At 67.5% G+C, this 42622-nt stretch carries 41 protein-coding genes and 2 tRNA genes (1 of these 43 running past the window's edge); 20 read left to right on the top strand and 23 right to left on the bottom strand.

Going from position 1 to position 42622, the window contains the following annotated elements; all coding sequences use genetic code 11:
* On the bottom strand, positions 1-181 hold a 181-nt coding region (locus FPZ61_RS03170), incomplete at its 3' end, for a sigma-70 factor domain-containing protein (protein WP_304623080.1).
* A 182-nt stretch (positions 182-363) separates the two neighbouring features.
* On the opposite strand from FPZ61_RS03170, the gene FPZ61_RS03165 reads away from it, so the two are divergent.
* Both FPZ61_RS03165 and FPZ61_RS03160 read left to right on the top strand, forming a co-directional pair.
* Positions 364-1089 (top strand): pseudouridine synthase, encoded by a 726-nt coding sequence (locus FPZ61_RS03165; RefSeq protein ID WP_185464430.1) that lies wholly within the window; start codon positions 364-366, stop codon positions 1087-1089.
* An 11-nt stretch (positions 1090-1100) separates the two neighbouring features.
* Positions 1101-2033 (top strand): RodZ family helix-turn-helix domain-containing protein, encoded by a 933-nt coding sequence (locus tag FPZ61_RS03160; RefSeq protein ID WP_185464431.1) that lies wholly within the window; start codon positions 1101-1103, stop codon positions 2031-2033.
* Here FPZ61_RS03160 and malQ read toward each other — a convergent pair.
* On the bottom strand, positions 1979-3571 hold the full coding sequence (gene malQ / locus FPZ61_RS03155) for a 4-alpha-glucanotransferase (RefSeq protein ID WP_185464432.1): 1593 nt from the start codon (positions 3569-3571) through the stop codon (positions 1979-1981). The genes FPZ61_RS03160 and malQ overlap by 55 nt on opposite strands.
* On the bottom strand, positions 3571-4755 hold the full coding sequence (locus tag FPZ61_RS03150; RefSeq protein WP_185464672.1) for a Coenzyme F420 hydrogenase/dehydrogenase, beta subunit C-terminal domain: 1185 nt from the start codon (positions 4753-4755) through the stop codon (positions 3571-3573). Before FPZ61_RS03150 ends, malQ begins: the two co-directional genes overlap by 1 nt.
* A gap of 59 nt (positions 4756-4814) precedes the next feature.
* On the opposite strand from FPZ61_RS03150, the gene FPZ61_RS03145 reads away from it, so the two are divergent.
* Entirely contained in the window at positions 4815-5882 is a 1068-nt protein-coding gene (locus FPZ61_RS03145) for an LCP family protein (RefSeq protein WP_185464433.1), read from the top strand.
* A gap of 4 nt (positions 5883-5886) precedes the next feature.
* Here FPZ61_RS03145 and FPZ61_RS03140 read toward each other — a convergent pair whose 3' ends face one another.
* Complete coding sequence (locus tag FPZ61_RS03140) at positions 5887-6471, bottom strand: hypothetical protein (protein WP_185464434.1); 585 nt, start codon at positions 6469-6471, stop codon at positions 5887-5889.
* A gap of 69 nt (positions 6472-6540) precedes the next feature.
* On the opposite strand from FPZ61_RS03140, the gene FPZ61_RS03135 reads away from it, so the two are divergent.
* Both FPZ61_RS03135 and FPZ61_RS03130 read left to right on the top strand, forming a co-directional pair.
* Complete coding sequence (locus FPZ61_RS03135; protein ID WP_185464435.1) at positions 6541-7536, top strand: ribose-phosphate pyrophosphokinase; 996 nt, start codon at positions 6541-6543, stop codon at positions 7534-7536.
* A 95-nt stretch (positions 7537-7631) separates the two neighbouring features.
* Positions 7632-8792 carry a glycoside hydrolase family 10 protein gene (locus tag FPZ61_RS03130; protein WP_370594261.1) on the top strand — a complete coding sequence of 387 codons (1161 nt, stop codon included), beginning with the start codon at positions 7632-7634 and terminating at the stop codon, positions 8790-8792.
* On the opposite strand, the gene pepN is transcribed toward FPZ61_RS03130, so the two are convergent.
* The 4 genes from pepN to FPZ61_RS03110 form a co-directional block, all read right to left on the bottom strand.
* The gene (pepN, locus tag FPZ61_RS03125; protein ID WP_185474739.1) at positions 8762-11479 is read right to left on the bottom strand and encodes an aminopeptidase N; all 2718 of its coding nucleotides are present in this window, start codon (positions 11477-11479) and stop codon (positions 8762-8764) included. The two genes, FPZ61_RS03130 and pepN, sit on opposite strands and share 31 nt — an antisense overlap.
* A 75-nt stretch (positions 11480-11554) precedes the next feature.
* Positions 11555-11974 carry a hypothetical protein gene (locus tag FPZ61_RS03120; RefSeq protein ID WP_185464437.1) on the bottom strand — a complete coding sequence of 140 codons (420 nt, stop codon included), beginning with the start codon at positions 11972-11974 and terminating at the stop codon, positions 11555-11557.
* Positions 11975-12109: 135 nt separating this feature from the next.
* A complete protein-coding gene (locus FPZ61_RS03115; protein ID WP_185464438.1) occupies positions 12110-12526 on the bottom strand; it encodes a cAMP phosphodiesterase in 417 nt (138 codons plus the stop codon).
* 33 nt (positions 12527-12559) lie between these two features.
* The gene (locus FPZ61_RS03110; RefSeq protein WP_221629725.1) at positions 12560-13141 is read right to left on the bottom strand and encodes a hypothetical protein; all 582 of its coding nucleotides are present in this window, start codon (positions 13139-13141) and stop codon (positions 12560-12562) included.
* A 107-nt stretch (positions 13142-13248) separates the two neighbouring features.
* On the opposite strand from FPZ61_RS03110, the gene FPZ61_RS03105 reads away from it, so the two are divergent.
* Positions 13249-14448 (top strand): histidine kinase, encoded by a 1200-nt coding sequence (locus FPZ61_RS03105; RefSeq protein ID WP_185464439.1) that lies wholly within the window; start codon positions 13249-13251, stop codon positions 14446-14448.
* Positions 14449-14522: 74 nt separating this feature from the next.
* A tRNA-Glu gene (locus FPZ61_RS03100) sits at positions 14523-14595 on the top strand.
* Between the two features lie 128 nt (positions 14596-14723).
* On the opposite strand, the gene FPZ61_RS03095 is transcribed toward FPZ61_RS03100, so the two are convergent.
* Positions 14724-15284 (bottom strand): SRPBCC family protein, encoded by a 561-nt coding sequence (locus FPZ61_RS03095; RefSeq protein WP_255441304.1) that lies wholly within the window; start codon positions 15282-15284, stop codon positions 14724-14726.
* A 161-nt stretch (positions 15285-15445) separates the two neighbouring features.
* Here FPZ61_RS03095 and petH point away from each other — a divergent pair, with 161 nt between their 5' ends.
* From petH to FPZ61_RS03065, 6 genes are all read left to right on the top strand, one after another.
* Positions 15446-16603, top strand: coding sequence for a ferredoxin--NADP reductase (petH, locus tag FPZ61_RS03090; RefSeq protein ID WP_185464440.1), 1158 nt, complete (start codon positions 15446-15448; stop codon positions 16601-16603).
* 154 nt (positions 16604-16757) lie between these two features.
* On the top strand, positions 16758-18281 hold the full coding sequence (gene zwf / locus FPZ61_RS03085) for a glucose-6-phosphate dehydrogenase (protein WP_185464441.1): 1524 nt from the start codon (positions 16758-16760) through the stop codon (positions 18279-18281).
* Between the two features lie 58 nt (positions 18282-18339).
* Positions 18340-19626: a glucose-6-phosphate dehydrogenase assembly protein OpcA gene (locus tag FPZ61_RS03080; RefSeq protein WP_185464442.1), complete on the top strand. Its 1287-nt coding sequence runs from the start codon at positions 18340-18342 to the stop codon at positions 19624-19626.
* A 20-nt stretch (positions 19627-19646) separates the two neighbouring features.
* Positions 19647-21119, top strand: coding sequence for a cobyrinate a,c-diamide synthase (locus FPZ61_RS03075; protein WP_185464443.1), 1473 nt, complete (start codon positions 19647-19649; stop codon positions 21117-21119).
* Positions 21101-21370, top strand: a complete 270-nt coding sequence (locus FPZ61_RS03070) for an acylphosphatase (RefSeq protein ID WP_185464713.1) — start codon at positions 21101-21103, stop codon at positions 21368-21370. Before FPZ61_RS03075 ends, FPZ61_RS03070 begins: the two co-directional genes overlap by 19 nt.
* Before the next feature lie 93 nt (positions 21371-21463).
* Positions 21464-22150, top strand: coding sequence for a GAP family protein (locus tag FPZ61_RS03065; protein ID WP_185464444.1), 687 nt, complete (start codon positions 21464-21466; stop codon positions 22148-22150).
* Here FPZ61_RS03065 and FPZ61_RS03060 read toward each other — a convergent pair.
* From FPZ61_RS03060 to folD, 4 genes are read right to left on the bottom strand one after another with little or no spacing between them, the layout of a single operon-like run.
* Positions 22147-23619 carry an AAA family ATPase gene (locus FPZ61_RS03060; RefSeq protein ID WP_255441303.1) on the bottom strand — a complete coding sequence of 491 codons (1473 nt, stop codon included), beginning with the start codon at positions 23617-23619 and terminating at the stop codon, positions 22147-22149. The genes FPZ61_RS03065 and FPZ61_RS03060 overlap by 4 nt on opposite strands.
* Positions 23601-24176: a divergent PAP2 family protein gene (locus FPZ61_RS03055; RefSeq protein WP_185464445.1), complete on the bottom strand. Its 576-nt coding sequence runs from the start codon at positions 24174-24176 to the stop codon at positions 23601-23603. Before FPZ61_RS03055 ends, FPZ61_RS03060 begins: the two co-directional genes overlap by 19 nt.
* Positions 24173-25075: a geranylgeranyl diphosphate synthase CrtE gene (gene crtE / locus FPZ61_RS03050; RefSeq protein ID WP_185464446.1), complete on the bottom strand. Its 903-nt coding sequence runs from the start codon at positions 25073-25075 to the stop codon at positions 24173-24175. The genes FPZ61_RS03055 and crtE overlap by 4 nt, the downstream gene beginning before the upstream one ends.
* A gap of 52 nt (positions 25076-25127) precedes the next feature.
* Complete coding sequence (gene folD, locus FPZ61_RS03045; RefSeq protein ID WP_185464677.1) at positions 25128-26030, bottom strand: bifunctional methylenetetrahydrofolate dehydrogenase/methenyltetrahydrofolate cyclohydrolase FolD; 903 nt, start codon at positions 26028-26030, stop codon at positions 25128-25130.
* Between the two features lie 84 nt (positions 26031-26114).
* On the opposite strand from folD, the gene FPZ61_RS03040 reads away from it, so the two are divergent.
* The 3 genes from FPZ61_RS03040 (at position 26115) to FPZ61_RS03030 (ending at position 30003) form a co-directional block, all read left to right on the top strand.
* A complete protein-coding gene (locus tag FPZ61_RS03040) occupies positions 26115-28202 on the top strand; it encodes an HDIG domain-containing metalloprotein (RefSeq protein ID WP_185464447.1) in 2088 nt (695 codons plus the stop codon).
* Between the two features lie 114 nt (positions 28203-28316).
* A complete protein-coding gene (locus FPZ61_RS03035; RefSeq protein WP_185464448.1) occupies positions 28317-29453 on the top strand; it encodes a sirohydrochlorin chelatase in 1137 nt (378 codons plus the stop codon).
* Positions 29454-29763: 310 nt separating this feature from the next.
* Complete coding sequence (locus FPZ61_RS03030) at positions 29764-30003, top strand: DUF2811 domain-containing protein (RefSeq protein WP_185464449.1); 240 nt, start codon at positions 29764-29766, stop codon at positions 30001-30003.
* A 152-nt stretch (positions 30004-30155) separates the two neighbouring features.
* On the opposite strand, the gene FPZ61_RS03025 is transcribed toward FPZ61_RS03030, so the two are convergent.
* The 6 genes from FPZ61_RS03025 to FPZ61_RS03000 all read right to left on the bottom strand — a co-directional run bounded on the left by FPZ61_RS03025 (position 30156) and on the right by FPZ61_RS03000 (position 34679).
* Positions 30156-31835 carry a GMC oxidoreductase gene (locus FPZ61_RS03025; protein WP_185464450.1) on the bottom strand — a complete coding sequence of 560 codons (1680 nt, stop codon included), beginning with the start codon at positions 31833-31835 and terminating at the stop codon, positions 30156-30158.
* Between the two features lie 120 nt (positions 31836-31955).
* A tRNA-Met gene (locus tag FPZ61_RS03020) sits at positions 31956-32032 on the bottom strand.
* 50 nt (positions 32033-32082) lie between these two features.
* Positions 32083-33066 carry an asparaginase gene (locus FPZ61_RS03015; protein WP_185464451.1) on the bottom strand — a complete coding sequence of 328 codons (984 nt, stop codon included), beginning with the start codon at positions 33064-33066 and terminating at the stop codon, positions 32083-32085.
* Between the two features lie 31 nt (positions 33067-33097).
* Positions 33098-33601, bottom strand: a complete 504-nt coding sequence (locus FPZ61_RS03010) for a CGLD27 family protein (protein WP_185464678.1) — start codon at positions 33599-33601, stop codon at positions 33098-33100.
* Between the two features lie 42 nt (positions 33602-33643).
* Positions 33644-34051: a ribosome silencing factor gene (gene rsfS, locus FPZ61_RS03005; protein ID WP_185464452.1), complete on the bottom strand. Its 408-nt coding sequence runs from the start codon at positions 34049-34051 to the stop codon at positions 33644-33646.
* A complete protein-coding gene (locus tag FPZ61_RS03000) occupies positions 34044-34679 on the bottom strand; it encodes a DUF3318 domain-containing protein (protein ID WP_185464453.1) in 636 nt (211 codons plus the stop codon). Before FPZ61_RS03000 ends, rsfS begins: the two co-directional genes overlap by 8 nt.
* A 116-nt stretch (positions 34680-34795) precedes the next feature.
* Between FPZ61_RS03000 and carB the strand changes: the two genes are divergently transcribed.
* A complete protein-coding gene (gene carB / locus FPZ61_RS02995; protein WP_185464454.1) occupies positions 34796-38101 on the top strand; it encodes a carbamoyl-phosphate synthase large subunit in 3306 nt (1101 codons plus the stop codon).
* A gap of 26 nt (positions 38102-38127) precedes the next feature.
* A complete protein-coding gene (locus FPZ61_RS02990; RefSeq protein WP_255441302.1) occupies positions 38128-38853 on the top strand; it encodes a DUF3386 domain-containing protein in 726 nt (241 codons plus the stop codon).
* An 18-nt stretch (positions 38854-38871) separates the two neighbouring features.
* On the opposite strand, the gene FPZ61_RS02985 is transcribed toward FPZ61_RS02990, so the two are convergent.
* The 3 genes from FPZ61_RS02985 to FPZ61_RS02975 are packed head-to-tail and all read right to left on the bottom strand — an operon-like array spanning position 38872 to position 41271.
* Complete coding sequence (locus FPZ61_RS02985) at positions 38872-39102, bottom strand: DUF6447 family protein (RefSeq protein WP_185464456.1); 231 nt, start codon at positions 39100-39102, stop codon at positions 38872-38874.
* A 27-nt stretch (positions 39103-39129) separates the two neighbouring features.
* A complete protein-coding gene (locus FPZ61_RS02980) occupies positions 39130-39498 on the bottom strand; it encodes a hypothetical protein (RefSeq protein WP_255441301.1) in 369 nt (122 codons plus the stop codon).
* A 33-nt stretch (positions 39499-39531) separates the two neighbouring features.
* Complete coding sequence (locus FPZ61_RS02975) at positions 39532-41271, bottom strand: ABC transporter ATP-binding protein (RefSeq protein ID WP_185464457.1); 1740 nt, start codon at positions 41269-41271, stop codon at positions 39532-39534.
* A gap of 37 nt (positions 41272-41308) precedes the next feature.
* On the opposite strand from FPZ61_RS02975, the gene FPZ61_RS02970 reads away from it, so the two are divergent.
* A complete protein-coding gene (locus tag FPZ61_RS02970) occupies positions 41309-41494 on the top strand; it encodes an RNA-binding S4 domain-containing protein (RefSeq protein ID WP_185464458.1) in 186 nt (61 codons plus the stop codon).
* A gap of 32 nt (positions 41495-41526) precedes the next feature.
* Positions 41527-42267, top strand: coding sequence for a triose-phosphate isomerase (tpiA, locus tag FPZ61_RS02965; RefSeq protein ID WP_185464459.1), 741 nt, complete (start codon positions 41527-41529; stop codon positions 42265-42267).
* A gap of 46 nt (positions 42268-42313) precedes the next feature.
* On the opposite strand, the gene FPZ61_RS02960 is transcribed toward tpiA, so the two are convergent.
* Positions 42314-42622: the final stretch of an FAD-linked oxidase C-terminal domain-containing protein gene (locus FPZ61_RS02960; protein WP_370594262.1), read on the bottom strand. It continues 1185 nt past the right edge of the window; the window shows 309 of its 1494 coding nt (coding positions 1186-1494); its start codon lies beyond the right edge, outside the window — the gene reads right to left on this strand; the stop codon is at positions 42314-42316.

Here is a 42622-nt window from a genome sequence, read left to right as displayed (position 1 = left end):
CCAGTTCCTGCTCCGTTTCCTCCAGGCGCATCAGCTCCTGCACCTGACGGCCCAGGGTGATCTCCTGCTCATGGGTCAGCAGCGGCACGCGGCCGATGTCGCGCAGGTACGAGCGCACCAGGTCGCCGGTAGGCACCAGGGACGAGGGGGAGGCTGAGGCGGCCACGGAGGGGGAGGGCATGGGGCCGAATCGGGGAGTTAGGAAACCTTTGTGTTTCGTAAATTACCACCGGACCACGGGTTCTCGCCAAGCGGGAGTGATCCGTCCCCCTGTTTCGTTGTGGCTGAGGCAACACTGGTGGGATGGGGCGCCCCTCCGGACGCCTGATGCCCTGATCCAGATCCAGCCCCGGCGCCACGGCGATGACGGCACAACGACTCCAGAAACTGCTGGCCGGTGCGGGGATCTGCTCCCGTCGCCGGGCCGAGGAGCTGATCCTGCAGGGACGGGTGACGGTGAACGGAGCCGTGGCGCGGCTGGGGGACCGGGCTGATCCGACCGGCGACCTGCTGGAGCTCGACGGAGCCCCGGTGAGCGTCGCGGCTCCCTCCCTGGCGGTGCTGCTCAACAAGCCTCGGGGTGTGATCTGCAGCTGCAATGATCCCGAGGGCCGCCCGACAGTGCTGGACCTGCTGCCCCAGGAGTTGAGCGAGGGCACCGGTCTGCACCCTGTCGGGCGGCTTGATGGCCAGAGCCGCGGGGCCCTGCTGCTCAGCAACGACGGCACGCTGACCCTGCGCCTCACCCACCCGCGCTTCGGCCACGTCAAGACCTATCGGGTCTGGGTGGCCGGAGATCCCCAGACCGCTGTGCTCGAGCGCTGGAGTCGGGGCGTGTCCCTGGACGGCCAGCCGAGCCAGCCGGTGGGGGTCAGGCGGCTGAAGGGCGACCGCAGGGGCACCCTGCTCGAGCTGGAGATGCGCGAGGGCAGAAACCGTCAGATCAGGCGTACCGCCGAGCTGCTGGGCCATCCCGTGCGCGATCTCGAGAGGGTGGCGATCGGGCCGGTGCGGCTCGGTGAGCTGCCGGAGGGACGCTGGCGCCACCTCAGCCCTCAAGAATGGAAGGAACTGGAGCCGCGGACCTGAGCCGCTGATCGATGCCATCCGCCAGGATTCCTCCAACCACGCCCTCCAGACGCTGGAGCTGGTGGCCCTGGCGCAAGGTGGGGCCCAGCCTGCCGGTTGAGCCCCGGGAGGATCCCTTGCTGCAGGCAGGCCGTCTGCTGCGCCAGCAACGGGAATCCCAGGGACTGAGCCTGCGGGAGCTGGCGATCGAGACCCGGGTGAGCACTCCCGTGCTCGAAGCTCTGGAGCGAGGTTGGCGTGAGCGCCTGCCCGAGCCGGCGTACCTCAGAACAATGCTGCCGCTGCTGGAGCAGCACCTCAGTCTGCCGGCCGGCTCCCTCGAGGGCGCCCTGCCTGACGAGCCCGAAACTCTCCAGCACGGAGCTGCCGGAGGTCAGGCCCTGCTCTCCCGGTTCACCCCGGGCTCGATCGATGTCTTCACCACCTGGCAGGGGACAGTGCTCTACGGGGGCCTGACCCTGGCGCTGATCTACGGCGTGAACCTGCAACAACGGCGACTCGCGGCCGAGAACCTGCTGGCCCTCAAACCGATCCCTCCCCTTCCGGCTGCGGAGCAACGGGCACCCGACCCGAACGCTGAACTGCTGCGGGCCTATCCAGATCTCAGGCCCCTGGACCAGGCGGCCAGCGGCGTGGCACAGCAGCAGGTGCTGGAGGGGCCCGTGGAGCCTCGGCCCGCCGCGGGGATCCTGCAGGCCACGCTCCGTCTGCCCACCCGCATCAGTCTGGAGAGTGAGGCCGGGATGAAGACCGAGCTCAACGGAGCCACAGGACAACTGGTGCTGCAACTGCAACCTCCCCTGCGCCTGCGGCTGGAACCAGCTCCAGCCGAGGGTTCGGTGCTCTGGGACGGCAAGCCCCTGGCCGCAGAGGCCGCCGGTGGCGGCCGTTACAGGCTGCCGCCGGGCACCGGCTCGGGCGCAGCGGTGCCCGTGCGCCGGTAGCGCTCCGCCAGCGTCTGAAGGCCCTCCAGTGGACCCTGAAGACTCTCGATCGACTGGTTCAGGCGCCAGGTCCAGTTCCCGGATGCGGTGCCGGGAGTGTTGAAGCGGGCCTGGTCATCAAGATGAAGCAGGTCCTGCAGCGGCACCACCGCCAGCTGGGCCGAGGACCCCAGGGCCAGTTCCAGCAGCTGCCAGCCCGGCGCATCGACGGTGCTTCCCACCAGCTCGCCCACCTGGCGACGCTGGTCCTCCTCCAGCTGCTGCCACCAGCTCATGCAGGTGGCGTTGTCGTGGGTTCCGGTGTACACCACCCAGTGGTCACCGTCGTAATTGGCGGGCAGGTAGGAGTTGTCGTCGTTGCCGTCGAAGGCGAACTGGAGAATCTTCATTCCGGGCAGAGCGAAGCGATCGCGCAGGGCCTCCACCTCGGGAGTGATCACCCCCAGGTCTTCGGCGATCAGGGGTAGGGCCGCTGCGGCACCTGCATCAACGGGCCGCTGCCGCCGCCAGCGCGCCTGCAGGCATGTCAGCAGGGCCTCGCCGGGGGACGGGCGCCAGTGGCCCTCCTGTGCTGTTTTGGCCTGGCCGGGCACGCTCCAGTACGACTCCAGCGCGCGAAAATGGTCAAGCCGCAGCAGGTCCAGCAGCTGCAGCTGGCGCTCCAGCCGCCGCATCCACCAGCGGAAGCCGGTGAGGCGATGCAGGCTCCACCGGTAAACCGGAGTTCCCCAGAGCTGGCCGGTGTCGGAGAAGTAATCGGGAGGCACACCGCTCTGCTCGCGCAGGGAGCCATCGGGGCGCACGGAGAACAAACGACGGTTCGCCCAGACATCGGCGCTGTCGTGGGCCACATAAAAGGGCAGATCACCGATCAGGCGCACGCCGCAGGCACTGGCGTGCTCGCGCAGATGGTGCCACTGCCTCTGGAGCTGCCATTGCAGCAAGGCTTCCTGGAGCAGAGGAGCCGCTTCCTGGCGATCAAGCCGGCGCAGGGCCAGGCGGCCACGCCGCGCCAGGGGCCCTGGCCAGGTCCACCACGGCTGCTGAGCGAAACGCTGACGCAGGACCATGAAGCGGCAGTGGTCACGCAGCCAGGCGCTTTCCTGCCTGCACCAGTGGGCGAAGGCCTGCCGGTGCTCCGGGCTCTGGGCCGGCCAGCGCTCCAGCAGCCGTTGCCCCAGGGCCGCAGCCCGCTGAGGTGCCACCTCCAGGTCAAGCCGCTCGCGGCTGCCCACCGGCAGACCGTCGGCGTCAGTCGACTCCAGGAACCCTTCATCCACCAGCACCTGGGCATCGAGGAACCAGGGGTTGAGGGCAAAGCCGCTGGGGGAGCTGTAGGGGGAGCCGGTGCCATCCGTGGGGGCCAGGGGCAGCAGCTGCCAGGCGGCGATGCCGGCGGCGGCCAGCTGGTCGATCCATTGGCGTGCCTCCAGACCGAAGCTTCCGCACCCCGGCGTGCCCGGCAGGGCGGTGGGGTGGAGCAGCACGCCGCATTGCCGGATGGAGGACCCGTGGTCGGAGCCGTTGGGCACGGGCATCAATCAGGCATGCGGTATCGGCTGATGATGGCCTTGGCGAAGGCCGGAATGTGGCGATCAGCCTGATCCGGGTGGTTGCGTCTCACCCAGATGGCGTTGCGGGTGAAGTGGGAATCGATCGAAAAGCGCCCGTATTCAAGCCCCTTGGGACCGAATCGGTTGACGAAGAAGCCCACCAGCTCCGCCAGCCAGAGAGGCAGTTTCAGGGCCTTGTCGTAGGCCTCGATTCCCTGCTGCACGGCGGCCCGACGATCCCCGTGGCTGGTCACCGGGGCGACGTCGAGTTCATCCTCCACCAGATCCAGCAGCTCCTGGCCCTTCGGGTTGCGCACCACCAGCCACTGGCGGCCGAAGCTGGCGCCCATGTAGCCGACCACCAGGTCGGCGCCGGCGTTGGTGTAGTCGAAGCAGCTCAGGCAGCTGGGGGCGAACACACCCTTGAGGTTGGGGGTGTCAAGCCCGAAGAACGGCACGGTTTCCTCGCTGCCGTCGCTGTGGCGGAAGTGGATGCGGAAGTCCTGCATGAACTCGTAGTGCACCACGGTGTCGGGCGAGCGGCTGGCGCTCTCCAGGAAGGTCTGCAGCCCGCTTCGGCTGACGTTGTCGACGCAGGGCATGCCCAGCACGTGGAGAGCGTCGAGCGGCAGGGTGTCCTGAACAGCGCGCAGGGCCTGGATCTGGCAGCCCACTCCGATCGCCAGCAGCCGGCGGATGCCGCTGCCCGGCAGCTGCTGCAGCACCTCCAGGTTGGGGGAGAGCGTGGGTTTGTTCACCCTGGCGGCCAGCACCTCTTCGGGTGTTCGCGCCAGCACCGGCACCGGGGTGAAGCGATCGTCCGGACTCTGCTGCACGCACAGCACGGCATCCACCAGACCGCTCTCGAGGGCCCGCACGCCGATCCGGCTGACGATGCCGGTCCACTGGGCCCCCTCGATCGGTGCCCGCAGGCGGGCACTGAACATGCGCTGATGCACCCCGAAATAGAGCTCGTCGTCGTTCTCGAGATCACGGCTGCGGCCATGGGCCCGCTCCTCCATCCGATCGAAGCTCTGGGTGAGGAAGGCACAGGCACTGCGCACGTAAGCCACCCAGCCCGTATCGCACAGGCCGCACTCGCTGCAAAGGTCACGGGCCGGTTTGAGGCTGCCCTTGGCCAGGGGACGGGCCCGCTGATGGGGAGCCAGCTGGCTGCCGGAGCCGGAGGCGGCAGCCGGAGTGGGGCCTGAACGGGGAGCGGCGCTCAATGCGGAAACCCGACGGGGACGTGGGGTTCCTCAACCTATCGGCCGCGGCTCCGGCTCTGGAGAAGCTGCGTCAAAGTGAGGTGATTCCTCAGGCCAAGCCGCTCGTGGCAGACAAGCCTCAGTCCCGAACACGCCCCAGGAGAACCCGAAGCGGTCCCTGGAGGTGGCTGGCGGGGCTGGGCCTGGGGGCCCTCGGTCTGGTCATCTCGGTGGGCCTGCTCGATGGTCTCTGGCCTCCGCCGGATCAGGAGCTGAGCAGTGAGGTGGAGAGCGGCGACAAGGCCCCCCTGGCCAATCCCCCCAGCCGTCCGATCACCGTGCTGGTGATCGGCAGCGACGCCGATCGCCTGGCCGCCGCCACCAACGGCGCCGCACCGGCTGGGGCCGCCAACAGCGACAGCCTGCTCCTTGTGAGGGTGGATCCTGAGGGCCCCCTGCAGGTGCTGGCCATTCCCACGGAACTGGCCGTGAAATTGCCCGGGCGAAAGAAGCTGCAGCCACTCGGATCGTTGTACCGCCAAGGGGGAGCGGCCCTGAGTGCAGGCGCGGTGGCCGAGCTGGTGGGGCTGGACCCTGGCCAGCCCGAGCGCTACGTGGTGCTGCCTCGCTCGGCCCTGCGCGAACTGGTCGACGGCCTGGGCGGGCTGGAGCTGAACCTGGATCAGCCCCTGCGCTACAGCGACAAGAGCCAGGCCTTCAGCATTGATCTTCAGGGCGGGCTGCAGCGGCTGAAGGGGGACCAGGTGGAGCAACTGGTGCGCTACCGCGACAAGGCAGGGGGCGAAGCGGGTCGCCGGAAGAGGCAGGAGCTGGTGATCGGCCAACTGGTGGGTGAGCTGACCCGGCCTGACCAGTGGGCCCAGTTGCCCGAACGCTGGCAGCGGCTGACCACCCAGCTCGACACCAACCTCAGCCAGGGCGAGGCCCTCAGCCTGCTCACCGCCGGCCTGGGTCAGGAGAAGGCGCCCCGCTTCAGCCAGGTTCCCCTGGAATCGCCAGCGAAACCGGATCAGACCCTGCGGCAGATCAGCGCCAAAGCCCCATCGCCGCTGTGGCCGAGCCCTTGAGCGGCTACCTGGCCTCCGCCGTGATCCGGCTCCAGCGCCTTCCCAGGCTCAGGCACAGACTGAGATCCGCCTCTTCAGCCTCCCCGGCTGCTGCCGAGCCTGGGGAGTGGGTGAGCCCCCCAAGCCAGAGGAGTCCATCGCGGCGGCGAGCCTCCCGATCGAAGCCACCACCCCACTGGATCAGCCCCAGCAGAGGAACCCCACTGCACTTCATCAGGGCGGTGCAGGCCGCCGGCAGCCCCCCATCCGCCTGGTGTGACTCAATCAGCAGGACAACCGGTTGGCGCCAGGCCCCGAGCAGCTCCGACCAGCGCCCCCCCCAGGGCTGCCAGCGGCCGGGATCCAGGGGCAACGGCACCACCCAGGATCCCCCTCGGCTGTTCAGCTCGGCCATCACGGCATCCACGCCGGCTTGGTCGTCTTCGTGCAGGGAAGGCATCGCCAGGGCAGGAACCCCGATCAGCTCCGCCAGACGGCCGGCGGCCTCCTCCACCGCATCGGACGCACCCGCAGCGGCGGCCCCCACCAGGACCAGGCGCAACGGAGCCTCTGGGGCCCTGGGGCTGGCGGGTATCCCTGGAGCCTTCATCATTGTTTGCCCTCGCGGGACAGGGAGCCTTCTACCATCAAGCTTCTGCCCTGCTCGCTCACGCCTGCCGTGACCAGTTTCTTGACTGCTGAACGGGTGGAGCAGGACACCAGGCCCCATGACACCCGCCGTCTGAGGTTGTTCAGCGGCACGTCCAATCCTGCCCTGGCCAGGGAGATCGCCAGCTACCTGGGCGTTCCCGATGGTCCGCGGGTGATCAAGCGCTTCGCCGACGGCGAGCTCTACATCCAGATCCAGGAATCGATCCGCGGCTGCGACGTCTTCCTGATCCAGCCCACCTGCGCTCCGGTGAACGATCACCTGATGGAGCTGCTGATCATGGTGGACGCCTGCCGCCGGGCCTCCGCACGCCAGATCACCGCTGTGGTTCCGTACTACGGCTACGCCCGCGCCGACCGCAAGACCGCCGGGAGGGAATCGATCACAGCCAAGCTGGTGGCCAATCTGCTGACCCAGTCGGGCGTTGATCGGGTGCTGGCCATGGATCTGCATTCCTCCCAGATCCAGGGGTATTTCGACATTCCCTGCGACCACATCTACGGCTCGCCGGTCCTGGTCGACTACCTCTCCGCCAGGGACCTGGGTGAGATGGTGGTGGTCTCCCCCGATGTGGGCGGGGTGGCCCGGGCCCGGGCCTTCGCCAAACGCATGCACGATGCGCCCCTGGCGATTATCGACAAACGTCGCTCCGATCACAACGTGGCCGAAAGCCTCACGGTGATCGGCGACGTGGCTGGCAAGACGGCGGTCTTGATCGACGACATGATCGACACCGGCGGCACGATCTGCCAGGGGGCCCGCCTGTTGCGCAGGGAGGGAGCCAGGCGGGTCCTGGCCTGCGCCACCCATGCGGTCTTTTCACCGCCGGCCATCGAGCGCCTCTCGGAGCCGGGACTGATCGAGGAGGTGCTGGTCACCAACAGCATCCCGATCACCGACGAGCGCAATTTTCCCCAGCTGCAGGTCCTGTCGGTGGCCAAAATGCTGGGAGAAGCCATCTGGCGCATCCATGAAGAGAGCTCGGTGAGCTCGATGTTCCGCTAGGCCCTGTCCCCTCGCCCACGACTGCCATCCCGTTCCGACATCTGCTCCCCTGCCGGGTCCGGCTCAAGCGAGCCCTGCCGGCCCTGGCCACCGTGGTGGTCACCACGTCCCTGCAGGCACTGGGAGCCCTGCCGGCCCTGGCCGCCAGCCAAAGGGTCGGGGTCTGGCTGACCAACAGCCCCAGCCCCCTCTATTACGACGCCGGGCTGATCGAGAAGGCGGTGGGCGAGCTCGACGCCGCCGGCTTCAACACCCTCTACCCCAACGTCTGGAGCCGGGGCTACACGTTCCATCGCAGCCGCTTCGCGCCGATCGAGCCGAAGCTGAAGCAGGTGAATGCCTCCCTTGATCCCATCTGCCGCATCACCAAGGCCGGCCAGCGTCGGGGGATGAAAGTGATCCCCTGGTTCGAGTACGGCCTGATGGAGCCGGCCGATGCCGAGGTGGTTCGCCGGCATCCCGAATGGGTGTTGCACCGCAGCGACGGATCCACCCTCTACGCGATGCACGGGGCCAACCTCAAGACCTCCCCCCTCAAGGATCTGCGGGTGTGGCTGAATCCGGCCCATCCCGGCGTGCGCGAGCGGGTGATCGGCCTGATCGGTGAAATCGTGAAGCGCTGCGGCGTGGACGGGATCCAGCTCGATGACCATTTCGCCTGGCCGGTGGAGCTCGGCTACGACGCCTACACCCGTGCCCTGTTCCGCAAGGACAAGGGCCGCGAGCCACCACGTGACTACAACAACCGCGAGTGGATGACCTGGCGGCGCCAGCAGCTCACAGGATTGCTGCGGGAATTGCGCGCCAGGATGAAGAGCGAACGCAGCGGGGCCGTGATCAGCCACTCACCCGGGCCGTTCCGCTTCGCCTACAACCACTGGCTGCAGGACTGGGAGATCTGGGCCCTCGGACAGCTGGTGGATGAGCTGGTGGTCCAGAACTACGCCTACTCCGTGGCCGGGTTCACCAAGGACCTCGACCAGTCGGCCCTGGTCAAGGCCAGGCGCTGGGGCATGCCCGTGCAGATTGGCGTGCTGGCGGGATTCGGCGGGCGCACCACCTCTACAGCGGTGCTGAAGCAGAAGGTGGAGCAGGTCTCCAGGCGCGGCCTGGGTGTGATCTATTTCTACTGGGAGGGTCTCTGGGGCACCTACGGGGGGCCGGAAGGGGCGACGGCCCGTCGCTCCTCCTTCCAGCGCCTGCACGGGGCCCTCTACCCGGATCCCTACCCCCGCAGCTCCCGCCCCAGGCTCTGATCCACCACCTCCCGGGTGTTGGCCGAGAGCCCGGATCCGGCGAGTTGCTCCATCGCCTCCCGCATCCTCCTGCCGCGATCCGGCCCATAGCTCTGCCAGCGACTGAACACCTTGGCCATCCGCGATGCCGTGATCGGGTTGCGCTGGTCGAGCCGGGCGATCTGCTCAGCCATGAAGCGGTAACCACTGCCATCGGCGGCGTGGAAGATCGGTGTGTTGGCCACCAGGCCACCCAGGACCGCCCGCACCGAGTTCGGGGCCGCCGGGTCATAGCGGGGATGCCCCAACAGGGTCTCAACCCGCTCCAGGCCATCGGCGAAGGGAGCCGAAGCCTCGAGGTTGAACCAGGCATCGAGGATGACAGGCTTCTGCTGCCAGCGCCCATAGAAGGCTGCCATCGCCCGCTCCCGCTCGGCAACAGCCAGGGGTTGCAGGGCCCGCAACCCTGCCCGCGCCAGGGTCATCGATGGCCCATCCACCGCGGCCGCGGCCTCGGCCATCACCGCCCTGTCGCCGGCGGCAGCGCGCCAGGCCCAGACCAGCCCCGTGAGCTGTCGATCGCCGACGCCCCCGGGCCAGGGAAGCTCCCACTGGGGCCGACAGCGCTCCAGGCAGTCCGCCAGGGGGTCGGCCAGCTTGTCGCCGAAGCGGGCCTGGAGATCTCTGATCGCCGCGAACAGCGCCGGCGGATCCGGCTGGTCGGTGGCCGCCTCCAGCTCGGCCAGACCCGGCATCGTCAACAGGGCACAGCGGTTGCCGTCGCTGAGGGTGCCCTCCAGCAGGATCCGCCCGAACGCCGCCACCAGGCCGTCCTCGAGAGCCTCATCGGGATCCCCGCCCGCGCGGTGCAGCAGCACCTGGCGCAGCAACTCCTGTCCGGCATCCCAGCGGGCCAGCGGCTCGCCGTCGCTGCTGAGCAGATGCAGCAGTTCCGTGACCGGGCGCTTGAACTCCAGCTGCACCGGAGCTGAAAATCGCCGCAGCAGTGAGAGAGCCGGCGGGTGGCTGTGGGGTTCGAACCCCTCGAACACCACGGTCTGCTCGGCCTGATCGATCACCAGCAAGCGGGTGAGCGGCCCCCAGGCGTGGTCAAGGCAGGCGGCCTCGGCGGTGGCGCTCGCTTCTCCTGGATACCGCAGCAGCAGGGGTTCACCGGCCTGATCAACCGCCCCCAGAGCGAGGGGGATCACCAGCGGTGGCTTGCTCGACTGGCCCGGGGTGGCAGGAGTGTGCTGGCTGATGGTCAGTGTCAGGCGACCATCCTCCTCATCCCAGAGGCGTTTCAGCGCCAGCTGCGGGGTGCCCGCCTGGTGATACCAGCGGCGGAACTGGTCAAAGCAGAAGCCGCTGGCCGTGGCACTGCCGCCATCGTTCGCGGACAACTCACCGGCGGCGTCCTGCATGGCCTGCACGAAGTCGTCACAGGTGGCGGCGGTGCCGTCATGGCGTTGCACATAGGTGGCCATCCCACGCATGAACGTGTCGTGACCAAGCAGGGTGTGCAGCATGCGGATCACCTCCGCACCTTTTTCATAGATCGTCGTGGTGTAGAAGTTGTCGATCGCCTGGTAGTGATCAGGTTGTACAGGGTGGGCGGTGGGTCCGGCATCTTCACGAAACTGGGTGTTGCGCAGCATCGCTACGTCTTCGATTCGCTTCAGCGTTGGTGCATGCAGATCCGCTGTGAAACTCTGATCCCTGAATACAGTGAGACCCTCCTTGAGGGAGAGCTGAAACCAGTCGCGGCAGGTGATGCGGTTGCCCGTCCAGTTGTGGAAATACTCATGGGCGATCACACTCTCGATCCGCTCCAGTTCGGCATCGGTGGCCGTGGCGGCATCAGCGAGCACCAGCTTGGAGTTGAAGATGTTGAGGCTTTTGTTCTCCATGGCGCCCATGTTGAAATGGCGCACAGCCACGATGTTGTATTCATCGAGGTCGTACTCCAGCCCATAGACACGCTCATCCCAGGCCATCGAGCGCTGCAACGAGCGCATGGCATGGGCCGTGTAGGGGGTATCCCCGGGCTCCACATGAAGGCGCAGCTGCACCGTCCGTCCACTGGCGGTGGTGAAGGTGTCGCGAACCTCCTCGAGGACTCCGGCCACCAGGGCGAACAGGTAGGAGGGCTTGGGGAAGGGATCGTCCCAGACGGCATAGTGACGCACTCCCTCATCAGAATCGGCGGGCAGCTCGCCCCGCTCGATGCAATTGCCGTTGGAGAGCAGAACGGGACACTCCCCACGGTCTGCCTCGATCCGCACCCGGAACAGGCTGAGCACATCGGGGCGATCAGGGTGGAGGGTGATGCGCCTGAACCCCTCCGCCTCGCACTGGGTGGTGACCATGCCACCACTGGCATAGAGCCCCTCGAGACTGGTGTTCTCCCGGGGGTGGAGGCGCACCTGGCTGTCCAGGCGAAACGGCTGGCCGGGAAGGTTGGTGAGGATGTAGGCGTCGCCGTCCCTGCGGATCTCTTCGGGCGCCAGGGGCTGGCCATCGAGGCTGAGGGAGAGCAGCTCGAACCCTGCTCCGCGCAGCACCAGCGGCTCGGGGCCGCTCGCCAGGGGTTCCAGCAGCAGGGTGGACGCCACCAGGGCCTGCTCGCCGAGAAGGCGCACCGTCAGATCGGTGCGCACAAGCCGGTAGGGGAAAGGGCGATAGTCAGCCAGCCGCACGACACTCATCAAGCCAGAGGGGACAGGGCGTTCTGATCCTGGCGCCCCGATCCCCGGGCCTGAGTCTCCGCACACGAACGGCGATCACCAGGGGAGCGGACCTCGGCCCTGGCCTGTGTTGCAGCCCACCTGGGATCCCAGCAGGGCCCCCAGGGGAACCACCCAGGTGCGCCCGTCACCGCGGGAGGCGGCGTACCCAAGTCCACCGCCGAGGACCCCGCCCACCAGGCGGCCGATCGAGCAGCGCTGCTGCAGGGCCTGGGCCTCTTCCCAGGTCCTGGGCACAGGCGGCTGCCCGAAGGGCGTGGTGCCGTTGGGAGCCTGGCTGTTGTAGTCCTGGTAGGGGGCGGGGGGCCAGTTCCGGGTCGGGACCGCTGGGTAGCCCCGATAATCGCGGTAGCCCTGGTTGTACACCTGTGCCGAGGCGGCCGCAGGCAGGAGTGTGGAGAGGCCGCAGGCTCCGGCCGCGAGCAGAAGGGTGAGCCGGCGAGTCATGGTGCTCATGGTGGTCAAGCTGAGGAACAGCCCCGAAGGGATGCCATCAGCAAAGCCACCAGGGCCACCTGAACTGCAACTGGGAAGGGGGTCGGATGTGTCCGGATGCATCCGGCGGCCGATCCGGCACCGCAGAGCCCGGACTCAGGAGCCGCCCTGCTGCTTGAGGGCGTCCTGCACCTTCTTGACCACTTCCGCGGGCACCTCCTTGGCGCAGAGCTCGACAGCGCCGATCACCGCGGAGTTGACCGAGCCACGGCGCAGCTCCTCGATCGAGAGCGCCTTGGTGCCCACCTGCTGGATCTGACCGTCGTGCTGACCCTTGATCAGCTGGGCGATCGTTTCACCGGCAATGTTCGCGGCTTTGTCGAACTCGACGCCGGCACCCCGGGCGATGCAGACGTTGACGGCCGCAATCCTGGTGTAGAGCGACATCTCGCTTTCAGTGGCAGGAGCCGCCTGGGCCGGAGGGCCCCCGGCAAAGGCAGGAATGGCGAGGACGACAGCCAGCAGCAGCAACCGGCGGAGGCGATTCGGGAGGCGCAAGGAGAGCGTGTTCATCAAGCCCCATGCTGCTGCACCGAGGCGCGAACTTCAATCGGTGGGAAGTGGATCACCTGGACCCTCCAGGCGGATCTCATGGTGGGTTTCGGTGATGTCCAGAACCCCATCCCGCCAGGAGAAGGTCGAGCAGGCCCGGAAGCGGTCCTGATCGATCAGGCGGATGTGCTGCTCGATGTCCCAGCCCTGATGCTGCGACCCGAGGATCAGTTCGTGCTCGTCCACCTGGCGGATCTGGGAACGCATGGGCAGATCCGAGAAAGGCCCCCTGCTGCAGCGCAGCTGGTGACCGCAGAGGTAAGCATCCAGCCTGCCCTCGGCCTGGTACTGGGGCTTGCGGGCATAGAAGCCGAAATCCCGCTCCGGCCACCAGCTGAAGCGATAGGCCGCCTCCCCTTCGACCGGATGCTCATAGGATTCGATCCGCAGAAAGCTGTCGAGCCGCAGGCCCTCCTCCTCGCCGCGGAAGAAATAGAGGCGCCTGGAACGCCAGAGGCCGAGGTTGCGGGAGAACCATCGCCTCAGGCTGCTGTCCAGCTGAATGCGGCTTCCCCGGGGGGGGATCGTCGATGGACCGGGCTCGTCCCGCGGCACCCGTTGCGTGGAAGAAGTCATGGAAGGTGGGGGTGCGGTGTGGGGTCAGGCCACAGGGTTGTCATAGCCAGGCCTCGGGAAACCGTTGGACGCCATAAGGTGATCAGAACGATTCGCCTGCAGCCAAGGTGCCCGAAGCGGGGAACGCCGACCCCGGCACAACTGCCGCCGGGCCCCTTCCCGGCGGCACCAGGGGCAGCACCAGGGGCAGCACCCCGGCCAGTCGGCAGCCCCTGAAATTGCTGCTGGTGGCGGCCCCCCACCACCTCGCTTCCGCGGATCTGCGCAGCGTGCTCCATTACCTCGAAACCTGCGACTGCGGCTTCGAGGTGGCTCTGGAGGTGGCCAACCCCGCCCTGCGACCCGAGCTGCTGGAGCTGCACAGGCTGGTGGCCACCCCGGCCCTGGTGAAACTGGAGCCACCACCCCGGCAGGTGCTGGCGGGCAACGCGGTGCTGGATCAGTTGAAGGGCTGGCTGCCCCGTTGGCAACAGCTGGAGGTGGTCAGTGACCTGGGCATGAGCCTGCGGCCCGCCGAGATGGATGGCAGCCGTTCCCAGCGGGAGTTGCAACTGGAAGACCAGGTGCTGGTGCTGCGTCAGGAAAACGAAACCCTGATCGAGCGCCTGCGGGTGCAGGAGAGGCTGCTGCGCATGGTGGCCCACGAGCTGCGCACCCCCCTCACCGCCGCCAAGCTGGCGCTTCAGAGCCTGCAACTGGGGCACATCAACAACACCCGCTGCCGGGATGTGCTCGACCGCCGCCTCGATGACATCGAGCACCTCTCCAAGGACCTGCTGGAGGTGGGCACCACCCGCTGGGAAGCCCTGTTCAACCCCCAGCGGCTTGCCCTGGCGCCGGTGGCGGCGGAGGCGATCCTGGAGCTGGAGAAGTTGTGGGTGGGTCGGACGCTGCACCTGATCACCGACATTCCCGCTGACCTTCCGGATGTGTTCGCCGATCAGCGGCGCATGCGCCAGGTGCTGCTGAACCTTCTGGAGAATGCGCTGAAATACACCCCCGATGACGGCGAGGTGACCCTGTCGTTGCTGCACCGCACCAGCCAGTGGGTTCAGGTGAGCGTCTGCGACACCGGTCCGGGCATTCCCCGCGCGGAACAGGAGCGTATTTTCCTGGAACGGGTGCGGCTCCCCCAGACATCAGGAACCACCTCCGGCTTCGGGGTTGGGCTCTCGGTCTGTCGCCGTATCGCCGAAGTTCATGGCGGAAAGATCTGGGTGGTCTCCGAGCCAGGTGAAGGGGCCTGTTTCCACTTCACCGTTCCGGTGTGGTCGGGGCAGAACTCTCCAGGCCAGACCTTGCCTTGACGAAGGGACACTCCGACCCGTAGCGTCCATGAATCGGAATCAGCGCCTGAAAAACGCTGAACCTCCGTGGCCTCGCCCCCATCGTCTAGAGGCCTAGGACACCTCCCTTTCACGGAGGCGACAGGGGTTCGAATCCCCTTGGGGGTATGACAATCAAGCTTGAAAATTACCAGTTCAACGATTCATGCGTAATCGTTGAAATGATTGTTTGATCAAAGCGAACGGCAAAAGATGCTGCCGTAGCAATGATCAGTTGACCTTCAGACTTCCCTGGTTCAGTTCTGCTCGCAGCGGCGCAACGCTTCCCGCTGCACAGCCCTGAGATTGGCCGCCAGATCCTCGCGCAGACGTTGCTCGATCAGGCCGATCGGCATTCCCTGACGTCCCTGCACGGTGAGTTCGTACAGCAGTCGGGACCCGCCTGGGTCATCGCTGACATGCCAGGCACCCTCAAAGCGGCGGAAATCGCCCTGGCGCATGCTGAAGCGGAGCAGGCCGTCGTCGGGGTGCTCACACAATTCAAGTTCGACACGGGCGCTGAAGCGAAGACCGCAGAACTGCTGGCAACCCACCTGCTCGAGGCCCACAGTGGACCCACGGCGCCAGAGCAAGCGCGACGTGGAGAGGTTGGGGATGAAGCGGCTGAGATTCTCGTAGTCGGTGAGGACGGCCCAGATCCGCTGGGGTGGGAGTTCAAGGCGCAACTGAACCGCCAGCCGGCGTGTTCCCTGGGGCAGCCGCTCCATCTCCTGCTGGATCGTGTCCAGCGAGCAGCTGGCCTGGCTGTGGAGCAGGCCCTGGTTGGGGGGTGAGGTCAGAACCGAAAGTTGCGCCAAGTGAGGGGAAACGCCGGATTCGGGCAGGCCTGATCGGTCCGGCCGGGCCCAAACCTAACCGCAATGGGCGGATTCCGGTGCGGAAAGGCCCACGGTCGATCAGGGAGAGATCACAGACGTTGCCTATGATCGGGTCGGATTTTTTTGGAGAATGAGGGTTCATGCGCATCTCGACCGCAGCGCTTCGTCAGTCCGATGCCCGCATGTTCACCCTTGTGGTGGCGGGCCTCAAAGCGGCTGGCACGCGCACGGCCGAGCGCTGCCTCACCATTCCCCTGTCGCAGATGCAGGCCACCCTGCGCATGATCAATCAACAGGGTGGACGTCTGCTTTCGGTCACACCGGCTGATCAGGCCCCGTCCCCCCCGACTCCCGCGCCCGCTCCGACCGCTGCCAACGCCGCCACTGCCGCCGTGACCACATCCGCCAAGCACGAAACCGTACCCGTCAACCTCTACAGGCCAAAGGATCCCTATGTGGGCACTGTGCTTGGGAACTACTCTCTGCTGGCCGACGGGGCGATCGGACGGGTCAATCACATCACGTTCGATCTCTCCGAGGGCAACCTTCACTACGTGGAAGGCCAGAGCATCGGCATCATTCCCGATGGGGTCGACAGCAATGGCAAGCCCAACAAACTCCGCCTCTATTCCATCGCCAGCACCCGCCACGGCGACAATCTCGAGGACAAGACCGTTTCACTCTGTGTGCGTCAACTCCAGTACGAGAAGGATGGGGAAACGATCAATGGCGTCTGCTCCACCTTTCTCTGCGACATCGAACCGGGCGCCAAGGTCAAGATCACCGGTCCCGTCGGCAAGGAGATGCTTCTCCCTCCCGATGAAGAAGCCAATGTGATCATGCTGGCCACCGGCACCGGCATTGCCCCGATGCGTGCCTACCTGCGCCGCATGTTCGATCCCGGTGAGCGGGCCAAGAACCCCGGTTATCAGTTCCGGGGCAAGGCCTGGCTGATCATGGGTGTGCCCACCACACCGAACCTGCTCTACGAAGAGGATTTCCAGAACTACCTCACTGAATTCCCCGACAACTTCCGCTACACCAAGGCCATCAGCCGCGAGCAGAAGAATCCCAGTGGCGGTCGGATGTATATCCAGGACCGGGTTGCTGAGCATGGCGACGAGATCTTCACCATGATCGAGGACCCCAAGACCCACGTGTACATGTGTGGCCTGCGGGGTATGGAGCCCGGCATCGATGAGGCCATGAGCAAGGCCGCTGAAGCCAAGGGTCTCAACTGGGCTGAGCTTCGCCCCCAGCTCAAGAAGGCCGAACGCTGGCACGTGGAAACCTACTGAGCACTCAGCGCTCCACCGGCCCTGTCCTGGCCTGAATCAGCCCGCCTTGACGGCGGGCTTTTTTGCCGAAATCAGCACAGAAGGGAACCCGTGCTGTCGTTTGCTGGGTGTTCCCCGCTTTCGTGGGTAAACCAGTCTCAGCAGCCTCCACTCCATGACCGTCACGCTCACCAATCCACTGAGGGTCGGGCTGCGCCAGGAGCGTGTGATCTCGCCCCAGTGCCTGGTGATCTTTGGAGCGAGCGGAGATCTCACCCATCGCAAGCTGGTTCCTGCTCTGTTCGAACTGTTCCGCCAGCGGCGGCTGCCCACCGAATTCGCCGTGCTGGGCTGTGCACGGCGCCCATGGAGCGACGACGACTTCCGCGGCCACATGGCTGAAGCCCTCGGGGATGTGGTCCGCGAACACCTCGGTGCCTGGGAACAGTTTGCCTCCGGGCTTTTTTACGAGCCGGTGGACCTGCAGCAACCTGAGCATCTGGTGCGCCTGGCCCAGCGTCTGGAGGTGATCGACCGCCAAAGAGCCACCCGTAACAACCGCACCTTTTACCTCTCGGTGTCGCCGAAGTTCTACGGAAGCGGCTGCCGTGCCCTGGCAGCGGCCGGGCTGCTCAGCGACGACCAGCGCAGCCGGGTGGTGATCGAGAAGCCCTTCGGCCGCGATTACGGCAGCGCCCAGGAACTCAACAGGATCGTGCAGGAGAGTGCCAAGGAAAGCCAGGTCTTCCGCATCGACCATTACCTCGGCAAGGAAACGGTCCAGAACATCCTCGTGCTGCGCTTTGCCAACACGATCTTCGAGCCGATCTGGAACCGTAATTACATCGCCAGCGTGGAGATCACCGCAGCTGAAACCGTGGGGGTCGAGGAGCGGGCGGGTTACTACGAAAGTTCCGGCGCCCTGCGGGACATGGTCCAGAACCACCTGACCCAGATGCTGGCCCTCACCACGATGGAAGCTCCCGGACGCTTCGAGCCCGAGGCGATCCGCAACGAGAAGGCCAAAGTGCTTCAGTCAGCTCGGCTCGCTGATGAGCTCGAGCCCTGGAACTGCTGCGTGCGTGGGCAGTACGGCCCAGGTGGCAACGCGGCCCGCCCCCTGCCCGGCTATCGGGAGGAGCCGGGGGTGAACCCCAACAGCACCACGGAAACCTATGTGGCGATGAAACTCTTCATCGACAACTGGCGCTGGCAGGGCGTCCCCTTCTACCTCCGCACCGGCAAGCGGCTGCCCAAACGCATGAGCGAGGTGGTGCTCACCTTCCGCGAAGCACCGGTGCACCTGTTCGACGCTGCCGGCGGAAGCCCCACCGCCAACCAGCTGATCCTGCGCATCCAGCCCGATGAGGGGGCCGGGTTCCGCTTCGAGGTCAAGTCACCGGGTTCGGGAATGCGCAGCAGACCCGTCGACATGCACTTCTCCTACGACGAATCCTTCGGTGAACCGTCCGATGAAGGCTACGTGCGCCTGCTGGCCGACGCCATGCTGGGGGACCCCACCCTGTTCACCCGCGGCGATGAGGTGGAGGCCGCCTGGCGTTTGTACACCCCTCTGCTGGAGCTGATCGAGGACAGCCCCTGGCAGCTGCCGGTGCACCCTTACGAAGCCCGCACCTGGGGGCCCGCTGCCTCCGACAACCTGCTGGGCCGTGATGGCCTGATCTGGCGTCGCCCCTGACCCCAGCCCGATACCGATCCAGCCCCCCGCTTCGCCCCTGTCCTGACGCTTTGACCCCATGTCCCCCCAGCTCACGCTTCAGGCCCCGGTGGCCCTGCCACCGCCGGAACTCACCGATTACCTCGACAAACTCTGGAGTCAGGATCTCGAATCCTCCAGCGGGGCTTCCACCTTCACGCTGCTGGTGTGGCAGCCTGCCTGGGTGGAGCAGCATCTGGTGCGCACCGGCCGTCTTGATGGCCCCGTCACCGGTGTGGTGCGCAGCGAACTGCTCGAGGCCGCCCGCGAGGCCGTTCCGGCCTGCGGCCTGCCCCTGAGCATCTCCCCTCTCTCGCCCAAGCTCGCCTGGGCCCTGGGTCAACAGAGCGGGGACCATGCCATTGAGGACCTGCGCGGGCAGCACATTGATTCGGCCATCAGCACCTACCAGCCGCGGCGGCTGATCACCCTGGCCCCCACCCTCGATCACGGGCAGCCCCTGGAGACCCTGGTGGCCGCCTACTGTCCCCTGCCGGGGGAAGGAACTGCAGCCGCCTGCGGCGATGTCGTGGTGCTGCGCGGCGATTTCGGAGCGCTGCAGCAGGGTCTGCAGTTGCTTCAACCCCTGGTGCCTGCTGATCTGCCCTGCTGGGTGTGGTGGAACGGTTCCCTGGATGAAGCGCCCGAGCTTCTGGATGCCCTCTGCTCGGCGGGCCGTCGCCTGGTGATCGACACGGCCATGGGAACCCCACGCCGCTGCCTGGATCTGCTGGAAAGCCGCGTGGCCAGCGGTCAGCCGGTGAACGACCTCAACTGGCTGAGGCAGCGGGCCTGGCGCGAATCACTGGCCATGGTCTTCGATCCCCCCAGCCGCCGGGATGCCCTCAATCACGTGGTGCAGCTCGACATCGACGTCGAGGGCACCCATCCGGTGCAGGGCTTGCTTCTGGCGGCCTGGCTGGCGGATCGGCTCGGCTGGCACTGGGCCGAGACCCATGCCGGCCCCGACGAGGAGATCCATGCGGAATTCCAGCGCACCGACGGCGTCCCGGTTCAGTTCCATCTCAGCCCGGTGCCGGTGGGTGTACCCAGCAGCCATCCCGGCAGCGTGATGGGCCTGCGCCTGATCTGTGAACCTCCCGGCCGTCAGGCCGTCTGCGTGATCCTCTGCTCGGAATCGGGAGGGTGCATGCGCCTCGAGGCCGGAGGGATGGCCCGGATGGAGCTGGCCGAAGAAGTGGTGCCGATGCGCCACGCCACCGACGAGTGGGAGATGGCCCGGCTCCTGGGGGGCGGCCACGACTCCACCAATCCCCTGATGGCGGCGGCCGCCCCGCTGGCTGCCAAACTGCTGCCCAACGCCTGACGGCCTGAGGGCTCGAAGCCATGGCCTGTCTGATCGCGGCCCCTTGCAGCGGCAGCGGCAAGACCCTGCTCAGCCTCGCCCTGAGCGCACTGCTGCGCCGTGGTGGGGCCAGCGTTCAGGTCTTCAAGGTGGGGCCCGATTACCTCGATCCCCAGTTGCTGGGCCGGGTGAGCGGACGCCCGTGCCGAAACCTCGATCGCCTGCTCTGCGGCGAGAAATGGCTGGAGCGGGCCTTCCACTGGTGGGGCAGCCAGGCTGACCACTGCCTGGTGGAGGGGGTGATGGGCCTCTTCGACGGGCGGGGCCCGGGCTCGGAAGGGAGTTCCGCCGAGGTGGCGACCCTGCTGGAGCTTCCTGTGGTGCTGGTGGTGGAGGCCAGTCGGCAGGCGGGTTCCCTGGCAGCCCTGGTTCGGGGTTTCCGCGATCACCAACCCGGGCTGGACCTGGCCGGGGTCGTGCTCAACGGGGTGAGCACCGAGCGCCACCGGTCACTGCTGAGCGAGGCCCTCGCCTCGATTGGCATGCCCCTGCTGGGGTCATTGCCCCGCCATCCCGATCTCAGCCTCCCCTCCCGCCATCTGGGCCTGCTCCCTCCCCACGAGCTGCAGGATTTCCAGGCCAGAAGTGAGGAATGGGCCGCCCTGGCTGAGCGCCATCTGGATCTGGAGCGGTTGCTGCCCCTGCTGGCCCCGCCGCCGCGCCTGCGGGGCCGAGGCAACGCCGACGATCCGATCCACTGGTGCCTCGATCCCTCGGCCCAGGCCTGGGAAGCGATCGACACCAGCAGCGGCAGGGAGCTGGCGATTGCCATCGCCAGCAACGCGGCCTTCCACTTCCGTTACCCCGAGGCCACGGAGCTGCTCACCGCTGTGGGGGTCACCCCCCTTCCATGGGATCCCCTGGCCGATCAGCCCCTGCCCCAGGGCTGTCGCGGGGTGATCCTCCCGGGGGGTTACCCCGAGCTGCATGCCGCCGAACTGGCCGCCGCTCGGCGCAGCCAGGACGACCTCAGGCATGCCGCGGCAACGGGCCTGCCCATCTATGCGGAATGCGGCGGCCTGCTCCTGCTCGGCCAGCAGCTGCTGGATCCCCTGGGCGAAGCCCATGCCATGGCCGGTCTGTTGCCGTTCAGCGCCCGGCGGGGAACGCTGCAACTGGGCTATCGCCAGGCCACACCCATGGGAAACGGCCTGGTGACCCGCCAGGGTGAAGGCCTCGTGGGCCATGAATTTCACCGCTGGGAACTGAGCGACACATTCGTGGACGGCAGCGAACGACTGTGGCAGCTTGAAGGCTGGGGCTGGGCGCCGCGGCAGGAAGGATGGACAACACCGACGCTTCACGCAAGCTGGCTGCACCTCCACTGGGCTGGATGTTCGGCGATTCCCTGGCGCCTGCGCGACGCGGCCGCCCGGGCGATGCCCTGGCCAGGGGAAGCGGGGACCTCCGGCGGCGTGGTGGCACCGGTGCCCCTGTGGAGCGCTGGCGCCTGATCGTCAGTGGACGGGTTCAGGGAGTGGGCTACCGGCAGGCCTGTTGCCTCCGGGCCCAGTCCCTTGGCCTGGGCGGCTGGGTGAGGAACCGACCCGACGGCCGGGTGGAGCTGGAGGCGGAAGGCTGCAGCCAGAACCTTGAGCAACTGAGGCTGTGGTGTGAGTCGGGCCCTCCGGGAGCCCACGTGAGTGGGGTCAGCGAAAGTGTGATCCCCCCCGGAGGACACGACTGGTTCGAGGTGCGCCGCTGACCGTTGATCACCCGCCCTTATCCGGCAGATCTGCTGTCTGAGGGGGAGCAACCCGCCATCCTGAGCTGGAACCTTTCCCCCGGCGCCAGCCCCATGACCGATGCCACGCTCTGGGCCGAGCTGCTGGCCTACGGCAGCGGAATCAGCCTCTCGCCGATCCACATCGGTCTGCTGCTGCTGCTGCTGCTGGGGCCTGATCCCCTCCGCCGGGGGGGGCTGTTCCTGCTCAGCTGGATCCTCACCATCGCTGTGATGGTGACGCTGCTGCTCACGGTGGGCCATGGGTTGCTGCTGACCATGGAGCAGGGCAGCGACCACCGCACCGGCCTGGATCTGATCGGAGCCGGGGCTCTGCTGGCCCTGGGGATCAGGGATCTGCTGCCCACCAAGGCCGGAGGGGAGGAGCCCGCCGGCTGGATTCGCCAGCTGGATCGCTTCTGCGCTCTGCCCCTGCCCCTGCTGATCGGGGTGAGCATGGCGATCGAGGTGATCAGTCCCGACGACCTGGTGCTGCTGGCCAAAGGCGCCTCTGCCCTCCTGGCCGCCGGCCTGGGACGAGACCAGGAGGTGCTGCTGGTGGGCGTCTTCACCCTCTCAGCCAGCATCCTGCTACTGCTGCCTGTGCTGGGGGTGGCCCTGGGCCGAGAGCGGGTGCTGCCGCTGCTGCAGAGGGGCAAACAGAGCCTCTACGCCCATGGGGAGCTGGTGATGGGCACGATCAGCCTGGCCCTGGCGGCCTATCTGGCCTGGCAGGGGATCGAGGGGCTGCAGCTGGCCTAGGGGGGATCGGGCTGCTCGACGAGGGCCTCCTGCCAGCGGCGGCGATCCGCCTCACCACCGGGGCCGCCGGCCAGCCACACCCCGTGGCGGGCACGGGTGACGGCCACATAGACCAGCTGACGACGCAGCCGCAGGTCGGATGGCCAGAAGACATCGGCATCGATGAACACCTCCCCGAAGCCGCTTCCCTGGGAGCGGTGCACCGTGAGCACGGCCGCTGGACCGAGGGAGGCGAAGGCATCACGAACCAGGAAATAGCGACGCCAGTGGGAGCGGCCCTGCTCCTGTCCCGCCTCACGGGCCTGGCGCCGCAAGGCATCCAGCACGGCCTCCAGCTTCTCCCTGGCGGCACTGCCCACCGGTGGCAGCAGTCGCAGGCTCAGGGGGGTCTCCCCGAACGCCACCTCCACCAGCTGGGTGTCGATCACGGGGGCCTCCGCCACACCGAACTCGGCCAGGTCGCAGCGCTCCGGTGTCACATCCCGCACCAGCAACTCTCTGTTCGAGGCCAGCACCATGTCCGGCTCCTCGCCGCCTTCGGCCCCCTGGCGGCAGGCTGGCGCCATCACCGCCATGCGGCTGAGCAGCACCTCACCGGGCAGCACCGGCAGCTGGTCGGCCATGGAGCCATGGATGGCGCGCCGGGCCAGAGGAACCAGCCGCTCCAGGGAGCGGTTGGTGTAACAGAGAATGCGCGCCTGGTCGGGATCGTCGCCGGCGGCGGCCCGACGCAGGGCCGCCTGGGCGGCCTCCAGCCAGGCACCTCTCTCCAGCACGGCCACATCCCCCTGAGGGGTGAGACGGCGTGGACCCACCGGCGGCAAGCGGCAGGGCAGCTGCTCCTGGCGCAGGGCGGTGGCCAGGCGCAACACGGGCCCCTGGTGACGGACCACCTCGCAGAGTTCGCTGCGGCAGGCACGCTGCAGCGCAAACACCGGGCTGCTTGCTTCCCCCACGGGCGGCAGCTGCGCAGGATCCCCGACGAACACCAGGCGGGTGCCGTAGGGGTGGGCTCCCTGCAGGCTGAACCGCAGCAGACTGCCATCCACCATCGAGGCCTCATCGATCAGCACCAGTCCGAGGTGCTCCAGGGCCAGGGCCGTCTGATCGGTCTCCTCACAGACCTCACGTCCCCCCTGGCGGCGCAGCTTCAGCCGCAGCAGCCTGTGCAGGGTGGAGGGATGCCAGGTGGGACGCAGTGCCGCGAGCTCCAGATACCCCCGCAGCACTCCGACGGCTTTGTGGGTCGGTGCCACCGCCGTCCAGCAGAGACCCCTTGCTTCGGCCTCGGCCAGGAAGAGCATCGAAAGAAAGGTCTTGCCGGTGCCGGCAAAACCGCTGAGCACGAAGGGCTCATCCCGGGCAGGTCGCGCCAGCCACTCGCCGAAGCTGTCCACCGCACGGCGCTGGGAGGGTGTGAGCCGCAGAGGGGCCGCGGGCGGGCTGCCGCTCAGGCCAGGGGCAGCCAACCCAACCCCTGGGCAATCTGCAGCGGAGAACCAGCCAGGGCGAGGCCCATCAGGGCGATCGCCGGGCCGATCAGACTTCCGGCCAGCACCTCACCGCGGGTGTGGCCCAGGCTTTCCTTGAGGGGAAGCAGTGGGGCGAGCGGAGCCGTTGACGGCGACAGCGGCGGGGTCGGCTGAGACTCCTCAGGCGGCACCTCAGTTGTCCAGAGGGAGTCGGGCAGGCCGTTGAGGCGAGCGGCCTGGAGACCCGCCGCCCGGCGGACTCCGCTGGCGTCGTACATCACGATGAACGCGATCGTGCAGGCGAAGGCGAACAGCGGATCGTCGACTCCCAGCTCCCAGCCGATGCCTGCGCAGGCCCCGGTGACCAGGGCCGAGTGGCTGGAGGGCATCCCTCCGGTTTCGAACAGCACCGCGGGCCGCCAGCGCCCGTGTTCCACCAGCTCCACCAGCAACTTGCCCAGCTGGGCCAGGCCACAGGCGATCAGGGCCCAGGCCAGCACACCGTTGTCAAGCAACTGAAGCAGGGGCCCATCCGGAACGAAGGACGTGCTCATCGGTCGCGGCTCGTGATGTAGTCGGCCAGGGCCAGCAGGGGCTGGGCCCTGGCCTGCCACGGCTGCAGGGCGTGCTTGGCCTCCGCCACCAGGGCATCCGCCCGCTGCCTGGATTCCTCCAGGCCCAGCAGTTTGGGGTATGTGGTCTTGTCGGCGGTGAGATCCTTCCCTGCCGTCTTGCCGAGCACTTCGCTGCTGGCGGTGACGTCGAGGATGTCGTCGATGATCTGAAAGGCCAGGCCGATGCCCCTGGAGTAGGTGCGCAGGGCCTCCAGCAAAGGGTCTGGAGCACCGGCGATCAGGGCCCCGGTGAGCACGCAGGCCTGGAGCAGAGCACCGGTCTTGTGCAGATGGATGTACTCCAGGGTGTTGAGATCAACGTCTTTGCCCTCTGATTCCAGGTCCACCACCTGGCCTCCCACCAGCCCAGGCGCTCCGGCCGCCAGCGAGAGCTCTCCGACCACCGACAACAGGCGCTCCGGTGGCACGCCGGGGCTGCGCAGGGCCACCATCTCGAAGGCTCGAGTCAGCAGGGCATCACCGGCGAGAATCGCCTGGGCCTCGCCGAAGACCTTGTGGTTCGTGGGACGACCACGGCGGAGATCGTCGTTGTCCATGGCCGGGAGGTCGTCGTGGATCAACGACATCGTGTGGATCATCTCCAGCGCCACGGCTGAGGGCAGGGCGAGGGCCACGTCTCCACCGGCCAGCTCACAGGCCGCCAGGCAGAGGATCGGACGAAGCCGTTTGCCACCGGCCAGCAACGAGTAGCGCATCGCCTCCCGCAGCGACTCGGGCCGCTCAGGGCCGAGGGCCGCCTCAAGAGCCAGTTCAACCCTCTCCCGGGCCGACCCCAGATAGGCGGCGAAATCGAATCCCGTGCTCACCGCCACGGCCATGGGTCCAAGCGCGCTGGCGGGGATTCTCTCAGGCCATCGGTCTGGCGGTGGCTCACGGCAGAAGATCCGCCAACGGATGGTCAGCGGGGCCTGCGGCCTGGTCGCCTGCCCCGCTGCGGTTCCACCAGCTCACAACAGTGTTCACAAGCAGCATCGTCACTGTCATCGGCCCCACGCCTCCGGGCACCGGCGTGATGGCGCTGGCCAGCGGCTCCACCTCCTCAGCCCGCACATCACCGCAGAGGCCACTGTCACGGCGGTGGATTCCAACATCCACCACCACAGCCCCGGGACGCACATGCTCGGCGCCCAGAAGGCGCGGGCGCCCGGCGGCCACCACCAGGATCTCCGCCTGCCGGGTAAGACCAGGCAGATCGGTTGTGCGGGAGTGGGCCACACTCACGGTGGCGTCGGCGGCCTGCAGCATCAGGGCCATCGGCTGGCCGACGAGAATGCTGCGGCCCACCACCACGGCGCGGCGACCGGCGGGATCGATCCCATGGCGGGCCAGCAGGGCCATCACCCCGGCCGGTGTGCAGCTGCGTGGCCCGGGTTCCCCCTTGAGCAACCTGCCGAGGTTGAGAGCGTGCAGTCCGTCAGCGTCCTTGGCCGGATCGATCGCCTCCAGCAGCGGAGTGTCGTCCAACCCCGCAGGCAGGGGCAGTTGCAACAGGATCCCGTCCACCGCAGGATCGTTGTTGAGCGACGCGATCGTGGCCAGCAGCTCTGCCTGCCCGGTGTCGGCGCCCAGATGCTTCACCAGGCTGTGGATGCCCACCCGGGCGCAGGCCTTGGCCTTGTTGGCCACATACACCCCACTGGCAGGATCGTTGCCCACCCGCAGCACCGCCAGGCCGGGGGGACGGCCAGCCCCCTGAAGCCGGTCGCTGATGACGGCGCGCAGGCGATTCTCCAGCTCCGCGGCAAGTTGGCGGCCGTCGAGACGAAGGGCCATCGGGTTCATGCTCGCGGTGAGCTCCAGCATGCAGCGAAGCGTGCGCAGACGCTCTCGCTAGCGTTGGGTTTCAAGTGACCGGTGATGGTGCTGCGACGGGGTCGCCTCAAGAACATCTGGCGCCGGCTGATGCGGCAGGAAAGTCCCTGCCAGGCCCTCTGCTCCTGGCGGCGGCTCGACTGGGCGGGCATCCTGCTGGGCTGTGCGTTGGTGGCCATGATCTCCAGCTGGCCCTGGCTGGTGGAGCCCAGTCTGCGTCCAGGCATTGCCGCTCCGATCAGCGTGAGCGCCCCCGAGGCCGCCACCGTGATCAATTCCGAGGCCCTCGAGCAGAGGCGCTCTCAGCTGGGGACCCGAACCCACGTGCAGGTGATCGACCTGGAGGCGAACCGGGTCCTGCAGGAGCGGCTGGAGCGTCAGCTGCAGGAACTGGATCAGGTCGCGCGCAGCAGCCAGACCCGGGTGGGACCGCTCAACCTCAGCCCCCTGGAACAGAGCTGGTTGGTGGGTCGCGACCCGAAGGATCTCAACACCTGGAAGCTGTCCCTGCGCAAGGCCCAGCAACGGATGCTCAGTCAGGGGATCGTGGGCAACCTCGCCAAGCAGCAGTTGCAGCAGGCTGCACGGCTCCAGCTCTCCCCCATGCAGGAACCTGGCCTGGGCCTCGGCAGCAGGCTGCTGGCCACGAACCTGCAGGGCCGCACGAATCTGCGCACCGACCCTTTGATGAGTCAGCAGCTGATTGAGGAGCTGCTGAGCCAACAGGGCATTCCGCGCATCGTGGTCAAGAAGGGGGATCTGATCGCCCGCCGCGGTGAACCGATCAGTCCGCAGGCCTACGACGTTCTCGACTACTTCGGCCTGGTGAACCGCCGCCCCCTGCTGAGGGCCTGGTTGGGCTACTTCCTCGAGGCCATGGCCGGTTGCCTGGTGATGGTGCTGATCCTGCGACGCTGGCGCTGCAGCCTGGAGCCTCGCCATGCCCTGCTGGCCCTGACGATGCTGGCGGTGGTGCAGGGGTTCAAGCTCTGGCTGGGGAATGCTGCCAGCCCCCTGGCCCTGCTGGTTCCCCCCACCCTGCTGCTGGCTCAGGCCCTGGGGACACCGGCCGGGCTGGGCTGGCTGGCGGTGGCCAGCCTGCTCTGGCCCCAGCCGCTCGATGATTTCAGCGAAGTTCGCCTGCTGGTGGCAGCCCTGGTGGCGGCGGTGGCGGCGGTGCTGGCTGGCCGCCAGCGCAGCCGGGCCCAGCTGGTGCAGCTGGCGATTCTGCTGCCGATCGTCGCTCTGGTGATTCAGTGGGTCGCTCTGCAGAGCGTGGCGCTCTGGCATGGACGTACCCGGGTGCCCCCCAGCGGCACCGAACTGGCTGCAGAGGCACTGCTGATGGGGGGCTTGCTGATGGGCGGCCTGCTGCTCGGCCCCCTGGTGGAGAGCTTCTTCGGGTTGCTGACGCGGGCCCGCCTGCTGGAGATGGCCGATCTGGAGCGGCCATTGCTGCGCCGCCTGTCCACAGAGGCTCCCGGCACCTTTGAGCACACCTTGATGATCTGCGGGCTTGCTGAGGAGGGGGCACGGGCGATCGGGGCCGATGTGGACCTGATCCGAACCGGTTCCCTGTACCACGATGTGGGCAAGCTTCATGCCCCCCAGTGGTTCATCGAGAACCAGACCGAGGGTCCCAATCCCCACGATGAGCTCGATGATCCCTTCGGAAGCGCCAGGGTTCTGCAGGCCCACGTGGATGAAGGACTGAAACTGGCCCGGAAGTACCGCCTGCCGCGACCTCTCGAAGACTTCATTCCCGAGCATCAGGGCACCCTGCGGATGGGATATTTCTTCCACCAGGCCCGCGAGCGCGACCCCTCCACCCCGGAAGCCGCGTTCCGCTACCGCGGTCCCACCCCCCAGAGCCGGGAAACGGCCATCCTGATGCTCGCCGACGGCTGCGAAGCCGCCCTGCGCTCCCTGCCTCCTGGCACCTCCGAACTGGAGGCCTCGGCGATGGTGCGACGGTTGATCGATGCCCGCCGACTGGATGGCCAGCTGCGCGACAGCGGCCTCAGCCGCGGTGAACTGGAACTGGTGATCCGCTCCTTCGTGAAGGTCTGGCGGCGCATGCGTCACCGCCGTATTCCCTACCCGATCCCGGCGCGCAAGGCCTACAGCGCCTGAGGCCTGAGCCTTGCGGACCGTCGGTTGAAGGGCTGCACTGCCAAACAAGGTCCTACAGGCGGCTTCAGTGGGGCCGAGGGGAGAGCGATAGGGTCCCCACAGGCAGGATGGCCCATGGTTTCTTCTCCAGCGCAACCCCTGGCGGCCCTCGGCCCCCACGGCAAACTCGGTGTGATGGTCTGCGGCCACGGCAGCCGCAACCGGCTGGCGGTGGGTGAATTCGCGCAGCTGGCCGAGGGACTGCGCACACGCCTGCCAGGAGTTCCCGTCGATTACGGCTATCTGGAATTCGCCCGACCGATCCTGCGGGATGGCCTGGACAACCTGCGGGCCCAGGGCGTGGAGCACGTGCTGGCGGTGCCGGGGATGCTGTTCGCAGCCGGCCACGCGAAGAACGACATTCCCTCGGTGCTCAACACCTATGCGGCCGAGACCGGCCTGCGCATCGACTACGGCCGTGAGCTGGGGGTCGACCGCAAGATGATCCAGGCCGCCGCCGCCAGGATCGAGGCCTGCCTGATGCAGGCTGAGGCCTCCGTCCCACGCCACGACACCCTGCTGGTGGTGGTGGGCCGTGGCTCCTCCGACCCCGATGCCAACTCCAACGTCAGCAAGGTGACGCGGATGCTTGTGGAAGGCATGGGCTTCGGCTGGGGTGAGACCCTCTACTCCGGAGTGACCTTTCCCCTGGTGGAACCCGGTCTGCGCCATGCCATCAAGCTGGGCTTCCGCCGCATCGTCGTTTTTCCCTACTTTCTGTTCTCAGGCGTTCTGGTGAGCCGGATCCGGCAGCACACCCAGCGGGTCGCCGAAGACCACCCTGAGATCGAGTTTCTCTCGGCAAGTTACCTGGGAGACCACCCCCTGGTGCTCGACACCTTCCGCGAGCGGGTGGAAGAGGTGATCCGAGGGGAAACCCAGATGAACTGTTCTCTGTGCAAGTACCGCGCCCAGGTGCTTGGCTTCGAGAGCGAAGTGGGCGCTCCCCAGCGCAGCCACCATCACCACGTGGAAGGACTGGTGGAGAGCTGCACTCTCTGCGAGCGGGAATGCACCGGTGCCTGCCAGCCCGACGGCGTGCCGATCCCCCTGAGCCACAGCCATGACCACAGCCATGGGCCAGGAGGGGGTCATGGCCACAGCCATGCGCCCTACCCCCAGGCCAACCATCCCCTCGGCCCCCGCAGCCTCGGGGCGGCTGGCTCACCTGTCTCGATCTCAGCCGAGTCCCAGGAGACACAGCAGACATAAGCCCTGCTGATTGATCAACGATTTCCCCAGGTTGGCAGGGTTTTCCCCAGGCCGCATGGGGTTTTTCCACAGGTTGAAGAGCCGAACTGGCCGTCATGGCGTTGGGCCTGGGGATTGCGAGCTTCCCCAGGCCCATCACTTGACAGCTCGATCACAGCGCTTTGAGCCCAGGGTCCGGTGCCCCAGAAGGACAGCCAGACCGCTCACGGGCTGGCTGTCTCAGCCTTGGGCCGGGTGGATTGGTGAGCGACACGCCGCTTTGACGCCTCCCCCCTCCCCGTGGCTTGCTGGGCTGGCGAAGAGTGAATCCATGCCCCAGTCTCACGATGGTCTCCAGCCCCAGGGCAGTGCTGACATCAGCCTGGAAGCGGAGATCCCAGAAGCCCTGTTCGATGGCATGCACGAGTTCATGCGCAACCACCCCCACTGGGATCAGTACCGGCTGATCACCGCGGCCCTGGCGGGGTTTCTGTTCCAGAACGGCTGCAGCGACCGCAGCGTGACCCAGCACTACCTCAATGGCCTGTTCATGAAGGCCGGCTCCAGCTGAGGCACGGCAGAAGGCAAAAAAAAGCGGAAGCTGCCGCTCCCGCCGTTTCTCCCTTGCCCGACCCGTTGAAAGGTCGCCTGCAGAGTGTGCGGCCTCATCAGCTGGGGGATTGTGGTCATCGACACCAGTTGCCGGTGTCGGTGTTCAGCTGCTCACATCGTCGAGCGACGCAGATCATCAGCGGCCCGCGCGCACGCCCGCCAGGTGATCGCCATTTCCGTGAGTGTGGGGCTCTGCCAGCCGGCACTGGGCCAGCAGGAACCATCGGTCACCAGCAGGTTGCGCGCCTGCCAGTGGCGGTTCCAGGGGTCGAGCACACCCTGCTCAGGGCTCGACGACATCCGTGCGCCCCCCAGTTCGTGGATGTAATAACCGGGAGGGGCTGCCGCTGGAGCCAGGGCCACCCCGCGGCGCACGAGCGGTTCGGCCAGGGGGAACAGGAAGAGGTCCTCAAGAGGGCGGATCCGCCCTCCCCCGGCGGCCACCACCTGCTGCATGCGCTCCTGCATGTGGGCCACCATCAGCCTCTCGTTCTCCCCCCAGTGGCAATCGATGTGCGGCACCGGCAGTCCCCAGGCGTCACGCTCGGTGGCGCTCAGGCTGAGCCGGTTCTCGGCCCAGGGCAGCACCTCGCCATGGCCGATCAGAAACCCCACCGCCTCCTGGCTCCGGCGTTTGAGCGGGACAGGCGGATCGAAACGCTGGACCCCCGCCCAGATCCCGTAGCCCCGCAGAAAAGGCAGCTCGCCGAGGCCGTCGAGGTTGACGGTGTTGGGGATGAAGGCACTGCCCGCCCCCGACAGTTCGGTGGCCTCCTCCGGCGCGGGCTGGTCGGGCAGGGCGAAGAAGCGACTGGTGGAGATGTGATCCATCAGGTAGCGGCCCAGGGTGCCCGACCCATCCACCAGACCGCCGCTCTGATGGGGCTCACCGGAATGCAGCAGGATGCGCACGCTCTCGAGCGTGGAGGCGCAGAGCACCACCAGCGCTGCTCTGCAGCGGTGACTGGCGCCACTGAGCCGATCAAGGAACACGACCCCATCGGCCAGGCCACGGTCGGTCATCTCCACGTGGCTGACCACAGCGTCACTGCGCAGGCAGACCCTGCCGCTGGCCAGGGCACGGGCCAGGGCGCCGCCCTGGGAACAGGAGCGAGGCCAGGGGTTGCTCGGCGAGGGACGCTGCCGACGGAACCCACGGGAGTGAATCAGGGGCAGCCCCAGGTCGCGGGCGATCGCTGCGCCCAGGTGCTTCTCGGCGGGGGTGAAGGGCAGCGGAGGCAGATACTGGCCGTCGGGCAGCTGGGGTAGCCCATCGCGCTGGCCATGGACGCCGAGCATGCGCTCGAGACGGTCATAGATGGGGGCGAGATCCTCCCCGACGATCGGCCAGGGCAGGCCATGCCCATCCCGCTCGGCCGCCTTGAACTCGTGGTCGGAGAGGCGCAGGGTGATGCCGCCCCAGGTGAGGCTCTTTCCACCCACCTGCCTGCCCCGGCTCCACAGGAACGGCCGCTGCTCGGGGGTGGTGTAGGGGTTCTGGAGCTCATCCACGTAGAGATCGGGATTGGCTTTCCAGTAGCCCGGATGCTGACTCTGCAGCCGCTGGCGGCCGCTACTGAGGTTGGCCAGCCGACGCAGGCTGTTGAGCGGTTCCCGGCCGAAGGCCCTCTCCGGGCTCAGGTCGGGGCCAGCCTCCAGCACCAGCACCCTCAGGCCAGCCTCCGCCAGCACCATCGCGGCCACCCCGCCCGTGGCTCCTGAGCCCACCACCACGGCGTCGTAGGTGATGGATGGATCGAATCGGAACGAAGCGGCAAGGCCTGAGGACATCCCTGGGCTTCCCAGCCAGCGTCAGGGGCGAGGCTAGGGGAGGGGTTCCGGGCGCGGCCTGCGGGGGCGAACGGCCAGCAAAAAGCCCAGCCACCTGAGGATGGCTGGGCTTTGGTGATGTGGTGGCGGGGAGGAGATTTGAACTCCTGACCTTCGGGTTATGAGCCCGACGAGCTACCAGACTGCTCTACCCCGCGGCGCTGGGAGGAGAGTACCAGCCGGAGGTGCCGGCCAGCAAACCGAACGCTCAGGGGATGGCTGCGTCGAAGCGCAGTTCTCCGCTCACCGCCAGCTCCAGTGCCTCTCCGGGCACGAGGAACTGACGCTTGAGTTCTTCGAGGGTGAGCGGGGTGAGCCAGTCCAGTTGCTCCAGCAGGTGCAGCGCCACGGCGTGCTTGGCACGGCTGGCGCCGTCTTCCACCTTGATCGCCAGTCCGAGTCCCTCGCCCACCCGGCTGATGCACTGGATCCCCTCGGCGCCGCCCTTGCTGATCACCATGCCGTGACCACGGGCCATCAGTTCGGTGTCGAAGCGACCCTCACCGGCCACCAGCTCGGGATGGGCAAGCATCGCCCTGCTGAGCCGCTCGAGATCGGCGTGCTCGGAGGAGGCGAGATGGGCAAACAGCAGGGCCATCTGGGCCAGGGGCAGCTGCAGCGTCGGCGCTCCGCAGTCGTCTCGCGCAGTGACCAGCTCAGCGCCGGGAAGACCCAGCAGTTCCCCCACCCGGCGCAGGATCTGCTGCTGCAGGGGGTGGTCCACCTGCAGATAGCTCTCCAGTGGCCAATGCAGACGCCGGCAGGTGGTGAGAAAGGCTGCGTGCTTGCCGGAACAGTTGTGCTGAAGCGGACTGTCGGCACCTGCAGGGGTGGGGCACTGCAGCTGTTCGGCCTCGATGTCGGCGCTCCAGAGGATCTTGAAGGCCTCGCGGGCGTGGGAGGCGGTGCCGGCATGGGAGGCACAGGCCATGGCCAGACCCCGGTCGCCGCTGCCGGTCTGATCGGCTGCGCCACTGCTCACAAAGACCATGGCCTGGAAAGGCTTCAGCGCCGAGCGCACAAAGCTGAGCTGCTGGGGATCACCGGCGCGCATCAGCACGCGGCCCCGCTTGTCGCAGACCGCGGCGTGGACACGATGGACCGACTCCGCGATGCCGTTGCGCAGCAGACGCACCTCAAGGGGAGGAACCCCGGGGCGCTGGGGGCTGCCGAAACTGGAAGACAGGGTCATCGGGGGGAAATGGGGACCGCGGGTGGAGCGCTCAGAGAGCCTGGCAGAGGCCAGCGCCGCTGAGCAGCAGCAGCAGGGCCAGGCCGAGGGCCTGCCGCAGCCGCACCAGCACCGGCCGCACCTGGTGGCGGGCCACAAGCAGATCCTGCTGGCGCCAGGCGAGGGGCTTCTCCCACACCTGGCCGTCGTACCAGCCGGATTCCTCGTACTCGACCCGCTCGGCGATCAGGCGACGGTTGACGTAGGACCAGCCCAGCCACTGACGGGAGAGCAGCAGCAGGGCAGGCAACACGGCCGCCACCACAGCGGTGGCCACCTGCCGCAGGGGGTCATGGCGCAGTGTCCAGCTGCCCGAGCTGATCAGGGCGGTGAGCGGCAGCGACAGCAGCCAGCTGATCAGCAGGGGGCGCCACAGTCCTGCACTGGTGAGGGAGGGCCAGGCGAAGAACCAGGAGGAACAGAGCTGGCGATACTCCTCAAGAGGGCGCTGGTCGTGCGGCACCGGGCAGGGGCTCTCCGAGCAGGCCTGATCCATGGCAGTCACGGGGGAGTCAGCAGGCAGTCGCCGGGTCGGCCCTCATTGGGGAAGAGCTTGAGCAGAGCTTAGGAACGGCTCGTGTTCACCGTGTCCCCAGAAGGATTCGAGGTCGTAGTAGCTGCGCTCCGCCGGTGTGAGCACATGCACGATCAGCTCGCCGTAATCAAGCAACACCCAGCGGCCTTCGCTCTGGCCTTCCTTGCGCAGGGGCAGGCGGGCGGCCTCCAGCTCAAGACGATCTTCGACCGAGCGGGCGATGGCGCGCACCTGAACATCGGAGAGGCCGGAGCAGATCACAAACCAGTCGGCCAGGGAGGAGACCTCCTCCACCCGGATCAACTGGATGTCGATCGCCTTGCGGTCGTCACAGGCTTCGGCGGCCAGCAGGGCCAGATCCCGGCTGTCACCGGAGTCCACGGCAATGGGGCTTCGGGCTGGATCAGCCATAGACGTTCTCACTGGTCACGGACTGACGGCTTCCCTGTTGCTGGGCCATTTCAGCCCTGGCCCGCCCGGCACTCTTGCGCAGGGCCTCGAGGCGGTCTTCGTAGAAGGAGCGGCGGCGCTTCTTGCGGGTCTGCTCGAGCAGTTCCTTCAGGGCGCCCCCCAGGCTCTTGTAGGCGTTGGGGAGGGTGTAGCCGAAGCGGCAGGCCAGGGAGATGGCCCGCTCGTCGGCCGCGATGGCGTCCTGCAGGCGCTTCTCGTTGTTGTTCTTGAGGTAGAGGCGGTAGCCGGCGAATCCGGACAGGCCCAGGGCCATCATCAGCAGCAGGCCGTCCTGAACCCAGAGTTCACCGATCGCTCCGCCGAGGCCGATCGCCAGGGCGGCCATCTCCCAGCCGTCGCGGGGGACGGCATCGTTCTGAATGCGCCCCACCTCATGCCAGAAGAGCAGGTTGCGGTGATCGAGGGCGAAGGGCTCCCACTTGGTCAGATCCACCTGGACCTCCACCTCGTCGCGGCCGATCTCCTCGATCGTGATCAGAGGCGGGTCGGCCGAGGCGGCCGCTTCCACGAACACCCAGCTCTGCATCTCCGGAGGGAGGAGCCCCTTCAGGCGCTGGAGTTCGCTCATGGAGCCACGATCGCCGATCACAAGATGCTCACGTTAGCGAGGACACAGCACCCCAACGCCCGCGACGTGGAGGGGCCGTGAGAGGCTGGCGTCGTTTGGCCGTTCAGACGCCGCCCATGCCCCGCCGGTCGGATCTGCATCGCATCCTTCTGCTGGGCTCGGGACCGATCGTGATCGGCCAGGCCTGCGAATTCGACTACTCAGGCACCCAGGCCTGCAAGGCCCTGCGCGACGAGGGCTACGAGGTGGTGCTCGTGAACTCCAACCCCGCTTCGATCATGACCGATCCGGAGATGGCGGATCGCACCTACATCGAGCCACTCACTCCCGACGTGGTGCGACGGGTGATCGAGCTGGAGGGTCCCGATGCCCTGCTGCCCACCATGGGCGGCCAGACCGCCCTCAACCTGGCGGTCACCCTGGCCGAGGACGGCACCCTTGAGCGCTTCGGGGTGGAGCTGATCGGCGCCAACCTCGAAGCGATCCAGAAGGCCGAGGACCGGCGGCTGTTCAAGGAGGCCATGGAGCGGATCGGGGTGGCCGTGTGCCCCTCGGGCATCGCCTCTTCGCTTGAGGAGGCCGAGACGGTGGGGGAGGCGATCGGCAGCTACCCCCGCATCATCCGGCCGGCCTTCACGCTCGGGGGATCCGGCGGCGGCATCGCCTACAACCCCGAGGAGTTCCGAGCGTTCTGCAAAAGCGGCCTGGAAGCCAGCCCGGTCAACCAGATCCTGATCGAGAAGTCACTGATCGGCTGGAAGGAGTTCGAACTGGAGGTGATGCGCGATCTGGCCGACAACGTGGTGATCATCTGCAGCATCGAGAACCTCGACCCGATGGGCGTGCACACGGGGGATTCGATCACCGTGGCCCCCGCCCAGACCCTCACCGACAGGGAGTACCAGAGGCTGCGTGACCAGTCGATCGCGATCATCCGCGAGATCGGTGTGGAGACCGGCGGCAGCAACATCCAGTTCGCCATCAATCCCGCCAACGGCGATGTGGTGGTGATCGAGATGAACCCTCGGGTGAGCCGCTCCTCGGCGCTGGCGTCGAAGGCCACCGGCTTCCCGATCGCCAAGATCGCCGCCCGCCTGGCGGTGGGCTACACCCTTGACGAGATCCTCAACGACATCACGGGCAAGACCCCGGCCTGCTTCGAGCCCACGATCGATTACGTGGTCACCAAGATCCCGCGCTTCGCCTTTGAGAAGTTCCGGGGCTCCCCGGCGGTGCTCACCACCTCGATGAAGTCGGTGGGGGAGGCGATGGCGATCGGCCGGAGCTTCGAGGAATCGTTTCAGAAGGCCCTGCGTTCCCTGGAAACAGGCCATGCCGGCTGGGGCTGCGACCGCCACGACGAACCCCCGGAGCCCAGCGACCTCGAGCGAATGCTGCGTACGCCCTCGCCCGATCGGATCTACGCCGTACGGGCCGCGATGGTGGCGGGACGCAGCGACGACGACATCCACCGGCTCAGCGCCATCGACCCCTGGTTTCTCGGCAAGCTGCGGCGACTGCTCGAAGCTGAAGAGCGGCTGCTGCGGGACCGCAGGCTGGAGCAGCTCTCGGCAGCTGATCTGCTGGAACTCAAGCAGCTGGGCTTCTCCGACCGCCAGATCGCCTGGGCCAGCGGCAGCGACGAACTGAGCGTGCGCCGAACCCGTCAGGGGCTTGGCGTGAATGCCCTGTTCAAGACCGTCGACACCTGCGCGGCGGAATTCTCCTCCACCACCCCGTATCACTACTCCACCTACGAGCGGCCCCTCGAGCGCCTCGATGACTCCGGAGCGCTCGTGCGCCTGGAGTCCCAGGATGAAGTGCAACCGGAGCGTCGCCGCAAGGTGATGATCCTCGGCGGCGGACCGAACCGCATCGGCCAGGGCATCGAGTTCGACTACTGCTGTTGCCACGCCTCCTTCGCCCTGCGGGCCGATGGCTTCGCCACGGTGATGGTGAACAGCAACCCGGAGACGGTGTCGACCGACTACGACACCAGCGATCGGCTCTACTTCGAGCCGCTCACCCTCGAAGACGTGCTGAACGTGATCGAGGCGGAACGACCGGAGGGGGTGATCGTCCAGTTCGGCGGCCAGACCCCGCTCAAGCTCGCCCTGCCCCTGCTGCGCTGGCTGGCCGGGCCGGAAGGTCTGGCCACCGGAACCCGGCTCTGGGGCACCTCACCGGAATCGATTGATCAGGCCGAGGACCGCGAGCAGTTCGAGGCGATCCTGCGTCGACTCGACATCCGCCAGCCGCGCAACGGCCTGGCCCGCAGCGAGGCCGAGGCCCGCGCCGTGGCTGATCGGGTGGGCTATCCGGTGGTGGTGCGCCCCAGCTACGTGCTGGGGGGCCGGGCCATGGAGGTGGTCTTCGACGAGGAGGAACTGAACCGCTACATGGTGGAGGCGGTGCAGGTGGAGCCCGATCACCCGGTGCTGATCGATCAGTACCTCGAGAACGCCACTGAAGTGGACGTGGACGCCCTGGCCGACCGGCAGGGAAGCGTGGTGATCGGCGGCCTGATGGAGCACATCGAGCCAGCCGGCATCCACTCGGGTGATTCGGCCTGCGCCCTGCCGGCGGTGTCGCTCTCCGATCAGGCCCTGGCCACGATCCGCCAGTGGACCGAAGCCCTCGCCCTGGCCCTCGACGTGAGCGGCCTGATCAACCTCCAGTTCGCCGTGCAGGCGGAGCGGGTGTTCATCATCGAGGCCAACCCCCGGGCCTCCCGCACCGTGCCCTTCGTGGCCAAGGCCACCGGTGTGCCCCTGGCGAAGATCGCCAGCCTGCTGATGGCCGGCCACAGCCTCCGCGAGCTGGGCCTCACCAGCGAGCCCAGGCCACCCCTCCAGAACGTGAAGGAGGCGGTGCTGCCCTTCAAGCGCTTTCCAGGATCCGACACCCTGCTCGGTCCGGAAATGCGCTCCACCGGGGAAGTGATGGGCAGCGGCGCCAGCTTCGGCATGGCCTATGCCAAGGCTGAGATCGCCGCCGGCGAAGCCCTGCCCCTCGGAGGTACCGTCTTCCTCTCCACCCACGACCGCGACAAGCCTTCCCTGGTGCCGGTGGCCCAGCGCCTCTCGGAGCTGGGGCTGGCCCTGATCGCCACCACCGGCACCGCCGCCGTGCTGCGGGAGGCGGGCCTGGAGGTGGAGTCGATCCTGAAGGTGCATGAAGGCCGGCCGAACATCGAGGACGCGATCCGCTCCGGCCTGATTCAGCTGATCGTGAACACCCCGATCGGCCGCCAGGCCACCCACGACGATCGGTACTTGCGCAGGGCGGCGCTTGACTACCTCGTACCCACGGTGACCACCCTCGCGGGTGCCAGGGCGGCGGTGGAGGCCATCGCCACCCTTCAGAGCCAGGAGCTCACGGTCACGGCGCTGCAGGACATCCACCCCGATTCCGCTCGTTAGGGTTGAGGGCCTCCGCCGACGGCCCCTTGACCAGCACAGCCACTCCGATCAGCTCCAATGCCGGCCAGGCCGGCGAGCCGATCGCCCCGGGCAGCGACATCCGGGAGCTGTTCCGCGCCGCCTACGAGAACCGCTACACCTGGGATCCCGGTTTCGGCGGCTACCAGGGACGCTGCGTCTGGCAGCAGGGGGAGCAGCGGGTGGAGGGCCGGTTCCGCGTGGGCGCCGACCTGAAGGCCAGCGTGGAGGGCATCGAGGACGAGACCATCAGCAAAGCCGTCGGCTCCCAACTCTGGGAGGTCTGCATTCACCGGGTGCGCCGCAGCTTCGAGCAGACCCACGGCGCCAACACCTTCAGTGCCGGCGACACCGATGCCGTGGGGCTCGAGGTGATCGTGGGCGGCAAGAACGCCGGTGATCGCTATCGCATCAAGGATTCGGTGGTCACGATGGTGCACCGTCAGATCCACGGCACCGTGGTCACGATCTTCACCGGCAGCACCACGGACACCGGTGCCGGCTACCTCAGCCACACCTACACCAGCCAGTACAGCGATCCAGCCACGGGCGAAGCCCGCGGCGGCAGGAGCCACTTCACCGACACCTTCGTGCCCCTCGGCGGCGTGGGTCCCTGGGTGCTGGCGGAGCGGGTGATCAGCAGCGAGGATCCCGAAGCGCCGGAGACGACCAGCGAGCAGATCTTCCGCTTTGAAGCGCTCGAGCCCACCCCAGCGGAGAAGCCGGTCGCCTGATCGCTTCGCCCAGTTCGTTCAGACCCCGTCCGGAAGGGCGGGGATGGTCTTGAGCCGTTCGTTCAGCTGAAAGGCCATCGACTGCCGTCCCACCGCCAGCACCTTGAGGGTGTCCTCGTAGAGGCGAAGCTGGGCATCGGCCACCTGCATCCCCCGCACCAGCTCCTTGACGTCGTCGGGGAGAGCGTTGAGTTCATAGCGCTTGCCCTCGAACGTGAGCACGGGGGGCTGGTTGGAAGAGGCCGTCAAGGTCACCACTGTGTCGTCCCGCGCAGGTTAAGCCGCGCCCGGCGGGCTCTCGGCGGGGGGCGCGGCCAGCGAAGCACCGGCCGGCGGCAGCTTGGCCGGGGCCGGACGGCGGGGCCGCTTGAAGAAGAACATCAGCAACGGGCCCACCTGGGCCGCCTCCACCATCTCCCAGCCCTCCTTGCCCAGCAGGTTCATGAAGAACTGCAGTTGCTCGGCCGGGTGGCGGGGCGTCTGGGAGGCTCCGTAGAACTCGGGAAATTCCCGGGCAATGAATTCCGGGCTGAGCATCCCCTGCAGCTTCTGACTGGCGGCCTGGGGATCGGGCGGTTGTGGTGGGGAGCTGTTCTCCACATTGATGTGGATCACCCGGTACTCCCACTGGGGCATCTCTGCCATGGCCGCTTGAGCGTGGAACTGGACGGTGGAGGGTCAGGCCGCCACTCGGATCAACTGACGGTCGCACAGCTCGCGATAGCGACCGGGACGGGCCATGAGCTGATCATGGCTGCCGCGCTCGACGATGCCGCCGCCCTCGAGCACCAGGATCTGGTCAGCCCCCTGGACCGTGGAGAGCCGGTGGGCGATCACCAGCACGGTGCGGCCGGCCATGGCCTGCTTCAGGCCCTGCTGCACCGCCTCCTCCGCCTCGGCATCGAGCGCGCTGGTGGCCTCATCCAGCAACAGCACGGCCGGGTCGCCCAGCACCGCACGGGCGATGGCGATGCGCTGAAGCTGCCCGCCCGAGAAGTTGCTGCCTCGCTCCTCGAGGCGGGAGTGGTATCCCTCGGGGAGGGCTTCGATGAAGCCTGCCGCATTGGCCAGTCGGGCCGCCTGGCGCACCTGCGCGTCGCTGGCGGGACGCCCGAAGCGGATCGCCTCGGCCACGCTGCCGGAGAACACACGGCTCTGCTGGGGAACCAGGGCCACGGCACGGCGCAGGTCGGCGGCCCGCAGACCTGCGAGGTCCTGGCCATCGAGCAGCACGCGCCCGCGCTGGGCGGTGTTGAAACGCAACAACAGGGAAAACAGGGTGCTTTTGCCGGCGCCAGATGGACCCACCAGGGCCACCAGCTGACCGGGCTCAGCACTCAGATCGAGGTTCCGCAGCACCGGCTGCTCGGGGTCGTAGCCGAACCAGACCTGCTCCAGTCGCAGGGCCCCGCGCACCGGCCCGAGCGGCTGGGCCCCGGGGCTGTCGGGGATCTCCACCGGCTCGCGCTCGATCTCGCGCAGGCGCCGCAGTGAGGCCTGGCCCTGCTGGAACTCGTTGTAATTGGTGGTCAGGTGCGAGATCGGATCGATCAGCATCAGCAGGGCCGCCACATAGGAGCTGAAGCCCTGGCTGTCGAGCCCCCCGGCCTGGATGCGGGCCGCTCCGATCAGCAGCACCGAGAGAATTCCCGCCGCTTCGATGAAGCCCACCACGGGATGCTGAAGGGCCAGCAGGCGCAGGGTGCGGTAACGGGCCCGCCGGTGCAGGTCGATCTCCTGCTCAAAGCGGTTCTGCAACCAGGCCTCGGCCGCAAAGGCCCGCACCAGGGGCAGACCTCCGATGGCCTCGGCCAGCAGCCCCGCCAGCTCGCTCACCTGCTTCTGGCTGCGCTCGGCGGCTCCCATCACCCGGGCGCCGAAACTGCTTACCATCACCGCCACGAGCGGCGCCAGCAGCAGGGTGGCCAGGGACAGCTTCCAATCAAGAAACACCATGTAGCCGAACACCACCACCAGCTGCAGCAGGCTGGGAGTGGTGTCCTGGATCGTTTTGTAAATCACCTCCCCGACCCGGTCGGCGTCTTCGGTGAGGCGATAGGTGAGATCTCCGGCCGAGAGCTTCTCGAGGGCGCCGAACTCCAGGCGCTGCAGGCGGGCGAACAACTGGCTGCGCAGGGCCTGGCTCACCTGCAAAGCCGGGGAGGCCAGCAGGGTGTCCTGGCCGAACTGGGCCAGCTTCTGCACCAGGAACACCGCCAGGGCCAGAGCAATCGCCCGCAGCACCTGAGGGAAATCACCTGCGCCGATGGCCGGGATCAGGCGACCGGCCAGGGCGGCCAGCAAGGGCCAGCAGGCCACGAACACGAGCATGCACAGGCCACCGGCCACCAGCCTGCGGCGGTGGGGCTTCAGCAGCGGCAACAGCCCTCGAAAGCCGGCCGGGGGTGATGCGAGCATCGGCGAACCTTATCAGCGCCGATCCGGCTCCCTTTCCTTGCGCCTCGATCAATTCCTCAAGTACCAGGGCCTGGTGGGGACCGGCGGTGAAGCCAAGGTCCGGGTGCAGGGGGGCGAGGTGCGGGTCAACGGTGAGGTGGAGCGCCGCCGCGGCCGCCAGCTGCTGCCTGGCGACGCCGTGGAACTGGCTGGGATGAAACTGGTGGTCCACGCCGCCAACTAGGTTGTGGGGCATTTCTCAGCGAGGACGATCCTGTGCGCAAGGCCGTGATTGCAGGGAACTGGAAGATGCACATGACCTGCGCCGAAGCGCGGGCCTATGCCGACACCTTCCTGCCACTGCTGGGGGATCTGCCCAGCGATCGGGAGGTGGTGCTGGCACCTCCGTTCACCGCCATCGCCACCCTGAGCGAGGCCATCGAGGGCAGTCCTGTCAAGGTTGCCTCCCAGAACGTCCACTGGGACGACGTGGGGGCCTACACAGGCATGATCTCGGCCCCGATGCTGCTGGAGCACGGAGTCAGCCACGCCATCGTGGGCCACAGCGAACCGCGTAAGTACTACAGCGAAACCGACGAGCAGATCAACCTGCGGGCGCGCACAGCTCAGAAATCCGGAATGATCCCGATCCTGTGCGTGGGCGAGAGCGATTCCCAGCGGGAAGCCGGAGAGGCCGAGCGGGTGATCCGCCGACAGGTGGACCAGGGCCTCGAAGGCCTGGACCCCACCCAGCTGGTGGTGGCCTATGAACCGATCTGGGCGATCGGCACCGGCAAGACCTGTGGCGCCGAGGAGGCCAACCGGATCTGCGCGCTGATCCGCCGCTGGGTCGGTTACGACGATGTGGTGATCCAGTACGGCGGCTCGGTCAAGGCCGAGAACATCGACCTGCTGATGGCCCAGCCGGACATCGACGGGGTGCTGGTGGGTGGGGCGTCCCTTGATCCGGCGGGATTCGCCAGAATCGCTCGCTACCAGGTGCCGGTGGCCGCCTGAGCCATCGCGCCGGAGGGCAGCGCGGGCCGAAACGCCTGAATTGCCCTCAGAACACCTCGAGGGAGGCGGGCAGGGGCCGGTCGGCCTCCTTGCCGGCCGCCACGTTGACGCGCACGGTGCGGGCCAGCCGCGCCGACTCCCCACAGCTGCGAGGCGTGGGGAAGAGCTTGCCGGGGTTGGCCCGACCCTCCGGATCGAAAGCCTGGCGCACCAGGCGCATCGTGCTCAGGTCGTCTGGAGAGAACATCCAGTCCATGTAGCAGCGCTTGTCGGCACCCACGCCATGTTCCCCGGTGATGCTGCCACCGGCGTCGATGCAGAGCCGCAGGATGTCGGCGCCGAGGGCCTGGACCCG

Origin of the sequence: Synechococcus sp. BSA11S (assembly GCF_014224355.1) — a bacterium.
GTDB lineage: Bacteria > Cyanobacteriota > Cyanobacteriia > PCC-6307 > Cyanobiaceae > Regnicoccus_A.
The sequence above is the reverse complement of the archived record's forward strand: the minus strand, read 5'-3'. Positions and strand labels throughout refer to the sequence as shown.

Excerpts from the sequence above, each read along its gene's own strand:
- FPZ61_RS03165 (WP_185464430.1), top strand. The coding sequence starts at position 364 with ATGACGGCACAACGACTCCAGAAACTGCTGGCCGGTGCGGGGATCTGC.
- FPZ61_RS03160 (WP_185464431.1), top strand. The coding sequence starts at position 1,101 with ATGCCATCCGCCAGGATTCCTCCAACCACGCCCTCCAGACGCTGGAGC.
- malQ (WP_185464432.1), bottom strand. The coding sequence starts at position 3,571 with ATGCCCGTGCCCAACGGCTCCGACCACGGGTCCTCCATCCGGCAATGC.
- FPZ61_RS03145 (WP_185464433.1), top strand. The coding sequence starts at position 4,815 with ATGCGGAAACCCGACGGGGACGTGGGGTTCCTCAACCTATCGGCCGCG.
- FPZ61_RS03140 (WP_185464434.1), bottom strand. The coding sequence starts at position 6,471 with ATGAAGGCTCCAGGGATACCCGCCAGCCCCAGGGCCCCAGAGGCTCCG.
- pepN (WP_185474739.1), bottom strand. The coding sequence starts at position 11,479 with ATGAGTGTCGTGCGGCTGGCTGACTATCGCCCTTTCCCCTACCGGCTT.
- FPZ61_RS03120 (WP_185464437.1), bottom strand. The coding sequence starts at position 11,974 with ATGAGCACCATGACTCGCCGGCTCACCCTTCTGCTCGCGGCCGGAGCC.
- FPZ61_RS03115 (WP_185464438.1), bottom strand. The coding sequence starts at position 12,526 with ATGAACACGCTCTCCTTGCGCCTCCCGAATCGCCTCCGCCGGTTGCTG.
- FPZ61_RS03110 (WP_221629725.1), bottom strand. The coding sequence starts at position 13,141 with ATGACTTCTTCCACGCAACGGGTGCCGCGGGACGAGCCCGGTCCATCG.
- petH (WP_185464440.1), top strand. The coding sequence starts at position 15,446 with ATGCGCATCTCGACCGCAGCGCTTCGTCAGTCCGATGCCCGCATGTTC.
- zwf (WP_185464441.1), top strand. The coding sequence starts at position 16,758 with ATGACCGTCACGCTCACCAATCCACTGAGGGTCGGGCTGCGCCAGGAG.
- FPZ61_RS03080 (WP_185464442.1), top strand. The coding sequence starts at position 18,340 with ATGTCCCCCCAGCTCACGCTTCAGGCCCCGGTGGCCCTGCCACCGCCG.
- FPZ61_RS03075 (WP_185464443.1), top strand. The coding sequence starts at position 19,647 with ATGGCCTGTCTGATCGCGGCCCCTTGCAGCGGCAGCGGCAAGACCCTG.
- FPZ61_RS03065 (WP_185464444.1), top strand. The coding sequence starts at position 21,464 with ATGACCGATGCCACGCTCTGGGCCGAGCTGCTGGCCTACGGCAGCGGA.
- FPZ61_RS03055 (WP_185464445.1), bottom strand. The coding sequence starts at position 24,176 with ATGAGCACGTCCTTCGTTCCGGATGGGCCCCTGCTTCAGTTGCTTGAC.
- crtE (WP_185464446.1), bottom strand. The coding sequence starts at position 25,075 with ATGGCCGTGGCGGTGAGCACGGGATTCGATTTCGCCGCCTATCTGGGG.
- folD (WP_185464677.1), bottom strand. The coding sequence starts at position 26,030 with ATGGCCCTTCGTCTCGACGGCCGCCAACTTGCCGCGGAGCTGGAGAAT.
- FPZ61_RS03040 (WP_185464447.1), top strand. The coding sequence starts at position 26,115 with ATGGTGCTGCGACGGGGTCGCCTCAAGAACATCTGGCGCCGGCTGATG.
- FPZ61_RS03035 (WP_185464448.1), top strand. The coding sequence starts at position 28,317 with ATGGTTTCTTCTCCAGCGCAACCCCTGGCGGCCCTCGGCCCCCACGGC.
- FPZ61_RS03030 (WP_185464449.1), top strand. The coding sequence starts at position 29,764 with ATGCCCCAGTCTCACGATGGTCTCCAGCCCCAGGGCAGTGCTGACATC.
- FPZ61_RS03025 (WP_185464450.1), bottom strand. The coding sequence starts at position 31,835 with ATGTCCTCAGGCCTTGCCGCTTCGTTCCGATTCGATCCATCCATCACC.
- FPZ61_RS03015 (WP_185464451.1), bottom strand. The coding sequence starts at position 33,066 with ATGACCCTGTCTTCCAGTTTCGGCAGCCCCCAGCGCCCCGGGGTTCCT.
- FPZ61_RS03010 (WP_185464678.1), bottom strand. The coding sequence starts at position 33,601 with ATGGATCAGGCCTGCTCGGAGAGCCCCTGCCCGGTGCCGCACGACCAG.
- rsfS (WP_185464452.1), bottom strand. The coding sequence starts at position 34,051 with ATGGCTGATCCAGCCCGAAGCCCCATTGCCGTGGACTCCGGTGACAGC.
- FPZ61_RS03000 (WP_185464453.1), bottom strand. The coding sequence starts at position 34,679 with ATGAGCGAACTCCAGCGCCTGAAGGGGCTCCTCCCTCCGGAGATGCAG.
- carB (WP_185464454.1), top strand. The coding sequence starts at position 34,796 with ATGCCCCGCCGGTCGGATCTGCATCGCATCCTTCTGCTGGGCTCGGGA.
- FPZ61_RS02980 (WP_255441301.1), bottom strand. The coding sequence starts at position 39,498 with ATGGCAGAGATGCCCCAGTGGGAGTACCGGGTGATCCACATCAATGTG.
- FPZ61_RS02975 (WP_185464457.1), bottom strand. The coding sequence starts at position 41,271 with ATGCTCGCATCACCCCCGGCCGGCTTTCGAGGGCTGTTGCCGCTGCTG.